Raw genomic sequence first — 57,671 nt, 5'->3', positions numbered from 1 at the left:
TGCGCAGGACAGCCGCCGACTGGCGAACGCCGTCATGTTCGAATTCGTTGGTCACCCATGCCTGCACATTGGCTACGTGGCGCGCCGTTTCGAGCGAAAGCCCGGCAGCGGTGCGTCTTCAGGCTTCAGCAAGCCATGGCGGCCATCGCTCTCCTCATTTTCATGTCGACATATTGCCTACAGCGGCATTAGTGTCGGTTCAAGATCCTGGCTGCAAGGCGAGGGCTTCATCGATCTGGAAGCGCAGGAAAAGCAGGAAAACAACATGTCGTGGCAGCATACGGTACCCCGCATAACTGAGGATGAACGGCAGAACCGCCTCGCCAGGCTTCGCGAAATGATCGAAGCCGAAGGATTGGCTGCCGTGCTTCTTGGGCCGACCGAAAGCCTGCATTACTTCACGGGGCTGGTCTGGCATCCAAGCGAGAGGTTCCTCGGCGCGCTCGTCACGTCCGCGACCATTTCCTACATCGTTCCGGGGTTCGAGCGCAGCCGTGTCGAAACGCTGCCGCATCTGCCGGGGGAAATCCTGGTCTGGGAAGAGGAGGAGAGCAGTGCCGCTCTCATCGCCCGCCTTGTTGCCCAGGGCGGCAGACTTGCCCTCGACGATGGTTTGCCGCTTTTCTTCTATCATGCATTGGCAGCGGAGATGGGCGCGGTGAGGCTTGCCGATGGCGGGCGGCTGATCCGCGACCTGCGTTGCATCAAATCGGCCGCGGAGATTGCCCTCATTCAGTATGCGATGGACCTGACGCTTGACGTCCACAGGCAAGTGCATGGGCTTTTGAAGCCGGGCATCAAATCATCCGAGGTGGTCGATTTCATCGACCGGCAGCATCGCCAGGCCGGCGCTGATGCCGGCTCGACATTCTGCATCGTCTCCTTCGGCGCGGCGACCTCGCTTCCGCATGGCGCCGACGGCGATCAGGTCCTTGGTCGCGATGACGTCATTCTCATCGATACAGGCTGCCGGATCGACGGTTATCATTCCGATATCACCAGGACCTATATGCTGGAGGGCGGCGAAAGCGCATTCGAACGGGCCTGGTGGATCGAGCGCGAGGCGCAACAGGCCGTCTTCGACGCAGCCCGGATCGGCGCCGCCTGCTCGAGCCTCGACGATGCGGCCCGCAAGGTGCTTGCCAAACACTCCCTCGGCCCCAACTATCGCCTGCCAGGTTTGCCGCATCGCACCGGTCATGGCCTCGGGCTCGAGATCCACGAGGAACCCTACATCGTTCGCGGCAACGACGCGCCGCTTGCCGCCGGCATGTGTTTTTCCAACGAACCGATGATCGTCTTCCCCGGGAAATTCGGGATCCGGCTGGAAGACCATTTGTACATGACCGCCGAGGGACCATGCTGGCTGACCAATCCGGCGGCGGGACCGACCGAGCCATTCTCCTGAGCAGGCCCCATCTCCTGCCCGCTCAGGCAGCGCCGGTTTTCAAGTGGCTGTCAGGCGGCTGACGATCGCTCACGCCGCGCAGATCGTCCGACAGAACCAGGAATATATTGCCCGCGATCTCGGCCGGCAGCCGGCGATCAGCGTAGCCTGAAGCGACCGGATTGAAGACGCGGAGGCTGCCCCGGCCCGTACATTAGCGAGGGTAGCCGGAAATTCGATCCGTAAAGTATTACTTCACAAACGTTACTTGCTTTCTGGCGTGGTAAAAGGTTGACTATGGTTAACCCTATAGTCTCGAGGATAGGATGATGGATTTGTTCAGAAGGGAGGGGGATGACCACGCTCAACTGAAGAAAATGACACTGACTGGCAGATATAGAAATATAGCAGCGATGCTTTCGATAGCCGTGGTTGCCCTGTCTATATTCTTGATATCGTTTGGTGCTTTAATTGAATTTTTTCAACCTTCGTTTTTGTCAAACGTCATTCTCGACGACGTCCCCTTGCACTACATCGCCTGGTTCATGATTACCTTCGGGATCACTATCGCCGTCATCAACGTGATTTTGGCAGCAAGACGGGAGATCGAGCAAGAAACGGCCGAAAGCATGCTTCCATCGGATGCAGCCGAGATCAAAAGGCAGGCTTTGCGTGACCTTCGAACACATCGAAACGGCTATGCGCGCTCCTCCAAGGTCAATCAATATCTCTGGAATTTTCTCACATTGGGGATCATCGTTTTGAGCGGTCTCTCATCGTTGTTTTCCGCCTACGGCCCGGTTGTCCCCAATTGGCTGCCAATGACCGCTTCCGCGCTCGTGGCACTTTTCGGCGTTATAATGGTTCAATTTCGCGTCAGGGATGTCTGGCAATTGCGAGAGCAGGGAAGGATTGAGGCGGAGGTGCTCGTCGCCGATGCCCACCTCATCGAGACAACTGACAATCTTGCAACGCTCAAACAGGCTGCCGCCCTCAGAAGGCGCGCCCATGCGCTCGAGATGAAACAACTCAACCAGCTCTTCGTGGAAACCACCGAAGCCAATCCGTAAGCCACTGTCGGCTTATGGCGGGGCGGAGCCGTTCTGAGCCGGCATATGCCCCGCCCGCTCGGGCAATCTATCTCAGCTGCGCGATCGTCCGCCGCCCTTTAATCCTGAATGCCGGAGGAGCTCCCCGCCTTGAGCTTAACTTCGATGACCGGGACCACGATCTGAGGTCGGCGCACCGGCAGGACGAATGTCATTTGATCATCACCGACGGGGAACTGGGTGTTTGCCCACAAGGTATTGGCGGACGGGCGCAGCCAGGTGACCTCGCTGCCATCATGCAGGAATTGCGCATATTCGACTTTCCCCGCCAGCGCATCGAAATGCAGATGGCGATAGGGCCAGTTGAAGAGGTGGATATAGAGACGATCGCCATTCTGGGTCAGGCGGCAATCGGCCGGCGCGGTGAAGTCGGACTGGGTGCAGCCGACGATGCTGCGCTCGTGCAGTGCCATCCACTCCTCATAAGCGGCAAGGGCTGCAATCGCGCGGTGGTCGAGCGTGCCGCGCGCCGTCGGCCCGACATTCATCAGCAGATTACCGCCCATGGCAACGGTGCCGACCAGCATCTGCACCAGTTGCTCCGTGCTTTTCCAGGTGTCCTCGTCGCGGTGATAGCCCCAGGAACCGCTGAGCGTGTGGCACGCTTCCCAGACGACGCGCCTGCCATCGCGGAGCGGCCGGGCGCGCGGCATATATTGCTCCGGCGTGACGATGTCGGGCTGCAGGCCGGCGAGATCGAGCCGATTGTTGACGATGATGTCGGGGGCAAGCTCGCGCACCAGGCGCACGAGTTTCTCGCTTTCCCAATCCTGATGGCCCTTTCCGACCAATTCTCCGAGCTTCCATTGCGGATAGCTGAAATCGAACCACATGATGTCGATCTGCCCGAACTCAGTCAGCAATTCGCGGACCTGCGCGCGCATGAAGGCGGCATAGCGCTGCATGTCGCGGCCTTCGTTGATTTTCAGCGCATCGGGATGATTGCGCTGCGGGTGGCGCGGATCGACCGTGAAGTCGGGATGATGCCAGTCGATCAGCGAATAGTAGAACCCGATCCTCAGGCCCTCCGCACGAAAGGCGTCGACGAATGGACCCAGCAGATCCCGCCCATAAGGCGTGTTGGTCACCTTGAAGTCGGTCGCCTTGGTATCCCAGAGGCAGAAGCCTTCATGGTGCTTGGTTGTCAGCACCACATATTTCATGCCCGCAGCTTTCGCGCGTCTGGCCCATTCGCGGGGGTCGTAGAGATCGGGATCGAAATGATCGAAATATTTCTGGTAGTCGGCATCATCAAGTTCTTCGCGGCTCTTGACCCATTCATGGCGTGCCGGCAGCGCGTAAAGCCCCCAATGCACGAACATGCCGAACCGGTCGTGGACGAACCAGGCCTTCTTCTCCTCGGGCAGGGCCAGTGACTGCAGATTGCTGATATCCATCGGATATTCCTCCTGTTCCAAACTTTAAGAGTTGGAGCATGATGTCTTCCGAAAACCGCTCACACTTTTCGGCATCATGCTCCGGGCGTTCAGGTTGTTTCGCGGATGATGAGCTCGGGCACGATGACGATGCCGTGCTGGCGATTTCTGGTGGCGATGCGGCTGAGCAGCAGACGCACGGCTTCCTCTCCCATTTCGCGTTTTTGCACCCGCAAGGTGGTGAGCGCCGGGGACAGCAGTTCGGCAGTCGGAATATCGTCGAAACCGATCAGGGCGATTTGCCCGGGGATCGAAATACCGGCGGCCCGGCAGACCTTCATGGCGCCAATTGCGTTAAGGTCGTTGTAGCAGACGAGAGCATCGATGCCGGGCGCCTCCGCCAGCAATTGCGCGGCCGCCGTTTGGCCGCCTGCCGCGGTGGGATCGCAATAAACGATGCCTTGCGCCTTGAGCCCGTGGGCTGCCAGCGTCTTGCGAAAGCCGACAAGACGGCTCTTGCCGCCAAACGAACTGCGCGGCCCGGCGATGATCGCGATCCTGCGGCGCCCGCGCTCGACGAGATGGTCGATGGCACGCGAAGCTCCCGTCTCGTAGTCGGTGACGATCGTCCCGGCGACCTCGTTGGGCGCCTCGCGGTTGATGAGCACCACGGCGCGGTGGGGCGCAAGCGCCTTGTGCAGCGCGGCATCGGGCAGCCGCGGGCTGCAGACGATGATCCCGTCGACCCGGTGCCGCAGCAGCGTTTCGATGAGCTCTTCCTCCCGCTTGCTGTTTTCGACGACATTGGACAGAAGCAGATTGTAGCCGGCGGCGCTCGCGGCATCCTCGGCTCCCCTGATGACTTCGGGAAAGAACGGATTGGTGATGTCGGGAACGAGAAGGCCGATGGCCTTCGATCGATCGGACCGCAATCCGCGCGCAAAGGGATTGGGCCGGTAATTGAGTTCGCTCGCCGCTAAAATAATCCGCTGACTGGTTTCCGCGCTGGCTCCGCCCCGATCATTGAGCACGCGCGATACCGTCATCGGCGATACCCCTGCGGCGCGAGCGACATCGGCGATGGTTATTTTGGATTCTGGCTCTTTAGGGCGGCTCAATTGGATTGTCTCGTCAGAAGGGGCAGGAAATTACGATAACGATAACTAGCATGATTTCGAGGAAAGCCAAGGCTTCTCATGCCAAGCATGAGGCCATGAGAATCTTTTTGACAAGATTTGACGGTAACGATAACGTTAGAGAAAGAGGAGAATACGTTAACGATAACCTAGAGCGGAATATTGGGAGGAAAGAATGCAACACGTCAGAATCTTAAGACGGCAGGTTGTCTCGACCGTTGCCGCGGCGATCCTCATGGGTGCCGGCTGGGCCGGTGCCGCATTCGGCTTTGAGGAGTCGCCGGAACTGAAGGCGCTCGTCGATGCCGGCAAGCTGCCGCCGGTCGAAAAGCGGTTGCCAAAGGAGCCGCTGGTGCTCACTCCGCTTGAATCGGTCGGTACCTATGGCGGCACCTGGCGCACGGCCACCTTTGGCGGTGGCGACAGCGAGATCGAGCGTTCGATCGGCTATACAAGACTGGTCCGCTGGAATCCGGAATGGACCGAGGTGATCCCTGATATCGCCAAGAGCGTCGAGGTCAATGCCAATGCCACCGAATATACGTTCACCTTGCGGGAAGGCACGCGCTGGTCGGACGGCGAGCCGTTTACCGCGGACGATCTTGTGTGGTGGAACGAGAACGTGCTTCGCAACTCCAAGATCACTCCTGCCGCACCCAACTGGCTGACCGCCGGCGGAGAGACCGTCAAGGTCGAAAAGCTCGCCGACGACAAGGTCGTCTTCAAGTTCGCCGCGCCGAACGGCCTGTTCCTGATGAATATGGCCACCGTGCGCGGCTCCGATATTCTGGCGGCCGCACCGGCGCACTACCTCAGGCAATTCCACAAGGATTTCAATCCCGACGGCGTCGACGCTCTGGTGAAGGCAGCCGGCGCAACCGACTGGGTCCAGCTCTTCAACAACAAGATCGGCTTTCCCGGCCGCTGGCGCGATCTCGGTCGTCCAACGCTCGATGCCTGGGTGTTGACCGCGCCCTATAATGGCACCACCCAGGTCGTCGCGGAACGCAATCCATATTATGCCAAGGTGGATACCGCAGGAAACCAGCTGCCTTATTTCGATCGGATCACCATTGATGTGATGCAGGATACCCAGGCCATAATCCTGAAGGCGATCAGCGGCGAAATCGACATGCAGAACCGCTTCATCGAGACGACCGACGCCCGTACGGTAATCGTGCAGAACCAGGAGAAAGGCGGCTACGGCCTGTTCATCGCCCGGCCGGCGTGGTCGAACGCCCTGCTGATCACCCTCAACCAGACCCACAAGAATCCGGCTTTGCGCGCTGTCTTTTCCAACAAGGATTTCCGCATCGGCCTCAGCTACGCCATCAACCGCGAAGAGCTCAACCAGCTGATCTATGCCGGACAGGCCAAGCCTTATCAGGCAGCGCCGCGTGAAGGCACTGCGCTCTATGACGAGAAGATGGCGACGCAGTATCTGGAGTATAATGTCGATCTCGCCAATCAGTATCTCGACAAGGCCGGCCTTACCAAACATGACGCCGAGGGCTATCGGCTCGGTCAGGACGGCAAGCGGATTACCTTTGCGATCGACGCCTTGACTGGAAGCCCGATCCAGGTGGACGCCCTTGAGATGATTCAGCGCTACTGGCGGGCTGTCGGCATCGACATGCAGCCCCGCCCGGCTGAACGTTCGCTGATCTTCTCCCGCCTGCAGAATAATGAGAATGACGGCCTTGGATGGGTCGGCGGCGGTGGCTACGACTTCCTCGGCCTGCTCGATCCAAAATGGTATTTCCCGCACGAATACGAATCGAGCTTCGCGACGGCCTGGGGCCTCTACTACCAGAACCCCAAGGATCCGAACGCGCAGGAACCGAGCCCCGCTGCCAAGAAGCAGATGGATTTCTACCGGCAGGTGAAGGAAGCGCCGACGCTCGAAAAGCAGTTGGCCGCGATGAAGGAACTGCTGGCGATCACCCGTGACGAATTCTACGTCATCGGCACCAACCTGGAGCCGGACCGCGTCGGAATCGTCAAGACCAATATGCGCAATGTCCCGAAAGTCATTCCCAGCACATCGTTCTACATGACGCCGGGACCGGCAAAGCCCGAGACCTTTTACTACCAGCAATAACGGAACGCGACCGACAGGGATGGCGCCCGCGGGCGCCACCCCATCGACAGCCCAGTCCCAATCATCCAATCCGATCGGCGATCGCCGATTGAAGGAGCTTGACCATGGCCGGCTTCATCATCAGACGCCTGCTTTATATGTTCCCGATGATGTTTGCGATTTCCGTCGTGACCTTCATCATCATCCAGTTGCCGCCCGGCGACTTCCTGACCGCGCTGACCGCGCGTCTTGCCTCCCAGAACGAAACGATCGATCCCAGCGTCATCGCCGGCCTGCGTGAACGTTATGGGCTCGATCAGCCCTGGGCGGTGCAATACTGGAAATGGATCAGCGGCATCCTGCTGCGCGGTGATTTCGGCCAGTCCCTCGATTGGAACAAGCCGGTCAGCGAGCTGATCTGGGCCCGCATGGGCCTGACGATGGTGGTCTCGGTCACCACGCTGCTCTTCGTATGGGCGGTGGCCTTTCCGATCGGCATCTATTCGGCCGTGCGGCAATATTCGGTGGGAGATTACGTCGCCACCTTCTTTGGCTTTCTCGGCCTTGCCATCCCGAACTTCCTGCTGGCGCTGGTGCTGATGTATGTTTCGGCACAGTATTTCGGCCAAAGTACCGGCGGGCTGTTTTCGCCTGCCTATATCAACGCCGTCTGGAGCTGGGCCAAGCTCGGCGATCTCATTTCGCATATGTGGATCCCGGTCGTCGTTCTCGGCACCGGCGCCACTGCGGCGCTGATTCGCATCATGCGCGCCAACCTGCTCGACGAACTCAACAAGCCCTATGTCGACATGGCCCGCGCCCGGGGCTTGAGCGAAATCCGGCTGCTGTTGAAATATCCCGTGCGGGTGGCGCTTAACCCGTTCATCTCGACCGTCGGCTGGGTGCTGCCGCACCTCGTTTCCGGCTCTGTGGTGGTCTCCATCGTTCTTAGCCTGCCGATCACCGGGCCACTGCTGCTCAACGCCCTCTTTGCCCAGGACATGTATCTGGCCGGCACTTTCATCCTGCTGATGAGCATGCTGACGCTGATCGGCACGCTGATTTCGGACCTGCTGCTCGCCTGGCTCGATCCACGCATTCGCAACGGCTGAAGGACGAGACCAATGACCGATCAAGCCATCGCGCTACAGCCCGAACTGATCCAGAATTCCGACGCGGTTGCCGGGCAGTGGAAGCTCATCTGGCGGCGCTTCCGTCGCCATCGGCTGGCGCTGGCGGCCGGCGTCGTCATCTTTTTGATCTACCTGGTCGCCTTGTTTGCCGAGGTTCTCGCCCCGGTTTCATCGCAGACCTACGATTCCCGCTACACCTATGCGCCGCCGCAGCAGATCAAGTTCGCCGGCTACGACGCGGCCGGACAGTTTCATCCGCTCTACGTCAACGGTTATTCGATGAAGGTTGACCCGATCGCGCTCAGCCGCAATTATGTGCCCGATCCGGCCGTCGTCATCCCCCTCGGCTTCTTCGTCAAGGGCGAACCCTACCGGCTCTGGGGGCTGTTCGATTTCGACCGGCACCTGATCGGCCCGATCGAGATGGGCAAACCATTCTACCTGTTCGGCGCCGATCGCCTCGGTCGCGACGTCTTCAGCCGGACGGTCCACGGCACGCGTGTTTCGATGTCCGTCGGACTGATCGGGGTGGCAATCAGCCTCATCCTCGGCATCATCCTGGGCGGCATCTCAGGCCTCTACGGCGGCTGGGTGGACGATGTCATCCAGCGTTCAATCGAGCTCATCAACTCTATCCCGACCATCCCGCTGTGGATGGGCCTTGCGGCTGCTGTCCCGATCAGCGCCGATCCTATCCTCGTCTATCTCTGGATCACGATCATCCTGTCACTGATCGGCTGGACCGACCTGGCGCGGGTGGTGCGCGGGCGCTTCCTGTCGCTCAAGACGGAAGACTTCGTGATCGCCGCCCGTCTCGACGGTTGTTCGCAGATGCGCATCATCTGGCGGCACATGGTTCCGTCCTTCATGAGCCACATCATCGCCTCGGTGACGCTCGCCATCCCGACGATGATCCTCGCAGAAACCGCGCTCTCCTTCCTCGGCATCGGCCTGCGCCCGCCGGTGGTGAGTTGGGGCGTGCTGCTTCAGGAGGCGCAGAACATTCTCGCCGTATCGAGCGCACCCTGGCTGTTTCTTCCGGGTCTCGCGGTGATCGTCACCGTGCTCGCTCTCAATTTCCTCGGTGATGGATTACGCGATGCTGCAGATCCCTATGAATACTGATCCCAATTTCGCCGCAGCCGGCGGCCGGCACCGGCATCGCGACCCGCTGATCGAGGTCGATGATCTCAGGACCCATTTTTTCGGGGGGGCAGGCACCATCAAGGCTGTCGACGGCGTCTCCTTTTCCATCCCGCGCGGCAAGACGGTCTGCGTCGTCGGCGAATCCGGTTCGGGCAAGAGCATCACCGGCCGCTCAATCCTCAACCAGGTTCCCAGGGGAGGGCGGATCGTCTCGGGGGCAATCCGCTACCGGCCGGATCCCACAGCACCCTCCGTCGACTTGGCGGCGCTTGATCCGCGTGGCCACGCCATGCGGGCGATCCGCGGTGCTCAGATCGGCCTGATCAGCCAGGAGCCGATGGCGGCCCTTTCCCCCGTCCATACGATCGGCAACCAGATGGTCGAGGTGATCCGCCTGCATCTGAAGATGGGAAAGAAGGAGGCGCGCGAACATGCAATAGAGACATTGGCTCTGGTCGGCATCCCGCGGCCGGCCGAGCGTATGGAAAACTATGCCTTCCAGTTTTCCGGCGGCATGCGCCAGCGCGTCTGCATCGCCTTGGCGCTCGCCTGCCGCCCCAGGCTGCTGATCGCCGACGAACCGACTACGGCGCTCGATGTGACCACCCAGGCCAATATCCTCGACCTTATCGCCTCGCTGCAGGCCGAATTCGGGCTCTCGGTGCTATTCGTGACCCATGATCTCGGTGTGGTGGCCGAAATCGCCGACGAGGTCGTCGTCATGTATGTCGGTCGGGTCGTGGAGGCAGGCAATGTCGATACGATCTTCCATGCACCTGTTCATCCCTACACCAAGGCGCTGCTGCAATCGGTGCCGCGTATGCATGGGCAACCCACCGAACGGCTCGCGATCATCGACGGCATGGTGCCCTCGCGTTTCAACCGGCCCCCGGGCTGCAGCTTTCATCCCCGATGCAAAGAGGCGAGGGCAGGCCTGTGCGACCAGAGGGATCCGCAACCCGTCGCCATCGGCGACGGACATGTCGCCAGCTGTCTGCTTTACGAAGGAAGACAATGATGGCCGATCCCATGACACAGCCAAGCCCGCTGCTCGAACTGAACGATCTCAGGATGCATTTCCCCATTCGCAAGGGCGCATTCCGGCGTGTCGTCGGACACGTGAAGGCGGTCGACGGCGTTTCGCTTCGTGTCGAGGATGGCGAAACACTCGGCATCGTCGGGGAATCCGGCTGCGGCAAGTCCACGCTTGCCCGCACGGTCTTGCGCATCTATCAGCCGACGAGCGGCGAAATCCGCTATCGCAACCGCAGCGGCAGCACGGTCGATCTCGCCGCGTTGTCGGGTTCTGCCCTCGACGAAATCCATCGCGACCTGCGCATCGTGTTTCAGGATCCGCAATCCTCGCTCAATCCGCGCCTTCCCGTCATCGACATCATCGGCGAGGTGCTTGGTGTCAACGGCATCGCAAAGGGCCGGGAGCTCGAGCACCGGGTCGCCGAGCTGATGCAGAGCGTCGGCCTGCGGCCCGAATATATGCACCGCTATCCCCATGCTTTCTCCGGCGGCGAGCGCCAGCGCATCGGCATCGCCCGGGCGCTGGCGTCCAATCCGCGCCTGGTGATCGCCGATGAGGCCGTCTCGGCGCTCGATGTCAGCGTGCAGGCACAAACCATCAACCTCCTGCAGGACCTGCAGGAACAGTTCGGTCTGACCTATCTCTTCGTCGCCCACGACCTCTCGGTCGTCCGGCACATCTCGGACAATATCGCCGTCATGTATGTCGGCCGGGTCGTCGAAAAGGCGCCGACGGAGCAGATCTTCTCGCACCCGCTCCACCCCTACACCGAAGCGTTGCTCTCGGCCGTGCCGATCGCCGATCCGAGAATGCGCCGCCACGGCCAGCGCATCCGGCTGGCGGGCGAGGTTGCTGACCCCGCCCATCCGCCCCCCGGCTGCGCATTTCATCCGCGTTGCCGCTACGCCACCGAGCTTTGCAAGCAGGAGGTGCCGGGCTTACGCACCGTCACCGCCGATGGGCACGCAGTGGCCTGTCATTACGCCGAATCCCTGACGCTTAATCCCTTTGCCGACCGTATCGTTCCGGAGTTCAATTGATGCCCGAATTCATTCCACGCTCCGAGCAGCGTCCCGTTGTGGATACCTCCTCCACGACGCTCGATCTCATCTACTTCGATCTCGTCACGCTCGCCTCCAACGAGCAGGACATCCGGCGGCTGCCCGCGCACGAAAGCCTCTACGTCGTGCTGTCGGGTCAGGTGGATATCGAGGTCGATGGCATCATGTTCGAAGCGGTGGGCCGGCGAGCCGATATCTGGGGAGGCGATGCGGACTCGGTTTACGCGCCCGTCGGCGCCAATGTCCGGATATCGGCTCGTGGCGCAGCGGCAGAGGTTGCCATCGCCGGCGGCCTCTGGGACACGCGCTACGCCCCGTTTCGCGTCACGCCTGATGAGGTCGATGCGGTCAATGTCGGTTCGTCGGACACGCATAGCCAGCGGCGGATCGTCCATCTGCTCGGCCAACGGCAGAACGGGCGCTGCGGCAACCTGCTGGTGAGTGAACTCTATGCCGGCGAAGGCTGCTGGTCCGGCTATCCCCCTCACAAGCACGATACCGAAGACGGCGATGTCGAGACCCGGCACGAAGAACTCTATCACTACCGCTTCCAGCCCGAGACCGGTTTCGGCAGCCAGATCACCTATGACGAAGACGGTCCGGTCAAGATCCTCATGACCCGCAACGGCGACACTGTCCTGGTCGACCGGGGTTACCACCCGACGGTCACCTCGCCGGGGCACCGGGGCTACATCTTCACCATTCTCGTCGGCAAGCACCGCCGGGGGCTGATCCAGCGCTTCGATCCCGCCCATCAGCATCTGACCAAAACCATCCCCGGCATCGATGCGATGCGCGACAAGTTCAAATAATCCGGCTCCTGGTCTCGTGCGCCGGCATTGCGGCGCACTGCCAAACGTCCGCCCAAGGAGAGACGACCCATGCGTGAACGTACGCGAATAAACGTTGATGCCGGTGAAGCGGTACGTCCGTTCAACCGGTTCTGGCGCGGCACCGGCTTTTCGCCGGCCGAGCTGCTGCTCGAGCCCGAGATGCGCCAAATGCTCGCCTATATCGGTGGCCTGCCGAACGAGGGCATCCGCTTCCTGCGGGTGCATTATCTCTACAATCTGCTGAGTGCGAAGGGCGAGGCTGGCTACGACTGGTCGCTGCTCGACCGCGCGCTCGACGTGATGATCGAACACCGCCTGAAGCCGTTCTTCGAGCTGATGGGCAACCCATCGGGCCTGTTCACCGATTATGAGGACATGGATCAGGTCAAGCGCTGGCGGGATCTCGTAACAGCGACGGCCGATCGTTATGGCGCGCGTTACGGCATGGACGAATTGCGCACATGGTACTTCGAAACGACGAACGAGGCCGACTCCGGCTGGTGGACCTACGGGATCAAGGGTTACACCAACTACTATGACGCCTGCGTCGCGGGGCTTGATGCCATCGATCCCAGCCTGCCGATGGGCGGGCCTGGCACCGCCCGCACGCTGTCGCCGATCTTTCGCGCCCTCATGGCCCACTGCGACAGCGGCACGAGCTGCCTGACCGGTGACGGCCCGCCGCGCCTCGATTACATCTCGATCCACGAAAAGGGCGTCAACGGCAGCAAGGAAGACCTGACCCCGAAAACCAACGGTATCGTCGACCGCACGCTTCTCGTCGTCGACTATCTCAAGGAGCATCACCCGCGTCTCGCGGGCCTGCCCATCATCAACGACGAATGCGATCCGCAGCTCGGCTGGAGCGATCATCATAGCTGGCACGGCAAGGCCTATTACGCCGGGATCATCGCCCGCATCATCGAACAGCACGACCGGCGCATCATCGCCCCGAAAGCGGCGAATTTCAGCTTTCTCAGCAATGACCACGCCTTTATCGGCGGCTGGAGCCAGCGCACGATCTTTGCCTATTTCGGTTCGCGCAATTTCACCAAGGCGCAGTGGGAGCACAAGACCAATCTGGATATGCTGGTGACGGACGTCGACAGGGCGCCGCCATTCGACATCATCAAGAAGCCCGGCCTGACATCGATGGAACTGCTGGCAACGCTTGGCGATACCGTTTGCAAGGTGACCGCCGAACCACCGCTTGCTCCCGACCAGGATGGCCTGGCGATCCTGCCGACGCGGCTGCCGGGCGGCGGTGTTTCCATCAGCCTCATCCATAGCGTCGATGCCATCAACCGCTCGGGCCGGACCGCCGTCCGTCTCGAGGTGGAAGGTTTGGTTCCCGGCCGCCACGCGCTTTGCCTGCTGCGCATCGACGAGGAATTCACCAATCCGATGGAGGTCTGGGAAGCCCAGCGCGACGAAAGCAACCCGCGTGGGCTTTTCGAGCCGGTCGGCGCACCACCCGCACCGACCGAGGCGCAGTTTGCCGAAATGCGCCGGGCGCAGGAGCCCGCCTTGCTGCATCCGATCAGCGTCGTCGCGTGCGACGATGGCCGGATCAGCGTCGACCTGGATGTGCCACTGCCGTCGCTGACCCAGGTGCTTGTCGTTCCCGATATCGGCGTGGCCCCGGCTACACCTGCCGGCCTTGTCGTCGAACGCTACCTTGGTCTTGGCGGTCGGGAGGAGCGCATGCTGTTTTGGGCTGCCGGCGATGCCGGGCCGACCATCTTCTACGATGTGCTGATCAGCACCGATGGGGGGACTTTTGAAAAGGTCAGTCCGGCGCCGCTGATCTCGACGGCATTCCTGCACATGTCGCCGCCGCAGGGCGTGCGGTATGCGGTGCGCGCCCGCGATGCATTCGGTCGCCGCAGCGAGCTTTGTCTCTCCCGCTGATGAAAAGCGCCTTTCTGTCTGGGATCTGATCCATGGATATCGCCTATTTCACCAAGACCCTGGAGGGCCTGCCGCTCGAGAAGGCGGCCGAGATTACGGCCGGTTTGGGGTTCGATTGCGCCGATCTTCTCATTCGCGATGGCCATGCCGTTTCGCCAGACAGGCCGGAGGAGATCGTCAAAGCCGTAAAGCTTTTTGCCGCGGCCGGCCTGCGCACCCCGATGGCGACCATCGATTCCACCCGGCCCGACGATGCCGCATCCCGGCTTCTTAGTTGTTGCGGCGAGGCTGGCATCGGGCAGGTCCGGCTTGGCTTCTGGCGCTACGACCCGCTGCGGCGCTGGCAGGTCCAGGTCGATGAGGCGCGGCGTGATCTCGACGGCTTCGAGCGCCTGGCCGAACGCTTCGGCATCAAGCTGACCGTCCAGCTTCACGGCGGGACCCTGCACAGCTCGGGCGCGCTGGCCGTGCAATTGCTGGCCGGGCGCGATCCGATCCGGATCGGCGCCTATCCCGATCCGGCCAATCAGATCATTCGCGAGGGAAGCGAGGACTGGCGTTTGACCCTCGACATTCTCGATCCGTGGTTCTGCTGCATGGGCGTCAAGAACAGCGGTTGGTCGCCCGGCGCTTACGGATCTCAAGGCCAGCGCGCCTGGTATTCGGACTGGTATGGGCTCGACGAAGGCATGGTGCCCTGGAACGAAATCGTCCCGCATCTGGTGGCCACCGGCTTTGCCGGCGTGCTCTCGATGCATTCCCAATACCGCGTCTCCCGCGAGCATGCGCTCGACAAGGTGCGCGCCGATCTCGCCCATCTCAGGCGCCTGGTCGCCACAGCGAAAGAGTAGAACCATGAACGAACAGGCTCCCGTCATTGCCGTACTGCTGACCGAAAAGACGCGCCGGATGATGCTTGATGATGTGGCGATTGCCCAGTTGAACGCCCTTGGCGAAGTGCGCTGGCCGACCGGCGCCACGATCGACGCTGCCGATGTCGACCAGCTGCTGCAAGGGGCTACGGCATGCCTCACCGGATGGGGCACGCCGCCCTTCGATGCCGCCGCGTGCCAGCGCCATCCACAACTCGCCCTTGTCGCCCATTCGGCTGGCAGCGTCCGCACACTGGTCCCGGCGCGTCTGTTCGACGATGGCATTCGCGTCACCCATGCCGCCTCGAAAATTGCTGCCTCGGTTGCCGAGTTCGTCGTCGCCGAAGCGCTGCTCGCCATGCGCGGCATTCACCGGCTGCATCATCAATTGCGCAACGGTGGCGAATGGCTCGACGTCCGCGCGGCCGTGCCGCAGAGATTGCTTGGCGCCAGAACGGTCGGCATCGTCGGCGCCGGATATGTCGGTCGGGCGGTCATGCGGCTGCTCGTCCCATTCGGCTGCCGCGTGCTGGTCGTCGATCCGTTTCTGAGTGATAGCGAGGCCACCGCACTCGGCGTTGTAGGTGCCGGGCTGGACGATATGCTGGCTCAAAGCGACGTGATCTCACTGCATGCGCCTGTCTTGCCCGAAACGCGCCGCATGATCGGCGCCCGCGAACTGGCGCTATTGCGCCCCGGCACGCTGTTCATCAACACGGCACGCTCGCAGCTGGTCGACGAGGCGGCGCTGCTCGCCGAGATCCGCTCCGGCCGTATCGAGGCGGCCTTGGACGTCTTTGACGACGAGCCGCTGCCTCCGGATAGTCCCTTCCGCGACCCCACACTGGCCAATGTCACCATTTCGCCGCACGCCGCCGGTCACACCGAAGAGGCGCATCTCGCCCAGGGACAGGCCATGGTGGATGAGATCGGCCGGCTGCTTCGCCGCGAACCGCTCCACCACGAAGTGTCTCGCGCCATGCTTGACCGCATGGCATGACCATGGACAGTAGCACTGGAGGTTCCGTGACGGCGCCGCGCATCAAAATCGTCGAGATCGACGCCTTCCAGCGCGATATCAGGCTGCGGCTGCCGTTCCGCTTCGGTGCGGCAACTCTCGAAAAGGCGCCGCAAGCCTTTCTCAGGGTCCGTATCGAGGATGAAGAGGGGCGCACCGCCATCGGCGCGGCCGCCGAGATGATGGTGCCGAAATGGTTCGACAAGAACCCGGCGCTGACGACGGCGCAGAACGTCGATCAGTTGCGCACCTCGATCCGTACCGCTGCGGCCGCTTCGCTCGAACCGTCGGCGCCGACGACATTGTTTGCTGCCGCCCGCCTGAACGAGATGGAGACGGTGCGACGCCTGCCTGGAAATCCGCTAGCCGCCGGTTTCGGCCCGTCGCTCATCGCCCGCGCTGCGCTCGATGCCTATTGCCGCCTTGCCGACATTTCCTTCTTCGAGGCGGTGCGGGGCAACCTCATCGGCATCGGCGGCCCGATGCTGCCCGACGATATCGACGCGGATGCCGCGTTGGCGATGCTTTCCGATCTTCGTCCTGCCGGCTCGATCTCGGCCCGGCATACGATCGGGCTTGTCGATCCGATCAGCGAGGGCGATATCCTCCATCCCGTCGGTGACGGCCTGCCGGAAAGCCTCGAGGCGGTGATAACACGCTATGGCAACCGCTGGTTCAAGATCAAGCTTTCGGGCACGATCGATGCCGATATCGACCGCCTGACGCGGATCGCCGCCGTGCTGGACCGCCTGCCCGACTATCGGGTGACGGTCGACGGCAACGAACAGTTTGGCGCCCCCGAACAGCTTGCCGCCTTGCTGGCGCAAATCGGGGCGACGCCTCGGCTGGCGAGGTTGCGTGCAGCCATTGCCTTTGTCGAACAGCCGTTCTCGCGCGCGATCACCATGGAAACGCCGCTGGGGGATCTCGCGGCGCAATTACCCTTCCTGATCGATGAGAGCGACGACGGCGATGGCGCCTTCGCCTCCGCCAGGCGGCTCGGTTATACCGGCGTCTCCTCGAAGACCTGCAAGGGCATTTACCGTTCGCTCCTGAAGGCGATCCGCATCAGAACCGGAACCGTGCCGGGACTGTTCCTCTCGGGCGAGGATCTGACCTGCCAGGCGGGGCTTGCCGTGCAGCAGGATCTGGCGCTGGTCTCGCTGATCGGCCTCTCCCATGTCGAGCGCAACGGCCATCACTATGTGGCCGGCATGCAGGGTGCGCCGCAGGCGGAGAAGGCGCGTTTTGCCGCGGCCCATCCCGATCTCTACGAGCAGGGTGGCGACGGACCGCTGCTGTCGATCCGCGACGGCCGGATCGCCATCGCTTCGCTCGGGGCGGTCGGCTACGCGAGCGGCGCTTTGCCTGATTTCGAAGCCATGATGCCATTGTCATGACGCCTGACCCCACCGCGCAACAGGTCGCCAAAGACTATGTGGACCCTTATGTAGCGGTCGGGACAAGGGCTTGTCGCCTCCGAACGAGCGGCGAAGTCGGGATGACGGCGGCCATCGGCCGGCTTCCTGGCTATCGCCCAGTGAGGTCCAGGATGCGCATCGCGAGCTTGAGATGCGGCAAATCCAACATGCGCCCATCAAGCTGAACGACGCCCGCGTCGGGCCTGGCGGCGAAGGCGGCGGCGACTTTCTCGGCCCAGGCGACCTCGGACGGATCCGGCGTGAAGGCGTGATTGATCACCTCGACCTGGCTCGGATGGATGGCCATCATACCGGAAAAGCCATCGCGCCGGGCGCGGCCGACATAGGCCCTGAGACCGCCCAGATCGCGGAAATCTGGATAGACGGTGTCGATCGCCGGAACGGCGGCGGCATGGGCTCCGAATAGCGTGAGCGAACGGGCAAGCTCGTAAGGTGGCGTATAGCGGCCATCCGTCCTCCGCGCGGTCGCAGCCCCCATCGCGGCCGGCAGATCCTCAGCCCCCCAGGTCAGGCCGCAGAGGCTGGTTGAGACATCCCGGTAGCTGCCGATCTCGAAGATCGCAGATGGCGTTTCGGTTGCGATCGGCAAGATGGGAATTGCAGATGCAAGAGAGCCTGCGAGCTTCAGCACCGAGGCGGCACCCTCGGCCTTCGGCAGCACGATCGCGAAAGGATGAAGGCCGCTCAAAGCGGCAAGGTCGTCTTCGAATTCTTGCGAGGCGAGGGGGTTGATGCGGATAAGAAGAGGGGTCTCGCCGGCATGATGCAAGACGAATTCGTGCACGCTCTCTCGCGCTTTCGGCTTGTTTAGGGGCGCAACCGAATCTTCCAGGTCGAGAATGACGGCATCGGCGCCCGAGGCAAGCGCTTTTTCGAAACGCTCCGGCCGGTCACCGGGTGCAAAGAGCAGCGAGCGCAGCCTCATGACGGTTTCACCTTCAGCATTGCCGTGCGCAGGCACTGGCAGACGATCTCGCCGCGCTGGTTCAGGGTGATATGCCGGAAGGTGACGATGCCGGCATCGGGGCGGGAGTTCGAGCGACGCAGCTCCATCACCTCCGTTTCCACCCGCAGCGTATCGCCGATGAAGACCGGCTTCGGCATCGTCACCTTGTCATAGCCGAGATTGGCGACGAGCGTGCCGAGCGTGGTGTCGCCGACCGAAAGGCCGACGGTGAGCGCGAAGGTGAAGGTGCCGTTGACGACGATCCGGCCGAATTCGGTGCCGGCCGCATAGTCGGCATCGAGATGCAGAGGCTGCGGATTGTGGGAAAGCGTCGTGAAGAGCAGATTGTCGGTCTCGGTGACCGTGCGACGGATGTCGTGGGCGATGCGGTCGCCGACCGTCCACTCGTCGAAATAACGGCCGGCCATCAATCCTGCTCCTTCACAATGCTGACGACCAGCTGGTTTTCCGAGACCCTGATCCCCGAGGCAACCTGCAGTTTTTCGACGATGCCGTCGAAGGGCGCACGCAGAGAATGTTCCATTTTCATCGCTTCGACCGTCAGCAGGCGGTCCCCCTTGGCGACCCGATCGCCTTCGGCGACATCCACCGAAATGACGAGGCCGGGCATGGGCGAAAGGATCGCGCCGTCGCCGGCACCCTGACTTGCTTCGACTTCGCTGGCGACCGGCAGGCTGATCGGCCAGGCGTTGCCGGCGTCGAAAAGCACCGTGGTTTCACCGATCGTGACTGTATTTGCCTCAAGCTCCGGACGTGATTGCCCCCAATGGAGGTGATCGCCGATACGGATGCGCACCCTTTTGTCATCCGCGCCGGCGATGCGGAACCCGGTCAGCGCAGACCAGGGATCACCATCCGTATTTTTTGAAAGCACGGTGGCCGCGGTGTCGATTGCGGTTTCGCTCGGCTCCGTCGCCACAAGCCTGTCGCCATGGCGGTCGAGAAAGCCGGTATCGATCCGAGCTGCGCGAAAATCCGGATCGACGGCGATGCGGGTGAGAAGGCCGGCATTGGATCTGACCGGCCAGACCTCGATCTCTGCGCAGGCGGCTGCGAGCTTCGAAAGTGCGGCCTCGCGGTTCGGCCCATGGGCGACAATCTTGGCAATCATCGGGTCATAGAAGGCGGTGATGTCATCCCCTTGCTCGACGCCGCTATCGACGCGGATTGTTTCTGGCAGGCTGAGATGTTCGAGCCGGCCTGTCGAGGGCAGATAGCCGGCGGCAGGATTTTCGGCATAGAGCCGGGCTTCGAAGGCCCAGCCGTTCATGGCAATCTCGTCCTGCATTTTCGGCAGCGGCTCGCCGCTAGCGACCTTCAACTGCCAGAGCACCAGATCCTCGCCAGTAATTGCCTCGGTGACCGGGTGTTCCACCTGCAGGCGGGTGTTCATCTCCATGAACCAGATGCGATCTTCGCGAAGGCCTTCCGAGGCATCGGCGATGAATTCGATGGTGCCGGCGCCGACATAGTTGACCGCTCTTGCGGCCTTCACTGCCGCATCGCAGATCAATGCCCGGGTAGCGGCATCGAGGCCGGGGGCAGGGGCCTCCTCGATGACCTTCTGGTGACGGCGCTGCAGCGAACAATCGCGTTCGAAGAGATGAACGTAGTTGCCGAGCGTATCGGCGAAAACCTGCACCTCGATATGGCGCGGATTGGCGATATAGCGTTCGATCAGAACGCGGTCGTCGCCGAAGGCGGCGGCCGCCTCACGGCGGCAGGAGGCGAGACGTTCGGCGAAATCCTGCGGGCGATCGACGCGGCGCATGCCCTTGCCGCCGCCACCGGCGACCGCCTTGATGAGCACGGGATAACCGATGTTTTCCGCCTCGGCCGTCAGTCTCTCTTCGCTCTGGTCCGCGCCCATATAGCCGGGGGTCACGGGCACGCCGGCTGCCTGCATCAATTCCTTGGCGGCATCCTTAAGGCCCATGGCACGGATGGCCGCCGGCGGCGCGCCGACCCAGAGGATGCCGGCCTTTTCCACCGCTTCGGCAAATTCGGCATTTTCCGAAAGAAAACCGTAGCCGGGATGGATCGCAGCAGCGCCGGTTTTCCGGGCGGCATCGAGGATGCGGGTCTGAGAGAGATAGCTCTCGCGTGCCGGCGCCGGGCCGATGGCAATCGCCTCGTCCGCCTCCCTGACGTAGGGCAGGCCGGCATCGGCTTCGGAATAGACGGCGATGGTGCGGATGCCGAGCATCTTGGCCGAGCGGATGATGCGGCGGGCGATTTCGCCCCTGTTGGCAATGAGAAGACTTTCCATCATCGGCGCCTCACATCCTGAACAGGCCGAAGCGCGGCCCTTTCGGGATCGGCGCATTCAGACAGGCGGAAAAGGCAAGGCCCAGCACATCCCGGGTCTGGCGCGGATCGATGATGCCGTCGTCCCAGAGGCGAGCCGTGGCATAATAGGGATTTCCCTCGGCCTCGTAGCCGGCGCGGATCGGCGCCTTGAAGGCTTCCTCCTCGTCAATAGGCCAATTCTCACCGCGCGCCTCCATGGAGTCTCGGCGGATCGTGGCGAGCACCGAGGCCGCCTGTTCGCCGCCCATCACGCTGATGCGGCTGTTCGGCCAGGTGAAGAGAAAGCGCGGGCGATAGGCGCGGCCGCACATGCCGTAATTGCCGGCGCCGAAGCTGCCGCCGATGATGACCGTGACCTTCGGCACGCTCGCGGTCGCAACCGCCATCACCAGCTTTGCCCCATCCTTGGCGATGCCGCCGGCCTCATAGCGACCGCCGACCATGAAGCCGGAGATGTTTTGCAGAAAGAGCAAAGGCACGCGGCGCTGGCAGGCAAGCTCGATGAAATGCGCGCCTTTCAGCGCGCTTTCGGAGAAGAGAACGCCGTTATTGGCGATGACGGCGACAGGCATGCCCCAGATGCGGGCGAAGCCGCAGACCAGTGTGGCGCCGTAGAGCGGCTTGAACTCATGCAGTTCCGAGCCATCGACGATCCGGCCGATGACCTCGCGCACATCATAGGGCGAGCGAACATCCTCCGGGATGAGGCCGCAGAGATCCTCTGGATCGAGCTTCGGCGGTCGTGGCCGCTGCAGGTAGATGTCGACTGATTTCACGCTGTTGAGGGTGGCTGCGATATCGCGAACGAGCAGCAGCGCATGTTCGTCGTTTTCGGCCACATGATCGACGACGCCGGAGCGGCGGCCATGGGTTTCGGCGCCGCCGAGCTCTTCGGCCGAGATGATCTCGCCGGTTGCGGCCTTCACCAGCGGCGGGCCGGCGAGGAAGATCGTGCCGTGGTTGCGCACAATGACCGTTTCGTCGGACATGGCGGGCACATAGGCGCCGCCGGCGGTACAGCTTCCCATAACGCAGGCGATCTGCGGAATGCCTTCGGCCGACATCTGGGCCTGGTTGTAGAAGATCGCGCCGAAATGGTCGCGGTCGGGAAAGACTTCGGCCTGATGCGGAAGATTGGCGCCGCCGCTATCGACCAGATAGAGACAGGGCAACCGGTTCTGCATGGCGATCTCCTGCGCCCGGAGATGTTTCTTCACCGTCATCGGGAAATAGGCACCGCCCTTCACCGTCGCGTCATTGGCGACGATCATCACCTCGCGGCCGGCAACGCGGCCGATGCCTGATATGATGCCGGCGCCGGGCGCCTCGTCATCATACATGCCGTTGGCTGCCAGCGTGCCGATCTCCAGGAACGGGCTGCCGGCATCGAGCAAAAGCTGGATGCGGTCGCGCGGCAGCAGCTTACCTTTGCCGGTATGGCGCTCGCGCGCTGTCTGCGATCCGCCCTCGCGCGCTTTCGCCGAACGATTGTGGAGTTCGTCGATCAGGGCTTTGTTTTTGCTGGCATTGGCCTTGAAGCTGTCGCTGTCGCGGTCGATCGCAGTCGAAATAACCGTCATGACGCAATGAGCTCCCGGCCGATCAGGTAGCGGCGGATCTCATTGGTGCCGGCGCCGATATCGTAAAGCTTGGCGTCGCGCAAAAAGCGCTCGACCGGCCATTCCTTGGTATAGCCGGCGCCGCCGAGCGCCTGGATCGCCTCCAGCGAGACCTTCACGGCATTTTCGCTGGCAAAGAGGATTGCAGCAGCTGCATCCGTGCGCGTCGCGCGGCCGGCATCGCAGGCGCGGGCGACGGAATAGACATAAGCGCGCGCCGAATTCAGCGCGACATACATGTCGGCGATCTTGCCCTGCATCAGCTGGAAATCGCCGATCGCTTTGCCGAACTGTTTGCGATCGCGCACATAGGGCAGCACGACATCGAGGCAGGCCTGCATGATGCCGAGCGGCCCGGCGGCAAGCACGGCGCGCTCATAGTCGAGGCCGGACATGAGGATCTTCACGCCTTCTCCCTCCCGGCCCATCAGCGCCTCGGCCGGCACCGCGCAATCCTCGAAGACCAGTTCGGCCGTGTCGCTGCCGCGCATGCCGAGTTTGGAGAGTTTCTTGGAGACGCTGAAACCGGGCAGGCCTTTCTCGATAATCAAGGCGGAAATGCCTTTCGGGCCGGCTGCGGGATCGGTCTTGGCATAGACAACAAGCACGTCGGCATGCGGCGCGTTGGTGATCCAGAACTTGGTGCCGTTCAGAATATAGCGATCGCCTTTTTTCTCGGCACGCAACCGCATGGAGACGACATCGGAACCGGCGCCGACCTCCGACATGGCGAGCGAACCGACATGTTCGCCGGAGATCAGCTTCGGCAGGTGGCTGCGCTTTTGCTCCGGCGAGGCCCAGCGGCGGATCTGGTTGACGCAGAGATTGGAATGGGCGCCGTAGCTCAGGCCGACGGAGGCCGAGGCGCGAGAAATTTCCTCCATGGCGACGACATGATCGAGGTAACCGAGACCGGCGCCGCCGAATTCTTCCTCGACGGTGATTCCGTGCAGGCCGAGCGCGCCCATCTCAGGCCAGAGCTGGCGTGGAAACGTGTTGCTTTCGTCGATCTCCGCAGCCAGCGGAGCAATATGATCGGCGGCAAACCGCGCCGTCGTTTCACGGATCGCGTCCGCGGTTTCGCCGAGCGAAAAATCAAACATGGCACTCCTCCCGCTGAAATATGTAGCGCGGGTTGCGGCGGGTTCAAAGTGCTCTTGAATGCGATGGCTCATCCAATTGCGAGAGAGCTTCCTCCCGGCGAAAGGCTTCGGGGCTCTTGCCCATCCATTTGCGGAAGGCTCGGAAGAAGGCGCTCGGCTCGGAATAGCCGAGTTGCACGGCAATCTCGCCGATGGTCTTCGGCGTGTTCAGCAGCAGTTCGACGGCGAGATCCCGGCGGATGTCGTCCTTGATGGCGGCATAGCTTTGTCCCTCGTCGCGCAGGCGGTGACGGAGAGTGGAGGGCGGCATGCGCATATCGGCGGCAAGCTCGGCAAAACTCCGCCACATGGCAGGCGTTGCCTGGTTCAAGCGCCGGCGGATGGCGGCGGCGATGCCGGCATCATAGCGGTAGCGCACAAGAATATTGGCGGGCGCGCCGCGGAGGAACTGTTTGAGCGCCTGTTCGCTGCGCGCCACCGGCAGATCCAGCAAGGCGCTGTCGAATCCGAGACGGCTGACCGGTTGCGAGAAACGCACTGGTGCACCGAAGAACAGCCGGTAGTCGGCGCCTTGTTTGGGCTCGGCGCAGCGGAAATCGACGAGGCGGATCGGAATGCGCCGGCCGACCAGCCAACAGATGATGCCGTGCAGGATGATCCAGTAGGTGCGGTAGGCGAAGGCCGAACGCGGGCCGCCGGCATCGCTGAGCTCGATCTCGGCCAGACCGTCGCGGATGACGAGCCGTCCTCGGGGGTCGTCGAGCACGACATCGAGGAAGCGTAGCGCCCGGCGTAGCGCATGACCCAGCGTCGGCGCATGCAGCACGGAGTGGCAGAGCAGCGTGAAGCTGCCGCTGCGCATCGGTCGGCCCCCCATGCCGAAGAATTCATCGTCGAGTTCGGCGGCGATCGCCAGCCAGAGCGCGCCATAGGTCTCTGCCGAAACCGGCTGATCGACCGGGGATGCCAGGCCGACGTGGGCAAGAATAGGCTCTATCGGCTTATCCAGCCGCCGCAGACTGTCGAGTGCCTCCTCGACAAAGGCCGGTGCAATCATGCGTCGCTCGACTTCGGCCATCGCGCCCTCTCTATGGCAAAACTGTCCGAAATAATGGAGCAGTTCTGTCATCGCTTGCAATAGGCCGACGGAATAGAATCCTCTCATTCGGCTGAGCCTGGAGGAGGCGCGGCCGGTAGGGAGGAACAGATTCATGCTGATCCGAGGTGCGAGTTTCATCGTGACCGGCGGCGGCTCTGGCCTCGGCGCGGCGACGGCGCGCATGCTTGTGGAGGCGGGCGGACGGGTGACAATCGCCGATCTCAACGCGGAAGCCGGTCAAGATATCGTCCGGGTATTCGGAAGCGATGCCCGTTTCGTCAGGGCCGACGTGACCGATGGCGAGGAGGGGGCGGCGGTGGTTGCCGCTGCCGTCGAAGCCTTTGGCGGCTTGCGCGGATTGGTGAATTGCGCAGGTGTGGCGCCGGCCGAAAAGGTGATCGGCCGCGACGGACCGCACCGGCTGGAGAGTTTTGCGCGCACGGTCGGCATCAATCTCATCGGCACGTTCAACATGATCCGGCTGGCCGCCGCAGCGATCCAGACTACCGAGCCGGATGCGGAAGGCGAACGCGGCGTTATCGTCAATACGGCCTCGGTTGCCGCCTTCGACGGCCAGATCGGTCAGGCAGCCTATGCCGCCTCCAAGGGCGGGGTGGTGGCGATGACCTTGCCGATCGCCCGCGAGCTTGCCCGTCACGGCATTCGCGTTGTGTCGATCGCTCCGGGCATTTTCGAGACGCCGATGATGGCTGATATGCCGGCCGAAGTTCAGGCAGCGCTCGGCAAGAGCGTGCCCTTTCCGCCACGGCTCGGCCGGCCAGCGGAATTTGCCGGGCTGGTACGCCATATCTTGGAAAACAACATGCTGAACGGCGAGGTCATCCGCCTCGACGGCGCATTGCGGATGGGCGCGCGCTGAGCGCGTTGCCCAGAGGAGGAAACATGACATTGCAGGATCCCATCGTTATCGTCGGTGCAGCGCGCACCCCGATCGGCAGCTTTCAGGGAGAGCTGAAGGAGGCGACGGCGCCCGAACTCGGAGCAACCGCGATCCGAACGGCGCTTGAGCGCAGCCGCGTCGAGGCCGAGGCGATCGAGGAGGTCGTCTTCGGCTGCGTGTTGTCGGCCGGCCAAGGGCAGGCACCGGCGCGCCAGGCGGCGATCTACGCCGGCCTGCCCTTCGCGACGGCGGCCAGCACCGTCAACAAGATGTGTGGCTCAGGCATGAAGGCCGTGATGATCGCGCATGACCTGATCGCCGCCGGCAGCGCTTCCGTGGCAGTTGCAGGCGGCATGGAAAGCATGACGAATGCGCCCTATCTTCTTGACAAGGCCCGTGGCGGCTACAGGCTCGGCCATGGGCGTGTCGTGGATCACATGTTCCTCGACGGGCTGGAGGATGCTTATGACAAGGGGCGCTTGATGGGCAGCTTCGCGGAGGATTGCGCCGAGGCCTATCAGTTCACGCGCGAGGCGCAGGATAGCTACGCCATCACCTCGCTGACGCGGGCGCAGAAGGCGATTGCCGAAGGCTGTTTCGAAAGCGAGATCGCGCCGGTTACGGTGAAATCGGGCAGAGTCGAGCAGGTGGCGAGCCGCGATGAACAACCCGGCAAGGCGAAGCTAGATAAGATTCCGACGCTTAAGGCCGCCTTCCGCGACGGCGGCACGGTGACCGCCGCCAATTCCAGCTCGATTTCCGATGGCGCTGCCGCCCTGGTGCTGATGCGCCGCTCCGAGGCGGAGCGCCGCGGCCTCAAGCCGCTTGCGACGATCATCGGCCATGCCACGCATTCGCAGGCGCCCAATCTTTTCGCCACGGCGCCGATCGGCGCGCTGCAGAAGCTGTCCGATCGCACCGGCTTGCCGCTGTCGGAGGTCGATCTGTTCGAAATCAACGAGGCTTTCGCCGTCGTCGCCATGGCGGCGATGCGCGATCTCGATCTGCCGCATGAAAAGGTGAATGTGCATGGCGGCGCTTGTGCGCTCGGCCATCCGATCGGCGCCTCGGGGGCGCGGATTCTGGTGACGCTGCTTGCCGCACTGGAGCGATACGACCTGAAGCGCGGCATGGCCGCGCTCTGCATCGGCGGCGGCGAGGCGACGGCTGTCGCCATCGAGCGGCACGAGCGGGGAGGGCAGAACAGATGATCCTTTCCGACCTCCAGCAGCAAATCTCAGATCTCGCCCGCGACTTTGCCCGCGACCGGTTGGCGCCGGGGGCGGCCAAACGCGACCGGGAGCATCTCTTCCCGCGCGAGGAATTGAAGGAAATGGGTGAACTCGGGCTGCTCGGCATGCTGGTGCCGGAAGCCTATGGCGGGTCGGATACCGGTGTGGTCGCCTATGCCGCGGCACTCGAGGAGATTGCCGCCGGCGACGGACCCTGTTCGACGATCATGAGCGTGCATAGCTCCGTCGGTTGTGTGCCGATCCTGAAATTCGGTACCGAGGAGCAGCGGCAGCGCTTCCTGCCGAAACTGGCCAGCGGCGAATGGATTGGCGGCTTTGCGCTGACCGAGCCGCAGGCCGGTTCCGATGCCTCCAACCTGAAGACCCGGGCGCGGCGTGACGGCGATCACTACGTGCTCGACGGCTCCAAGCAATTCATCACCTCGGGAAAGAACGGTCATGTCATCATCGTCTTTGCCGTCACCGATCCCGATGTCGGCAAGAAGGGTATCACCGCCTTCATCGTGCCGACCGATACGCCGGGCTACGAGGTGATCCGCGTCGAGGAAAAACTTGGGCTGCATTCCTCCGATACCTGCCAGATCGCCTTCAACAGCATGCGCATCCCGGCAGAACTCAGGCTCGGTGCGGAAGGTGAAGGTTATCGCATCGCGCTCGCCAATCTCGAGGGTGGGCGGATCGGCATTGCAGCGCAGGCGGTCGGCATGGCGCGGGCGGCCTTCGAGGCGGCGCGCGACTACGCCAAAGAGCGTACGGCCTTCGGCAAGCCGATCGTCGAGCATCAGGCCGTTGCGTTCCGCCTTGCCGATATGGCGGTGCGGATCGAGGCGGCGCGGCAGCTCGTTTTTCATGCTGCCTCCCTCAGGGAAGCCGGACTGCCATGCCTGTCGGAAGCCTCGATGGCGAAGCTCTTTGCCTCCGAAATGGCCGAGCGCGTCTGCTCCGATGCGATCCAGATCCATGGCGGCTATGGCTACATGGCCGATTATCCGGTCGAGCGCATCTATCGCGATGTGCGCATCTGCCAGATCTATGAAGGAACAAGTGACGTGCAGCGCATGGTGATTGCCCGCAATCTATAGAACCACATCCGGCCCTGCTTCCGGAGGAGGGGAGCAAGGCCGGCAAAGGGAGGAAAGAAAAAACATGGTGGATTCCGCTCGTTTGAGCCTGCACGTCCCCGAACCCGCCGTCCGCCCGGGCGGTCAGCCCGATTTTTCCAACGTGAAGATTGCCAAGGCGGGTTCCGTGCCGCGGCCGGAGGTGGATGTCGCGTCCGAAGATATCCGTGACCTCGCCTATTCCATCATCCGCGTTTTGAACCGCGAGGGCGAGGCGGTCGGCCCCTGGGCTGGGTCGCTCTCCGATGAGGCGTTGCTGACCGGGCTTCGCAACATGATGAAGCTGCGCGCCTTCGACGCCCGCATGCTGATGGCGCAGCGGCAGGGCAAGACCTCCTTCTACATGCAGCATCTCGGCGAAGAGGCCGTTAGCTGCGCCTTTCGCAAGGCGCTCGAGAAGGGAGACATGAATTTCCCGACCTATCGCCAGGCCGGCCTGCTGATTGCCGACGACTATCCGATGGTCGAGATGATGAACCAGATCTACTCGAACGAGAGCGATCCGCTGCGCGGCCGGCAACTGCCGATCATGTATTCCTCCAAGGAGCACGGCTTCTTCACCATCTCGGGCAATCTCGCTACCCAATATGTGCAGGCTGTCGGCTGGGCGATGGCTTCGGCGATCAAGAACGACAGCCGCATTGCCGCGGCCTGGATCGGCGACGGATCGACGGCGGAATCGGATTTCCACTCGGCGCTCGTTTTCGCCTCGACCTACAAGGCGCCTGTTATTCTCAACATTGTCAACAATCAGTGGGCGATCTCCACCTTCCAGGGCATTGCCCGCGGCGGCTCCGGCACCTTCGCGGCGCGGGGCCTCGGCTTCGGCATTCCGGCGCTGCGTGTCGACGGAAACGACTATCTCGCCGTCCATGCCGTCGCCTACTGGGCGGCCGAGCGCGCGCGGCGCAATCTCGGCCCGACGCTGATCGAATATGTGACCTATCGCGTCGGTGCGCATTCGACCTCCGACGATCCGAGCGCCTATCGGCCCAAGACGGAATCGGAGGCCTGGCCGCTCGGCGATCCCGTGCTGCGGCTGAAGAAACATCTGATCGTCAAGGGCGCTTGGTCGGAGGAGCGGCATGTGCAGGCCGAAGCCGAAATCATGGACGAGGTGATCGAGGCGCAGCGCCAGGCAGAGGCGCATGGCACGCTGCATGCCGGCGGCAGGCCCTCGGTGCGCGACATTTTCGAGGGCGTATATGCCGAGATGCCGCCGCATATCCGCCGCCAGCGACAGAAGGCGGGGTACTGACATGGCCAGAATGACGATGATCGAGGCCGTGCGCAGCGCCATGGACGTCTCGATGGCACGTGACGACAATGTCGTCGTTTTCGGCGAGGATGTCGGTTATTTCGGCGGCGTCTTTCGCAGCACACAGGGCCTGCAGGCAAAATACGGCAGAACGCGCTGCTTCGATACGCCGATCAGCGAATCCGGCATCGTCGGCACGGCGATCGGCATGGCGGCCTATGGGCTGAAGCCCTGTGTCGAAATCCAGTTCGCCGATTACATGTATCCCGCCTATGACCAGCTGACGCAGGAGGCGGCGCGTATCCGCTACCGTTCCAACGGCGATTTCACCTGCCCGATCGTCGTGCGTATGCCGACCGGCGGCGGTATCTTCGGCGGCCAGACACACAGCCAGAGCCCGGAGGCGCTTTTTACCCATGTCTGCGGGCTGAAAGTGATCGTGCCGTCCAATCCCTATGACGCCAAAGGCTTGCTGATCGCGGCGATCGAGGATCCAGACCCCGTGATGTTCCTGGAGCCCAAGCGCCTCTATAACGGCCCCTTCGACGGCCATCACGAGCGGCCGGTGACGCCCTGGTCGAAACACGACCTCGGAGAGGTGCCCGATGGCCATTACACCATCCCGATCGGCAAGGCCGAAGTGCGGCGTGCCGGATCGGCGGTGACGGTGGTTGCCTACGGCACCATGGTGCATGTGGCGCTTGCTGCGGCCGAGGATGACGGCATCGATGCCGAGGTGATCGATCTCAGAAGCCTGCTGCCGCTCGATCTCGATACGATCGTCAAATCGGTCTCGAAGACGGGACGTTGCGTCGTCGTGCATGAGGCAACTCTGACGTCCGGCTTCGGCGCCGAAGTCGCGGCGCTGGTACAGGAAAATTGCTTCTATCATCTCGAAGCGCCGGTCGTGCGCGTTGCCGGCTGGGATACGCCCTATCCGCATGCGCAGGAGTGGGACTATTTCCCCGGTCCCGGCCGTGTTGGGCGGGCGCTTGCCGAAGTCATGGAGGCCTGAGCCATGGGCGAATTCATCATCAAGATGCCCGATGTCGGGGAAGGGGTCGCCGAGGCCGAGATCGTAGAATGGCATGTGAAGACGGGAGATTCCGTCCGCGAGGACATGGTGATCGCCGCCGTCATGACCGACAAGGCCACTGTGGAAATTCAGTCTCCCGTCAATGGTACCGTCATCTGGCTTGCCGGCGAGGTCGGAGACCGTATCGCGGTCAAGGCCCCGCTGGTGCGGATCGAGACGGCGGGAGATGTCGGAGAGGCGCAGCCCGTAGGGATTTCGCAGACGCCGATTGCCGAAACGCCCAAGGCCGAGATTGCAAAACCTGCTGCGGCAGCGCCTGCGGCGCCAGTGCCGGCGGCAACACCAGCGGAAAAGCCGCTTGCCGCTCCCTCCGTGCGGCTCTTCGCCAGGGAGAGCGGTGTCGATCTCAGGCAGGTGCAGGCGACCGGACCGGCCGGGCGCATCCTGCGCGAGGATATTGAGCAATTCCTGACCCATGGGACCGCGCCTGCAACGGCAAAGAACGGCTTTGCCAGGAGGACGGCGACCGAGGAGATCAAGCTGACCGGCCTGCGCCGCCGCATCGCCGAGAAGATGGTGCTTTCCGCCTCGCGCATCCCCCACATCACCTATGTGGAAGAAGTGGATATGTCCGCGCTCGAGGAGTTGCGCGCCACGATGAACGGCGATCACAGGTCGGGCCATCCGAAGCTGACGGTTCTGCCCTTCCTGATGCGGGCGCTGGTCAAGGCCATTTCCGAGCAGCCCGACGTCAACGCCACTTTCGACGACGATGCCGGCATCATCACGCGCTACAGTGCCGTGCATATCGGCATCGCCACGCAGACGCCGGCCGGCCTGACCGTTCCGGTGGTGCGGCATGCCGAAGCCCGCGGCATCTGGGATTGCGCCGCCGAGATGAACCGGCTGGCGGAAGCGGCGCGATCGGGTACTGCGACACGCGATGAGCTTTCCGGCTCCACCATCACCATCAGTTCGCTCGGTGCGCTTGGCGGCATCGTCTCGACACCCATCATCAATCATCCCGAAGTGGCGATCGTCGGCGTCAACAAGATCGCCACGCGACCGGTCTGGGACGGCGCGCAGTTCGTGCCGCGCAAGATGATGAACCTCTCCTCCAGCTTCGATCATCGCATCATCGACGGCTGGGATGCGGCAAACTTCGTGCAGCGCATCCGAACGCTGCTCGAAACGCCGGCGCTCATTTTTATCGAAGGCTGAGATCCATGAAAGAGATCGTCTGCAAGCTCCTCGTCATCGGCGCCGGTCCGGGCGGTTATGTCTGCGCCATCCGCGCCGGACAACTCGGCATCGATACCGTCATCGTCGAGGCTGGCAAGCCGGGCGGCACCTGCCTGACGGTCGGCTGCATTCCCTCCAAGGCGCTGATCCATGCGGCGGAGGAATTCGACGCGACGCAAAAGATGCTTGCCGGGAAAAACCCGATGGGCATCCGAGTCGAAGGCGCCTCGATCGACCTCATGAGGACGATTGCCTGGAAGGACGGGATCGTCGGCCGCTTGACCAGCGGTGTTTCGGGGCTGCTGCAGAAGGCGCGCGTCAAGATCGTCCACGGCCACGCCCACTTCCGCGACGGCAAGACGGTGGAGGTGGAGACGGAAATTGGCCAGCAGATCATCCGCGCGGAGACGGTGGTGATCGCCACCGGTTCGGATCCGGTGGAGCTTGCGAACCTGCCTTTCGGCGGCCGCGTCATTTCCTCGACAGAGGCGCTGTCGCTGATGGATCTGCCAAAAAAGCTCGTTGTGGTCGGTGGCGGTTATATCGGGCTGGAGCTCGGGACCGCCTTTGCCAAGATGGGGTCTGATGTGACGGTCGTCGAGGCGACGCCGCAGGTGCTGCCGCAATATGATGCCGAACTGGTGCGGCCCGTCATGCGCAAGCTGACCGAAGGCGGTATCCGGGTGTTGACGGGTGCGAAGGCAATCGGCCTTGCCGACAATGGCGAGGCATTGATCGTCGAAACGCCGGATGGCCGGCGTGAGACCCTGCCGGCGGACCGCATCCTCGTCACCGTCGGCCGCCGCCCAAGAACCGCAGGATCCGGTCTCGAAGAGCTCGATCTCGATCGTGCCGGTCCCTATCTCCGGATCGACGACCGTTGCCGCACCTCGATGCGCGGCATCTATGCGATCGGAGACGTAACCGGCGAGCCGATGCTTGCCCATCGGGCCATGGCGCAAGGGGAGATGGTGGCGGAAATCATCGCCGGAAAGAAGCGCGCCTGGGACAAAAGATGCATTCCCGCCATCTGCTTTACCGACCCGGAGATCGTCAGCGCCGGCCTGTCGCCGGCCGACGCGAAGGCGCAAGGCTATGAAATTCGCACCGGCCAGTTTCCGTTCAGCGCCAACGGACGGGCAATGACGATGCTGTCCGAAGAGGGCTTCGTGCGCGTCGTGGCCCGCGCCGACACCAACCTCGTGCTCGGCCTGCAGGCGGTGGGAGCCGGGGTCTCCGAACTCTCGGCGGCTTTTGCGCTCGCCATCGAGATGGGCGCGCGCCTGGAAGACATCGCCGGCACCATCCACGCGCATCCGACCCGCAGCGAAGCGGTCATGGAGGCGGCGCTGAAAGCTTTGGGAAGCGCTCTGCATATCTGAGTTCAAGCGCTTTCGGCGTCCTGGGCCAGTTTTGAGTTCGCTCCAGCGGTTTTTTTAAGATGCTCCCCGATTTTTGGGCCAGCGGGAGCTGGAATTTTCGGGGTTATGGCTCAGCTCGGCGAGGGTGCCAATGAGTCGTTCATTAGCGAGATCGGCACCTTGTTGCCGATCGCGCCATGTGGCCGAACCTCATTGTAGTCTCTACGCCAATCCTCCATCCTTCGTGGGCATCCGCAAGGGTCAGGAACCAGTGCTGGTTCAGGCATTCGGCTCCTGCTGCTCGGCGATCGCCCCTTCGGCCGCGGCTGCAAACAATGGCAGTAGTTCGTCGCGCATTGACGTCGATATCGCAAATTCGTCAATGCGTTCTCAGCCCCTGAATGGATCAGCCTCAAATGCAAGTCCAGGTCAAGCGCTGTGACACTGAACACCTCTGGCGCCTTGCAGCGGTTCAGGGCATCTTATGATGGCTGAAAATTATGTTTATGGCAGTTGGAGGAATGCCGATGCGCTGCTTTACCGTGCTTGGACCCTCGCAGACCGGAAAATCAACCGTCGTGGAAAAGCTCGGCTCCCTGGAGGGAGCGCCGAGAAAATCCAGGTCCCCTTATGGATTGAACCTCACAGAATTCACCTTTGGAAACGAGGCGTGGTGTGCGCTGGATGCGCCAGGACCCAACGAAGCGTTGGTGCATGCACAGCACGCGCTTCTTGCCAGCGACGCCTGCATCCTGTGCGTTTCATCGGCACCCGAGGAGGCTGTGCTCGCCGCGCCCTATCTGCGGATAGTCGAAGCCTCGGGGACGCCGTGCATCCTCTTCGTCAACCGAATGGACGAACCGAGAGGGCGGCTGAGGGACGTGATCGCCGCGCTTCAAGACTACGCCAACCACACGCTTTTGCTTCGCCAGATCCCGATCCGCGAGGGAGACCGGATCATAGGCAGTTGCGATCTGATTTCGGAACGGGCGTGGCGCTACCGGGAAGGCCAGACTTCGGCGCTGATCGCAATCCCCGAAAGCGCCGCCGAGCGCGAGCACGAAGCGCGCAGCGAGCTCCTGGAACACCTGTCCGAATTCGATGACTGGCTTCTCGAGGAACTGGTCGAAGATCGCGAGCCGCCCAGCGACGCCCTCTATGCCATTTCATCGCGGGTTCTCAGGGAAAACAGGATTATTCCGGTCCTGATCGGTGCCGCAAGTCACGGCAACGGCATGATGAGGCTGATGAAGGCGCTGCGCCACGAGGCGCCGCCGGTAGGGGTTCTTCGACAGCGCCTGGCTCGCGATGTCGATGAAAACAAGCTGACCGCCGTGAGCTTCCATGCCTATCATCGTCAGAATATCGGGAAGACGGTGCTGGTGCGTGCGTTTGGTGAGGGACTGCGGCAAGGCGCATTACTGGGCGGCTCCAGCCTCGGCGCCGTGCAGGATCCCGCAAACGGACGGTCCAGCTCGGCGATCGTGCCTGCACCGGGGGATGTCTTCGCAACAGTCAAGTCCGACCACTTGCCCGTCCCGTCGCTGTTGACATCACACGCGCCGGTCGCCTCGCCCGAATGGACCGAGCCACCTACGCCGATGCTCGAAAGGATCCTGGTCCCGGGCAGCGAACGCGATGAAAACAAGCTCTCCGAAACGCTGGCAAAACTTTCCGAGACGGATCGCGGTCTTGTCGTTTTGCAGGAGGAAGGCACGGGCGCCCAGCTCATCCGCGCCCAGGGCCCGGTACATCTGCGCGATCTCTGCCGAACCCTGTCCGACGTCTTCCACATCGACGTAGCCGATCGAATGCCCAGCCCGATCTACCGCGAGACAATCGCGAAGCCGTCCGAGGTTCACTACCGGCATCGCAAACAGACCGGCGGTGCCGGGCAATTCGCGGATGTGAAGCTGAGCATTCGCCCCAACGAGCGCGGCCGGGGCTTCACCTTCAGCGAAACCGTCAAGGGTGGCGTCGTTCCGCGCAACTACATCCCTGCCGTCGAAGCAGGCGCGCGCGAAGCGATGGAGAAAGGACCGCTCGGCTTCCAGGTCATCGATGTCGGCGTAACGCTGTTCGATGGTCAGTACCATGCCGTCGACAGTTCGGAACACGCCTTCAGGACTGCGTCGAAAATGGGAGTGCGACAGGCGCTTTCCGAAGGGTCGGCCGTTTTAATGCAACCGGTCTTCCGCAGCGAAATTCACATTCCGTCGATCTATTCCGGCAGCCTCGTCCAGATCGTCTCCGCTCTCAAGGGTCAGGTTCTCGGCTTCGACCGGGATGAAACCGCTAAGGGATGGGACATCTTCCGCGCACTTATTCCGGGCGGCGCACTTGACGATCTGGCGCGGGCGCTGCGCTCGGCGACGCAGGGCATTGGTTACTTTTCCAAGACCTTCGATCACTTCGAGGAGCTATACGGCAAGGAAGCGGACGCCATCGTGAGGGCACACGAGGAACCAGGCGTCGCACACTGAAACGTTCGCGCCACTTCATGCTCGTTCGCAGAGCCGGGCTCACGGCCGCCCTTACGTGCCTGGAACGTTTGCAGTTGTAGTAGCACAGGCCCGCGGTTGGGGCTTGCTTCGGGGAGGAGCGAGGTCGATAGTGCCGAGATCACAACGGCAGTGGCCGACAGTTCGGACCGTCTATATCCAGTGACCACCGGCGTCTCTCGCGAAGATCGCCCGCAAGTACCCGGATATCCCCCGGTCCATTCCCCCTGAAGCGCTATGGCCTCCCACTGGAATCCTCGGCGACTTTCGAATCCATAGCGGAATGATACCCAGTGCGGAGAACGTCGCCGATCTGCTGGGAGCACGATGCTCGGGAAGTGTCATCAGCGGTCCGTCTGATCAATTATTAGCTTTTTCCCGCTTCCTTGCGTTTGAACGCGCCTCGCCGACGCATAACCCTATAACTCATGCCGACGGAGGAGACGCGATCGCCAATCCGTCGCCACGTGGATCATGCGCGCCGGTCGCCATGCCGTCCTCGTCGATAACGATCACACCTGCCTGCCCTGCGAGCGGGCTCTGCGCCTCGATCGGTGACAGCACGTGGCCTCGTGCGGCCAGTTCGGCAAGTACAGCTTCGCCGGCGTCGCTTTCCAGCTTCAGGGTGTCGCGGCTGTCGGAAAAGGTCTTGCCGAGAAGAAAGCGCGGACCGGCCAGCGCGGCTGCCGGTTCCTCGTCGAAGTCGATCAGCCGGGTCAGCAGCATTGCCAGCGTCTGCGGCTGGCCGTCGGCGCCCTGCGTGCCGTAGAGCAGGGCGGGCTTGCCGTTGCGCAGGCCGAGGCCGGGATTCAGAGTATAGAAAGGCCGTTTGCCGGGTGCGATGGCATTGACATGCTTGGGATCGGACGAAAAGGCGGCCCCGCGGTTCTGCCAGAGAATACCCGTATCGCCGACCACTACGCCGCTGCCCCAGTCGAAATAGGTGCTCTGCAAGACGCTGACGCTGCCGCCCTCTGCGTCGGTTGCGGCAAAGAACACGGTGTCGCCGCTGCGAAAGGGCGCCGGCCATTCGAGCGCTCGTGCTGGATCAATGGAGGCTGCCGCCTGCGCAAGATGCTGCGCGCTCAGCCATTCCTCCACCGGCTGCGGCACGAGATCGGGATCGGCAATGCCGCCGCGGTCGAGGAAGGCGCGTTTGACGGCTTCGACGCAGAGATGGAGATGATCGGCGCTGCCGGCCGTTTGGCTGGCAAGATCGAAATGGGCGAGAATGCCCATGATCGCCAGTGTCGACAGACCCTGTGTCGGCGGCGGTGGCGCAAGCAGCTCGAAGCCGCGATAGGAGAGGCTGATCGGCGCGACCTCGCGCGTTCGGGTCGCCTTGAGATCGTCGGCAGTCAGCGGAGAACCCGCCGTCTGCAGCCCTCCCGCAATGCTCGTTCCGAGCTCGCCGTCGTAGAAGGAGCGCGGTCCGTCACGGGCAATCAGCGAAAGCGACAGCGCCAAATTCTCTTGTCGAAACAGACTGCCTGTTTCCGGCGCCGCGCCATCCGGCATGAAGAGTGCGGTAAAACCCGGCCAGCCGGCCGCCTCCTCTTGCCGGAAGGCAAGCCAGAAGCTCTGCGAGCGCGTAATAGGAAAGCCCTCTTCCGCGTGGCGGATCGCATTGGCAAGCAAGACGGAAAAATCGATCTTTCCGCCCCAGTGTCGCGCGGAATAGTCATACGCGTGCCGCCACGCATCGACGGCGCAGGCCGAGGTCAGCGCCGAAAGCGGCCCGCGCAGCGGAATGTTGCCGCCGAAATCCGGCAATTTCCGCGCCGCCTGGCCGATGCCAAGAAAACATGTTTTCCGCCCGCTGCGATCAGCAACGATCCAGACGGAATCGCCCCCAAGACCGCAGAAATGCGGATAGACGACGGCAATGGTGCTGCCGATGGCGATCGCAGCTTCCAGCGCATTGCCGCCGGCTCGCAGGATCGCCGCGCCTGCCTCGCTCGCCAGCGCATGCGGGCTTGTTATCATGCCGCCGCGCCCGGCTGCCTGTCTCGTGGAATCCCGTTCTGGCGGTGTTGTCACGCTCAAATCTCGCTGGATCTATGGCCTGTAAAGCGCGCGATAGGTCCGATAACCCCGATCATAAACCGCTGCATTGTCGGCGTCGGGGACGATTCTGTCACCTTGGCCGACAAAGGCGGTCACACCGGACCAATCCTTGGTCAAGCCCGCACCGATCGCCGCGGCCCAGGCGACACCGAGGCAGGAGCCGGGATGGCCGGTGAGACCCTGCAGTGGCTGCTGCAGCACGTCGGAAACGATCTGCATCCAGATGCGGCTCTGCGAACCCCCGTCGGAAACGATGAAACGCGTCGTCGGATGGCCGATGTCGTTCAGCACGTCGATATGATGGCGCAGCGCATAGGCGTAGGCTTCCAGCATCGCCCGCCAGAGATGGCCGATATGATGCGACAGAGTCAGCCCGTCAATCAGGCCGCGCGCACCGGCATCATGGATCGGCGTCTTCTCGCCGAGGAAGTAAGGCAGGATCGTCAGCCCGTCCGCGCCGGGCGCGCATGCCGCCGCCAGCCGATCGAGATAGTGGTGCACGGATATTCCCTCCGCCTTTGCCGCGATCTGCTCGCGTCCGGCGAAGGTGCTGATGAACCAGTTGAGCCCCGAGCCGCCGGTCGACATGCAGCCGTTCGGCATGTAAAGCCCCGGAACCAGATGATAATCGAGAAACATGCGACGATCGGGCCGCACGACATCTGTTGCCGTCAGGATATCGACGGCACCCCCGAATTTCAGCAGCACGTCGCCCGCCTTGTTGATCCCTGCACCGAAGGCCGAGGCGATCATGTCGGCCGCCCCGCCGATAACAGGCGTTCCGGGTGCGAGCCCCGTCGCCTTGGCCGCCTCGTTGGTCAGATGGCCAAGCACCTCATGCGAAGCGGCCTTCCTCGGAATGGCGTCCCGGCGCACTCTGGCAAGCCCGATCAGTTCGTCGTCGAGCCTGTCGGTATTGATATCGACGAAGCCAGCTTCCAGCGCCCAGTTCTGCTCGATGGCCTTTTCGCCGGTCAGCTTCCAGTTTATGAAATCATAGGACCCCATGACCGTGGCAATGCGCTCGAAAACAGTAGGCTCATGCCGGGCGATCCAGCGCAGCTTCGCCGTCACCAGCTGCTGGTTGATGCCGTTTCCCGCCTTCGCGAGAAAATCCGCCTCATTCCACTCGGCCCTAAGTTCCTCGACCTCCTCACCACAACGCCCGTCGCTCTGCTGGATGCTCGGCCTCAGCACGTAGCCGGCGTCATCGAGCAACACGACGGTCGGCAGCATGCCGGTTACACCGACGGCCGAGATTTGCCCGGGCTCGATCCCGGTCGTTGCAATCAGTTCCCTGGTGATCTCACAGACATTCGCCCACCATTCCGCCGGGTCTTCCTCGGCCCAGCTATGCTGCGGCGAATGAAGCGTCGATGGTCGTGAAGTGAGGCCGAGCACGCGGTTCGGCAGCTCGATCAAGATGCCGATGGTGGAGGTGGTGCCGATATCGAGGCCGAGCGTGATGGACATGGCAATTCCTCTCGTTCAGCGCAGCGCCTCGACGATCTCCATGAAGCGCTTTACCCGGTCGCCGTCGACCGGGTTCCAGGTATTACCGTCCACCTTGAAATGCGTACCGATGATGACGCCGCTGGCAACGCTCAATATGTCGCGCACATTGTCCTTGTTGACGCCGGTATTGGCAAAGACGGGGACATCACTGACTGTCTCGCAAACGCGCCTGAGGTCCGATTGATCGACCGCCTGTCCGGTCAGCGGTCCCGACACCAGGATGGCATCGGCGAGCGAGGAGAACACGGCGCTTTTCGCCCTGAGTTCGATCGGTCGCTGGTCCAGCGAATGGGCAAATTCAGCGTTGATGTTGAAGAGCATCTTCATCTCGTCGCGGCCGAGGCTGTGTCGCAGCCGCGCCGCCTTGGCGCAATCCGGCTGCCAGATGCCCATGTCGGAGGCGAAGACGCCGGTGAAGATCTCGCGAACGAAGCTCGCGCCCGTCACTGCGCCGATCGCAACGCTTGCCGAGGGATCCCAGAGATAGTTGACGCCGAACGGCACGGTCAGTTGCGGTTTCACCCGCTCGATGATCGCGGTCATCGCCGCCAGCCCTTCCGGCGGCGCCTGGAAGACGTAGGGCCGGTCGTTCTCGTTGCCGAACATGATGGCGTCGACGCCGCCCGCCTGCAGCTTCTCGATGTCGGAAAGCACGTCGTCGACGAGCTTGTTCACGCCGGCGGCGGCGTCATAGGCGGGCGAGCCTGGCAGGGCTCCGATATGCGCCATCGCGATGACCGCCTTCTTCTTGACGCCAAAAAAGTCGAAGACCATGCGGGAACTCCCTGAAGCGAAATCGAGTGGAACAGTCATCCGCCGGGGGACGGATGCGGGAAAGGGCAAATCAAAGCATCGGCTGCTCCTCGGGCGCAATGCGCACATCGACCCCAGCGGCGGCGAGCGCATCGGCAAGATCGGCCGGCGGCATGGCATCGGTGATCAGCATGTCAAATTGCTGCAGCGGCGCGATATGCACCAGCGACATACGCTTGAACTTGGTGGAATCGCAAAGCACCACCTTCTGCGTGGCGCGGCGCAGATAGACCCGCTTCATGTCGGTGTCCTCGAAGGAATAGTCGTAAATTCCCTGCGCCGTAATCCCGGACACGCCGACGAAGGCGATGTCGAACCAGAGTTCCTCGAATTGCGAAACGGCCGATTGGCTGCTAATCGCCATTTCCTCGCCACGCATGCGCCCGCCAGGCAGGTAGATCTCGCCAAAGCCGGTGCCGAGTTGCATGGCGTTGCGTACGCCGTTGGTGAAGATCTTGGTACGCGGCTGGTTGAGCAGCAGGCCGGACAGCAGATAGGTCGTGGTGCCGACGTCGAGTGCCAGGGTGCGTGCTCCGGCGGCAACGCCTGCCGCCGCCATCGCGATGGTCCGCTTGGCGGCGGCATTGCGCGTCAGCCGGGATTCGAAAGTCGGCTCCTCGCGGTCGACAGCCTCGTTGGCGATCGGCTCGAAGGCCTTGCCGCTGCGCACCGCGCCGCCATGGGTGCGCACCAGCCTGCCATCCTTTTCGAGTTCGATCAGGTCGCGGCGGACGGTCATTTCGGAAACGGCAAGCTGGGAGGCGACATCGCTGACGGAGACCGCGCCTTTGCGGGCCAGTGTCTCCAGGATGCGCGCATGCCGCACCTGGGCCAGAACCTTCGGTTTTTCCGCTGCGGCGACCATCTGCTGTTCCGCGTCCATGATACGGTTTTCATCCTCCCGCCGTCGCAACTCGTGGCTACGATTGTCTGATTGTTGCTCCCTATGTATCGAATGACTCGAACAAATTCAAACATAAATTTTTCTTGTTGTGTATGATTTTGTTGTTATATGATCGGTGATGTTTCCAGTCGATGAGGGCGAACATGCAGTCTCCGAGCTTTCCAGAACTATCCGGCAAGCGTGCGATCGTAACCGGAGGGGCGACTGGGATAGGGCGCGCGATCGCGACCGCGCTCTCCCGCCAGTCAATCCAGGTGGCGATCTGCGACATCAACCTGGCGGCGGCCGAACAGACGGCGGCCGAGATCGGCAACGGCGCCACTGCCTATGCGATCGACGTTCGCAAGCGCACCTCCGTCGAGGCGACCTTTTCCGAGGTGGTCGAGAGGACAGGCGGTTACGAGATCCTCTGCGCCAATGCTGGTGTCTCCACGATGCAGCATGCGCTGGAACTGACCGACGAGGAGTGGGACTATAATTTCGATGTCAACATTCGCGGCATCTTCCTGACCAACCAGATTGCTGCTCGCCGTTTCACGAGCACCGGCACCGGCGTCATCGTCAACACCGCCTCGCTTGCCGCAAAGATCGGCGCACCGTTGCTGGCTCATTATTCCGCCAGCAAGTTTGCCGTGCTCGGCTGGACACAGGCGCTCGCCCGCGAGCTCGCAGCTTCAGGCGTTCGCGTCAACGCCGTCTGCCCCGGTTTCGTCAAGACCGGCATGCAGGAGCGCGAGATCGCCTGGGAGGCGAGCCTGCGCGGCGTCACGCCCGAACGCGTCGTTGCGGATTATATCGCCCAGACGCCGCTCGGCCGGCTGGAAACGCCTGAAGACGTGGCCGATGTCGTCGTTTTCCTCTGCTCGAATTCGGCCCGCTTCATGACCGGGCAGGGCGTCAACGTCACCGGCGGCGTCTACACGACCTGACCCGTCCAGGACCTGCAACAGGCCTCCCGTTCAGCAAGGAAAGAGCATGGCTGAAATCGTCTTCGACCAGATCAGCAAGAGCTACGGCGATGGCTATGCGGCGATCCGCAACCTGGACATGACCATCCGCGACGGCGAATTCCTGGTTCTCGTCGGCCCCTCCGGCTGCGGCAAGTCGACGGCGTTGCGTATGATCGCCGGCCTCGAGGAGATCACCGATGGCCGCCTGACGATCAACGGCGCTATCGTCAACGACCTTGCCCCGCGCGATCGCGATATTGCCATGGTCTTCCAGTCCTACGCGCTTTACCCACATCTGACGGTGGCCGAGAATATCGGCTTCGGCCTTCGCGTCCGCGGCCTCGACAAGGCCGACATCGCCCGCAAGGTGCAGGAGACGGCAAAGCTGCTGGAGCTCGAGGACTATCTCGCCCGCAAGCCCGCCCAACTCTCCGGCGGCCAGCGCCAGCGCGTCGCCATGGGCCGGGCGCTCGCCCGCAGCCCTCAGGCCTTCCTGATGGACGAGCCGCTTTCGAACCTCGATGCTCGCCTGCGCGGCCAGATGCGCGCCGAAATCGCCCGCATGCAGAAGATGTCGGGCATTACCACGGTCTATGTCACCCACGATCAGGTCGAAGCCATGACCATGGGCGATCGCGTCGCCGTCATGAAAAGCGGCGTCCTGCAGCAGCTCGGCACGCCGCGCAGCCTCTATGATCAGCCGGCCAATCTGTTCGTCGCGAGCTTCATGGGCTCGCCGGCGATGAATCTGTTGGCGGCCGATCTCTTCGCGACGGAGAACGGCCCCGAGGCCCGCTTCGGCCAGGCCTCCATCCTTTTCTCGGGCGAGGTGCTCGCCGAGCGGCCGCGCATCGCCTCCGCCGTCGGTCGCGCCGTCGTGCTCGGCATCCGACCGGAAGCATTCCAGCCGGTCGACGCAGGCGGTCTCACTGGAACCGTTGCCTTCGTCGAGGATCTCGGCGCCAACCTGCTCGTCCACGTCGATGTCGAAGCTGCCGACCGGTTGAAGTCGCTCTCGGCCGAAGAGGACGATGTGACGCTGTCCGCCCCGCGCCTGCGCGTCATCATTGACGCTACCCGCCGCGTCAAGATCGGCGAGCGCCTGTCGCTTGCCGCCGACCCCGCCCGCGTCCACGTCTTCGATGCCGCGACCGAAGCGGCGATCGGCGCTTGAGCGCATCGTCTCTTTAGTGAATGCCTTTTGTCAGGCCCTGCACGAAATAACGGTTGAGGAAGAGCACGATCAACACGATGGGGATCGTCGAAAAATGCGCCAGTGCGCCGAGCGTGCCCCAGGTGATGTCCTTCGTGCCATAGGCTGAAAGCAGCGCCACTGAGATCGGCTTGGAATCGAGCCGGGTGAGGAACATCGGATAAAGGAAGTCGTTCCAGGAAAACATAAGGCAGAACAGCGTGGAGGCGACGACCCCTGAGCGCACCGCCGGCAGCGCCACGCGCCAGAAGGAGCCGAACAGCGTACAGCCATCCGTTAGCGCCGCCTCCTCCAGTTCCTTCGGCAGGCTGCGGAAATAGGAAAACATCATCCAGGTGACGAAGGCCGAATTCAGCATCGCGTTGATGAGCACGACGGCGACCCAGCTGCCGAGCAGCCCGACATCGCGCATCATCAGATAGAAGGGGATCAGCGCCGCCACCGCCGGCACCATGCGGATCGCCATGAAGAAATAGGCAACGGCAATGGCATAGCGGCTGGTCGAGCGTGCCAGCGCATAGCCTGCCGGCACGCCGAGAAGCAGCGACAGGATCACCGAACCGCCGGCGATCAGCAGGCTTGACGATACGAGGCTCCAGACGTCGAACAGGCGGAAGACCGTCGCGAACTGCTCGAGGGTCGGTGTAAAAGTCAGTTTTGGTGGGATCGAGAAGATGTCGCGCGAGGGCTTGTAGGCGGTCGATGCCAGCCACAGGAAGGGCAGCAGGAAAAAGCCGAGCATGACAAGGATGAAGGCGCGCTCGCCGATGCGGCTCAAGGTGCGTGTGCTCATCGCCCGTTCGCCTTTCTGTCCGCCTTGCGGATCAACAGGATGAAGCCTGCCGCGATTACGGCGATGCAAATCAGTGTCAGGTTGGAGATCGCCGAGGCGCGGCCGATATTGAAGAATTCCAGACCCTGCTTCACCGCATGCAGCATCAGCGTGTTGGTCGCGTTGCCCGGCCCGCCGCCCGTCGTCACATAAACGCTGTCGAAGATGCGGAAAGCATCGATGGTGCGCAGCGTCAGCGCCAGCAGGATCGAAGGCAACATCAGCGGAATGACGATGATTCTCAGCCGCTGCAGCGCCGTTGCCCCATCCACTTCCGATGCCTCGAGAATATCACCCGGCAGCGCTTTCAGGCCGGCAAGCAGGATTAGCGCCACCAGCGGCGTCCATTCCCATATGTCCACGAAAATAAGGGTCGCCAGAGCCGAACTCGGATTGGCAAAAAGCCCACGCGGATCGGAAAGCCCGAACTCGGCGAGGTAATAGCCGATGATCCCGTAATCGGCGAGCAGCAGCGCCCGGAAGATCAGTCCGACCACCAGCGGTGTGATCGTCACCGGTATCAGGATCAGCGCCAGGCAGATCCGGTTAAAGCGGTCATCGCGCCAGAGCGCCAGCGCAATGGCAAAGCCGAGCAGCAGTTCGACAGTCACAGCACCGACCGTGAAGATGACGGTATTGACGAAGGCCCCGCGCGTCACCGGGTCGGAGAGAAGGTCGATATAGTTGCCGAGGCCGACGAAATGCGTCCGTGCAGGCTTCAGCAAATTATATTCGTAAAGGCTGAACCAGATGCCCTGCGCCAGCGGCCAGACGCCGATGACGAGCACGTAGATGACGGCCGGCAGTGTCATCAGGATGAAGAACAGCCGCCTGCGCTCCAGATAGGAAACGCTCAAGGCCGGGGAGGGCTTCAGCGCGGAAGTGAGGGATAGGGTCACGTCATGTCCATCGGGTTCCTGGTTCGATGCGCGTCCCGGGGATCGAGCCGGGGGCACCCGATCATGAAGCCCGAGGCGCATCGGATCAATGGTCTCGAAAGGCAGGGCCGCGACATAGGCCGCGGCCCCGGGGAGAACCGTTCTTAGAAGAGTTTTGCAGCGGCTTCCTGAGCGGCATCGAGCGCCTTCTTAGGATCGGCATTGCCGACCAGCACGTCGTTGACGGCGGTGCCGAGCAGGTCCTGAATCTCTGGATATTGCGGGATGCGCGGACGATATTCGCCGTCACCATGCTCGAAGGTTTCGGCGATGACAGGCAGGAAGGGGAACTTCTTGAGCAGATCGGGATCGGTCATCTCGCTCTTGCGCAGGAAGCTGCCGGCGCCCATCATGTTGAATTCCTTGTGCACCGGCGGACTGACCAGCCACTTGATGAAGGCCCAGGCGGCTTCCTTCTGCGTGTCCTTGATGCCGGCGTTGATCGCCATGCCCCAGCCTCCGATCCCATAGACCTTCGGCAGACCGGCGCCGCGGGGCGCCGTCGTGATCGCCACCTTGTCGACGATCTTGGAAATCGAAGGATCATAATAGCCGGGCGCACCGACCGACCATGTCTGCATGGTCGCGGCAATGCCCTGGCGGAAGCTTTCCTCGCGTCCGCCCCAATCATAATTAACGGCGCCGGGAGGTGCCGCTTTCATGAAGAGGTCCTTATAGACGATCAGGCTCTTGATATTGGCTTCGGAATTCAGCGCCGGCTTGCCGTCGGAGCCGAGGATCGAACCGCCCATCTCGGTATTGTACTGCATCCAATCCTGTGCGACCGCCGGGCCCTTCTGGCCGTTGGCGACGAAGCCGTAGATCTTCTTGCTGGGGTCGGTCAGTTTGTAGGCGGCCTCGACCATTTCCTCCATCGTCGTCGGCGCCTTCAGGCCGGCGGCGTCGAAGAGATCCTTGCGATAGGCAAGAACGTTGGCATAACCGGCAAAGGGAAAGGCGACCTGCTTGTCTCCCCAGTGGCCAAGCGCATTGAGAAGCGTCGGATAGATGTCGTCGAGCTTCAGTTCGGCGGCGTCGCGCTTCATCCACTCGGTGAGATCGACGGTGTATTTGTTTTCGGCATATTGGCCCGCCCAGACGATATCCATCGTCACCAGGTCGTAGCCGCCGGTGCCGCCGACGAAATCGGTCGTGGTCTTGGTCAGCAGCGAGCCGTAATCGAGAATGTCGACCTTGACGTTGGCGCCCGTCTCCTCGGTGAACTTAGGGGCGATGGCAGCCAGAACAGCGGCGAACTGGTCATTCTGCGAGGCAAGCGTGAGCGTGATGCCCTCATATTTCTTGTCGGCGCCGATGGCGGAGCCCACAAATGCGACCGAGACGAGGCCCGCGATCGCCAATTTCCGTGTGAGACTGTTGAGCGATTTCATGTTTGCTCCCCTTTTTGATTGGCTTGAGGCACTATACATCAAACAAAATCGCACTCAAGCGCACTTGACAAAAAAGCACAAACATTAAAAATCACAAATTAGAACATATTCGCGCATAAATGTCCATATTTTGTGCGCGTTGCATAAAAAATAGCAGGAAGTTGATCATTCCCTGCGCGTCTATACTGTCCTGTCCAACGCGGCGAGCTGCACATTCATGAAGACCACACCGGATGAGCGCCTGAGAGAGTTGGAACGCCGCGCCCATGATGAAATGGCGCGCATTGAGGCGCTCTGTGCCGGCTGGCCGACGCTGGGCGATGAAGACCGCGACGACCTGCATTCCGTTGTGATCTGCGGTGCCGGCCTCTCCGGCCTGTCGATCGCCTTCGCCCTGAAGCGGCGCGGCATCAGGTCCGTTCATGTGATCGATCAGAGCGAGGAGGGCCGCGAAGGCCCCTGGATCACCTGCGCCCGCATGCAGACCCTGCGTTCGCCGAAATATCTCTCAGGTCCGGATCTCGGCATCCCGAGCTTGATGCTGCGTTCCTGGTACGAGGCCCTGAATGGCGCCGACGCCTGGGAAGCGCTCGACAAGATCGGCCGCGAGGACTGGATGGCCTATCTCATCTGGTTTCGAAGGACCGTCGGCATCGACGTCGAAAACGACACGACGCTTTCCTCGATCAATCAGGCGGAAGGCGGACTTGCTCTCACGCTGTCAAAGGGTGACGGTACCAGCCGCACAGTCACCTGCCGCCAGCTGGTGATGGCGACCGGCATCGACGGCTGCGGCGGCCCGCGCATACCTACAATGGTCAGGGCGCTGCCGAAATCCACCTGGACGCACAGCAATGAGCCGATACCGATCGATTTTCTCAAGGGCAGGGATGTCGCGATCCTTGGCGGCGGCACGTCGAGCTTCGACTGGGCGGTGGCGGCGCTCGAAACCGGCGCCCGAGAGGTGACGATGTTTGCGCGAAGCACCGATATGCCGCGCACCGAGGTTCTCGCCTGGACAAATTTCCCCGGCTTTCTCGGCCATTTCGCCGACCTGCCGGATCTGGAGCGCTGGCGGTTCGCCTACCTCTACTTCAATTTCAAGGTGCCGCCGACCCAGGAGCAATATGACCGGGCCCGCCGCCACCCCGGTTTCACCATGCAGCTCGGCTGTGGCGTCCGCGAACTCTCGATGGACGGCGGCAGGATCAGGCTGGCGACCGCAAATGGTAGCCACTATGCCGATCATCTCCTGCTCGGCACCGGTTACGAGATCAATTTCGCGCTCAGGCCCGAGCTTGCCGGCCTCGTCGACGCCGCAGCGTTTTGGAAGGACCGTTTCGAGCCGCCGCAGGGGGAGGAGAACGCCATGCTTGCCGACTATCCCTATCTAGGGCCCGGTTTCGAACTCACGCCCAGGTATGCCGAAGCCGGCTGGGTCTCGCGCATCCATATGTTCAATGCCGGCGCGCTAGCGAGCCTTGGCCCGATCAGCAATGGCGTCACCGGTCTCAAATACGGCGTGCCGCGCATCGTCAGCGCCTTGGTGAAAGCGCTGTTCATCGACGACTCCAACCGGTATCTTGAGGCATTGGCCGCCTATGACGAACCGCATTTCGATCCTGGCATAGACGAGGACGTCACGACATCAAGGGAGGTTTTGGCATGAGACAGGCTGCCGCCGTTCAATTTTCGGGATTGGAGGCCGTCCTTTTGCGGGCCCGCGAGGACAGCGTCGAATTTCCCTATCTGTTGGCCAACCACGTTCCGATGGTGCTGATCGCGCTCGATCGCCTCGGCGCCTCGCCCGAGCGGCTGGAACAATGGTACGAGCAGTATCGCGAGAGCCATGCACTTCCGCTGATGCCGCCGCCGATTGCCCTGATTATCAGGGCGCAATGGGCCGAGGCGCTCGGCGATCGTACGCGCGAGGCGGATTACCGCGCCTTCTTCATCGCCGAAACCCGCCGGCTCGGCATCGATGCCGTCATCCGCACCTATTTGCCCGCCATGGTAAACGGCCTTGCCGGCAGCGCCACACATCCGCTGATGCGCCTTGCCTATGGTGTGCTCAAGAGGGACGACCAGGAGGTTGGCACTGCGCTCGGCTATTGGGCGGCCTGCTATCTGCCGCTGCCATCCGCGACCGGTGCCGTGCCCGATACAGATGATCCGGGGAGCGTGCTTGCCGATGTCGGCAATATTGAAGGCATCCGCGATTATGAGCCAGAAACCGATCTGCTCTGGCATAATATCCGCGCCGTCGCCGCACTTCCGGGCTTCCGTCCCGTTATCGACCGCCTTGCCTTCAATGCCGATACACCGCGCCGTATGGCCGCGACCTCGCTTGCCCTCTTTGCCGGAACCATGGATTTCTCCGCACTCCATTCCGTCACCGGTATGCACTGGCTGCGCCTCGTCTCTCCGCACCTCGAAAATGCCGAGCCTTTCTACCGCGCCTTCTGGCAGGTGATCGCCTCGCTGGTGCCGAAGATCGGTTTTCCAGCACTCCCCACCGCCGGGGCGCTGGAAGAAATGCGCAGACGACAGGCGCCTGCCTGGGCGGAAATCAAACGCGCCGCGGTATCCTCGGACGACGAACACGATGTCAGCCTGGTCTTTTCTGCCCTGCAGGAGGAAGAGGTGTGGAAGGATCCGCTCTATCGCGTCGTCGCGGCGCGTCGGGTCGGGCTGATTGCATAGCGGATGACGGAAGAGTTAATGACGCCGAGCCTCGTAGTCGAAAACGCCAGGACAGAAGCCGGCGAGATCGTCTCGCTTATTCTGAACAATGACCGGATCGCCGCGATCGGCCCGAATGCGGCCGCCGGCATCGACCCCGCAGTGCCGCGTTTCGATGCTGCCGGCGGCCTGCTCTGCCTTCCCTTCGTCGATGGCCATATTCATCTCGACAAGACGTTGATCGGCCTGCCCTTCATCCCGCATATCCCGGGCGATACGGTCGCCAAGCGCATCGAGGCGGAAAAATCCCTGCGGCGCACCGTGGCGCTGCCGGTCGAAGCCCGCGGCGGCGCCCTGCTGGAGAAGCTCGCAGCCTACGGCACACTTTCCGTTCGCAGCCACGTCGACATCGATACCGAAGTCGGCCTGAAAGGCCTCGAGGCCGTGCTCTCGCTGAAGCAGAGCCATGGTCATCTCGTCGATATCCAGACCGTTGCCTTCCCGCAATCCGGCGTGCTGCGCAATCCCGGCACGGCCGGGCTGCTCGATGCTGCCATCGCCGCCGGCGCCGATCTCGTCGGCGGCCTCGATCCCGCCGGCATCGACAACAATGTGACCGGCCATCTCGATGCGATCTTTTCCGTCGCCGGCAAATACGGCGTCGGGCTCGATATCCATCTGCATGATGGCGGTGCACTCGGCGCCTTCGAACTTCGCCAGATCGCCGATCGCACGGCAGCACTCGGCCTCGAAGGCAAGGTGGTCGTCAGTCACGCTTTCTGCCTCGGCGAGTTGGACGATGCCGAATTCGGCCGCACTGCCGCCGCACTCGCCAGATCGGGCGTGGCGATCATGACCAGCGCGCCAGGAGCCGTGCCGATGCCACCGGTCAAGCGGCTTGCCGCCGCCGGCGTCCGGCTCTTCTGCGCCAACGACAATATCCGCGACGCCTGGTCGCCGTTCGGCAATGGCGACATGCTGGAGCGTGTCGGCATCCTCTGCGATCGCCAGGATTTCCGTTCGGATGAGGATCTGGCAGCAGCCTTCCGCCTGGCGACGCTGGCGCCGGCCGAAATCCTCGGCCATCCCGTCGAGGCGCTTCAGGCCGGTTCGCGTGCCGATTTTGTCATCCTGCCTGCCGCGTCGCTGGCAGAGGCCGTCGCTACCCGTCCTCTCGATCGTACCGTCTTTCGCGGCGGCGCCATCATCGCCCGCGGGGGCCGGCTCGTCGTCTGATTTTTACATCAATGTATGGCGCATGGGAGCACCGCAGATGAAGGGCCGACTTTGGATCCAATCGCCGCTCGCCATCATGGCTGAGGGCGCCGAGGGCGGCATCGTCATCGAGAATGGTCGCATCGTCGAGCTGGTTGCGGCCGGACGGCAGCCTGCGACCCCCGTCGATGCACACTTCGACGCCGGCCGGCATGTCGTCATCCCCGGTCTCATCAACACCCATCACCATATGTTCCAGACGCTGACGCGTGCCCATCCGGCTGCGATCAACAAATCGCTCTGGCCATGGATCCGCGCGCTCTATCCGATCTGGGCAAAGCATATGACGCCCGAAGCCTTCCGTCTTGCCGTCCGTCTCGCGCTGACCGAGCTCCTCCTCTCCGGCTGCGCCACCACCTCCGACCACCACTATCTCTATGCCGCCGGCCTCGAAGACGCGATGGATGTCGAGGCCGAGGAGGCGGCTCGCCTCGGCATGCGCATCACGCTGACGCGAGGCAGTCTCAATATCAAGGACCAGCAAGGCGTGATTTCTCCCACCAATGTCGTGCAGGATGACGACGTGATCCTCGCCGACAGCGAGCGGGTGCTCCGGCGCTATCACGACCGATCCGAAGGGGCGATGACGCAGGTTGCGCTTGCGCCCTGCGCGCCATTCGACGTTACGCTGGAACTGATGCGCGAAACGGCGGCGCTGGCGGAACGCTACGATTGCCGTCTTCACACCCATCTGGTCGAGACCAGGGCGGAAGCAGAATTCTGCCGCAGCAAATTCGCCTGCACGCCGGTAGAATATCTCGACCGCTGCAACTGGCTGAGTGCCCGCACTTGGCTCGCCCACGGCATTCATTTCGACGATGCCGAGATCGTCGAACTCGGCCGGCACGGCGTCGGCATCTGCCATTGCCCGACCTCCAACATGGTGCTTGCATCAGGCATGTGCCGCACCTGCGAGCTGGAAGCCGCAGGAGTGCCAGTCGGCCTCGGCGTCGACGGCTCGGCTTCCAACGACAATTCCAACCTGATGGAAAGCGTGCGCCATGCCCTGATGCTGAACCGCCTGACCTATGGCGCCGAAGCCGTTACCCATCTCGACGCGCTGCGTTGGGGAACCGCTGGCTCGGCAAGGCTGCTCGGCCGCAACGACGTCGGGATCATCGCGCCGGGCCGTGAGGCGGATCTGGCCTTCTACAAGCTCGACGAATTGCGTTTCTCCGGTGCCGGCGATCCGCTGGCAGCCCTCGTGCTCTGCGGCGCCACTACGGCTGATCGCGTCATGATCGCAGGCAAATGGCGCGTCACCGACGGCATGCCGGAGGGTGTCGACATCGAGGCGCTGATTGCCGATCACAACCGCGTCGCCCGCAATTTTCTTCTGTCGGTCTGAGGAGGCCCCATGGCGATCGATTTCGTCATCCGCAATGCCCGTATGGCCGGCTTGACCGAGCCGACCGACATCGCATTCGAGGCAGGCCGCGTCGCGGCAATCGCACCTCGCTTCGTCTGCGACGCGCCGCACCATGATGCCGGAGGGAAATTCGCCTGCGCCGGCCTGATCGAGACCCATATCCACCTCGACAAGGCCGGCATCATCAGCCGCTGCAATCTCTGCACCGGGACACTCGCGGAGGCCGTCAGCGAGACCTCGAGGGCCAAGGCGGCCTTCACCGAGGAAGATGTCTATGCCCGCGCTGCCGCGGTCATCGAAAAGGCGATCGTCAACGGCACGACCCGCCTGCGCACCTTCGTCGAGATCGACCCGCGCGCCGGCTTCCGCTCCTTTGAGGCGATCCGAAAATTGAAGGCCGACCATACCAGCCTCATCGACATCGAAATCTGCGCATTCGCGCAGGAAGGTCTGACGAATGAGCCCGGCACTGAGGAGATGCTCGAACAGGCGATGAAAATGGGTGCCGATCTGGTGGGCGGCTGCCCCTACACCGATCCGAAGCCCGTCGAACACATCCGCCGCATCTTCGACCTCGCCATGCGCCACGACGTCGCTGTGGATTTCCACCTCGATTTCGACCTCGACCCCGCAGGCTCCAATCTCCCTGTCGTCATCGCCGAGACCGTCGCGCGCCGGTACCAAGGGCGCGTCTCGGTCGGCCATGTCACCAAGCTCTCTGCTCTGCCGCCGGAAGAGCTTGAGCCGATCGGCCGCCGTCTTGCCGAGGCCGGCATCGCATTGACGGTCCTGCCGGCTACCGATCTCTTCCTGACCGGCCGTGATTGGACCCATCTCGTCCCGCGCGGCGTGACACCCGCTCACCGGTTGGCAGGGCTCGGCGTCGTCACGACCATCTCCACCAACAATGTCCTGAATCCGTTCACGCCCTTCGGCGACGTCAACCTGATGCGCATGGCCAATCTCTACGCCAACGTCGCCCAGATCGGCACCGCCGATGGCTTCGACGGCGTCTTCGCCATGATCACGACGCAGGCTGCCACCCTCCTGGGAAAAAAGGATTACGGCATTGCGATCGGCAGCGCGGCAGATATCGTCCTCTTCGACGCCCGCTCGGCTGCCGATGCCGTCGCGACAATCGCGCCGGCGAGCGCCGGGTGGAAAAATGGTCGCCGGAGCTTCCTTCGCCCGCGGCCACGGCTTTTCCTGGACCCAGGCTAGGCACCAACCTTAGAAGCTTCGAAACCCACTAATGAACAGCACCCACAGCAATTTCTCTTCCCCTATCCTCCCAACCATCAGAAGACTTTCTCATGACCAATCCTATCAGCGTCTATTCGATGCGCGGAACGTGTTTTTTTGATCTGGCTCCTGCTGCGGGCGGCGAGCCCTATCGCATATTCCTTTCCATTCCGGCGGAGAAACCGCCGGCGGGTGGATGGCCGCTTCTCGTCATGACCGACGGTAACGCCACTTTCCCCTTCGCGGTCGCCAGCTTGGTCACGCAGGCACCTTACCCCACCGGAACGAATGTCGCTTGGGGGGTGATCGCCGCGATCGGCTACCCCTCCGACGAGCCCTATGATCCGCTCCGCCGGTCTTGGGACCTGGGGCCTCCGCCGGTCAAATCCTATCCGCCGTTCGTTGAGGGCGGTCCGCCGGTTGTCATCGGAGGGACCGGCAAACTGCTGGATTTCATCGAGAACGAGCTTATCCCGCGGATTGCGGAGATGGTGATCTTGGATCCGATGCGCCGATCGCTTTTCGGACATTCCTTCGGCGGCCTCTTTACTCTCTATGCCCTGTTCGAGCGCCCCGGTCTGTTTGCCAATTGGATTGCGGCCAGCCCAACCATCTATTGGGAGAACAGCGAAATCCTCAAGAACGAGGCGCAACGGCAAGACGCGCCGGGGAATGCACCTTTCCTGCATTTGTCCGCCGGAGAATACGAAGGCGATGAGCTGGCACCCTTCCAGTACCGGAACGAGGATGCCACTGCACGTCTGGAGAAGAGGAAGATGGAGCGGACCGTCCTCCTGGCGCGGGAAATGGCGGAGCGATTAAACGGCACTGCCGACGGATTGCACTCCGAATTCGAGCTTTATGCCGGTGAGACCCACATGTCCGTTCTTGCGGCGGCCGTGAATCGCGCGGTTAGCATCGCGTTCGCCGTCCAGGGTTTGGCCGACGGGTGACACTTTCCGCAAGCCCACATCGGGCGTTCAGGATTGCATCGTCTTTCGTATTGCCGGCGTCATGGGCGAACCCTCAGCTGACACCGCGCTTGCGCATCATCAGCATCAAGAACGGCGCTCCGATGAGTGCGGAGACAAGGCCGGCCGGGATCTGGTAGGGCGATACGATCGTGCGGCCGACGAAATCAGCCGCGACCATAAGTCCCCCTCCGATCAGCGCGGCACCAACCATTTGCGGCAGCGCGCGTGCCAATCCCGCCTCCCGCGCAAGGTGAGGTCCCATGAGGCCGATGAATGACAATGGGCCAACCGTGAGCGTCGCGGCAGCCGTCAACAATCCTGCGAGGCCAAAAAGCGCAAATCGCGATTTCGCCAATGGTATGCCGACCGCCGCCGAAGGAGAAGGCCCAAGCGGAAGTATGTCGAGCCAGCGGCGGACGGCGAGCGAGACGGCGATTAGCACGACAGCGAGCGCCACCTCCGTTGCGGCGGTCGATCCCTCGATAAGATAGGTGGACCCGCTCATCCACCGCATCAGCAAAACTGCTCTCGGATCTCCCGTCGAGTTCAACACCCCGACGACGGCATCGACCATCGCGCTTAAGGCAATGCCCGCCAGCAGGACTCGTTCAGGCGCGAACGTCGATCGACGGGAGCTGACGAAGATGACAAAAAGAACGCTGATCGCACCGGCCACGGCAAATGCAAATTGCCCGGAAAATCCTGGAGCGACGGCAAACAGGGCAATTGCAACACCGAAGGTTGCACCGGCACTGATTCCCAGAACTTCGGGACTTGCCATTTCGTTTCCGGTCAGCCGCTGAAGGATCGAGCCCGCGACCGCAAGCATGGCGCCCGATGTCAGGGCGGCGAGGATCTTAGGTATCCTGATCGCAAGAACATCGACCGAAAATTCGCCTGATGTAAAAGCCCAGCCGCCATTGACGTCGCGTCCGAGAAAGGCGCTGACCATCAACAGGACGAGCAGGCCGGCGGCCGCGATGATGACCGGTGCGCTTCCATCCCATCGACGTGGCCGTCTGAACGCCGGCGATTGCTGTAGTCTATGACGGATCTTCAGCCGCGGCAGGAGCGCGAGAAGCAACGGCGAACCGAAGATGGCTGTCACCGCCCCCGTCGGCAAGAAATCGCCAAGTCCGCCGGCGACGAGTTGCAGGATGGAGTCGGCGAAGAGCAGCAGCCCGGCGCCGATCAGCGGAGACCAGAGGATGAGCTGCGCGGGACGCCGTGCTCCGGACAATCGCGCAATCGTCGGCGCGACCAGCCCAATGAAACCAATCACCCCAACGGCGCTCGTGACAAATGCAGCAAGCGCGACGGCAAGGGCGACGACAACGAAACGCAGCCGGACCAATCTGACGCCGAGTGCCGTGGAGCTGCTCTCGCCAAGATCGAGCAGCGAAAGCGGTCTCATCACGAAAGCGCAGCCGATGGCAACGACAGCCAACTTCCAAAGAAGCGACAGGGGAATGACCCAGCTTTGCTGCGCTAGCGAGCCGGCGCCCCAGATGAACAGGCTCGAGAGGTAGCGCTGGTTCAAATAGGTCAGGATGGCAGCGAGGCCGCCGCACCAAAGACTGAGAACCAGCCCCGACAGAACAAGCGAATAAGGCGAAAAACCGCGGCGCGCGCCTAGGCTGACGACGATCACAGCAGCGGTCGCACTGCCGATCAGAGCGACAAGATCGCGGCCGGCGCCAAGCAAGTCGGGGAGAAACAGCGATGTTACCACCAGCGCCAGGTTTGCTCCGGCCGACACGCCAAGGGTGGTAGGATCGGCGAGCGGATTTCGCAAAACTTGCTGAAACAGCGCCCCGGACAAGGCAAGAGCGGCTCCGGCAATCAGCGCCGTCGCAAGACGGGGAAGCGTCGAATAGGTGAACACCATTCGCGTGACATCGTAATCCGGTCGAGCCATCTCCGACAGCGCAGGAGCGGCAAGAAACCACGATGCCAGGCCTCCACCGCACATCAGGAGGAGGAAGACAATTGCTGGCCCGATATTGTCGCGGCGGGAAACCATCAAGCTTCCTTCTCCAGAAGATCTGTCAAAAGGCCTGCGAAACGCATGGCCTCGTTCACCATCCCGAACATCAGGGCTGGCGGCAGAATCGACAGATGGCCTGGGCGCGCAAACGAAAGCCTGTTCCACAGCGGGCTCTGAGCGAGTTTCGGAAGAACGTCCGGAGGAATCGGGTCAAAGGCGATCAGACGCGCATCCGGATCGGTGACCTTGGAGAGATCTTCAATCCCGATCGTTTCAAAGCCCCAGTAATTCGACTCTCTGGTCCAGGCGTTCCGGACACCGATGCGCTCGAGCACATTGTGGAACAGTCCCGGACTCGAGTAGATGCGGGCATGGCGGGCATCCATGAAATTCACCAGGGCGACTGGCGGAAGGTTCTTGCCCACCAGGCGACTGCGGCATTGCGCAAAGAAGACGTCGGCTCGCGCCAGGAACTGCTCTGCTTCATTCTCACGGCCAAGCTCAACGGCCAATTTACGCGTCGCCGCGATGGCCGCGGTAAGAATAGGTCCGATGCCCGGCGTAAAGATTTCCAGCCGAACGACTTTCGCCACCGACTGAAGCTTGGGCAACAGCTCATCCAGGTAGGGTGTGGTTAAGATAATGTCGGGCTTCAGCGTGACGAGAATCTCAAAATTGACCTCGAACGAACTGCCGATATCGACGACGGATTTTGGCATCGGCGGCTCGACAACCCATCTGTCCCAATCGGCGAGGTCCGAAATCCCGACCGGAGGCAATCCGAGGGATAAAAGAGTGGACGCAAGGCCGTAGTCGAGGCTGACGATCCTTGGGCCCATCGACTGTGCAAACAGCGGAGCTGGAATGAGCGAGGCCGCCGCGAACTGCAAAAAGGTGCGCCGCGAAACCCCCATTGATCGGCCGGCCTCAGCAAACATAGGCGAGCGGATAGGGCAGGTTGGGCGCGGAGATCACATCCATGTCGATCCCATAGATCTCTTGCAGCGTGTTCGGCGCGAGGATCGCGCTCGGCGTTCCGCTGGCAACCACGCGACCGCGTTTCAATGCATGGATCCGATCGCAGAAGCGAGCGGCCATGTTGATGTCGTGGAGAACGATAACGACACTCCTTCCACCTTCATGCGCCAAGCGTCGCACAAGTGAGAGCACCTCGACCTGATGAGCAACGTCGAGTGCCGCAGTCGGTTCGTCGAGCAACAGGCAGCGAGCATCCTGAGCGATCAGCATCGCAATCCAGGCACGTTGCCGCTCACCGCCCGATAGTGTTCCCATGATACGGTCGGCGAATGTCTCTATATGCGTGGCTCGAAGGGCTTCCTCGACGTTCTCTTCGTCGTTCTTGGTGAACCGGCCGAGCGCTCCGTGCCACGGATAACGACCGCATCCCACAAGCTCGCGGACCGTCATTTCCGATCCGGTGGTGACCTCCTGGGGCAGATATGCGACCGAACGCGCAAAGGCGCGTTCGCTATACATCCTCAGATCCTGGTTTCCGTAAGAGATCGATCCAGTGCTCGGCACAAGCTGGCGAGCCAGCATTTTGAGAAGGCTGGATTTGCCGGACCCGTTGTGGCCGACCAGCGCGACAACTTCTCCTGCCGGAAATTTGAGACTGACGCCGCAGAGAATTTCGTTCCGCTCTATCAAAAGACCTATATTTTCGGCGACAAAAGTTTCAGCCGTTCGAGGCGGATCTTGCATCGGGAGTATAGCCACGTGACATCCTTTAACCGGGTGATAGGTCGGTACTAAAGATGAGAGCGGCAATCAACTATTTTCGTTAACCCTCCGCCTAGCTCCTCGTCATCCTCGTGCAGGCGGCCGGTCTTTCGGCCAGTAACGCCGGCTTCTGTGCCTCCTGCGTTATAGCGGCTGAGGGAACCAAGAAAGTCTTGAATCCTCTCATGCGTGTATCTTTCTGAAGAAATGTTTGAGATCGTTATTTAGCAGTAGTTCGCGGATTTCTTGCGACGAGACGGTCGAAGGTTAAGCAATCAAAGATTGTGTATGTGGCGGCAGGGTTGGAATGTCCGTTTGTGTGCAAAGTAGAAGTGTCATTTTGGGTGTGTCTTCAGCCATTTAGAAATGCGACACTCGGCATGTCCACTTGCGCTGAGGCAAGCCCCCGACCGGACCGGCTGGGCCGGGTTGCAAGGGAAGGGAGGGGGCGGATGAGACGCACCCATT

46 protein-coding genes and 2 pseudogenes (1 of these 48 running past the window's edge) are annotated in these 57,671 nt (G+C 62.4%); 28 read left to right on the top strand and 20 right to left on the bottom strand.

Annotation, left to right across the window (positions count from 1 at the left end):
• Positions 1–106: pseudogene (locus RWK44_RS17150) on the bottom strand (alpha/beta fold hydrolase) (its annotated part extends 35 nt beyond the left edge of the window); the annotation flags it as partial.
• 159 nt (positions 107–265) lie between these two features.
• Between RWK44_RS17150 and RWK44_RS17145 the strand changes: the two are divergent.
• Complete coding sequence (locus RWK44_RS17145) at positions 266–1,408, top strand: M24 family metallopeptidase (protein ID WP_168282484.1); 1,143 nt, start codon at positions 266–268, stop codon at positions 1,406–1,408.
• A gap of 308 nt (positions 1,409–1,716) precedes the next feature.
• Positions 1,717–2,457 (top strand): DUF4231 domain-containing protein, encoded by a 741-nt coding sequence (locus RWK44_RS17140; RefSeq protein WP_165503859.1) that lies wholly within the window; start codon positions 1,717–1,719, stop codon positions 2,455–2,457.
• A gap of 98 nt (positions 2,458–2,555) precedes the next feature.
• Here the strand turns inward: RWK44_RS17140 and RWK44_RS17135 are convergent, their stop codons facing one another.
• Positions 2,556–3,893 (bottom strand): alpha-L-fucosidase, encoded by a 1,338-nt coding sequence (locus RWK44_RS17135; RefSeq protein WP_222011491.1) that lies wholly within the window; start codon positions 3,891–3,893, stop codon positions 2,556–2,558.
• Between the two features lie 89 nt (positions 3,894–3,982).
• A complete protein-coding gene (locus RWK44_RS17130; RefSeq protein WP_077980944.1) occupies positions 3,983–4,990 on the bottom strand; it encodes a LacI family DNA-binding transcriptional regulator in 1,008 nt (335 codons plus the stop codon).
• A 193-nt stretch (positions 4,991–5,183) separates the two neighbouring features.
• On the opposite strand from RWK44_RS17130, the gene RWK44_RS17125 reads away from it, so the two are divergent.
• The 10 genes from RWK44_RS17125 (at position 5,184) to RWK44_RS17080 (ending at position 17,498) form a co-directional block, all read left to right on the top strand.
• On the top strand, positions 5,184–7,109 hold the full coding sequence (locus RWK44_RS17125) for an ABC transporter substrate-binding protein (RefSeq protein ID WP_222011492.1): 1,926 nt from the start codon (positions 5,184–5,186) through the stop codon (positions 7,107–7,109).
• Positions 7,110–7,213: 104 nt separating this feature from the next.
• Entirely contained in the window at positions 7,214–8,200 is a 987-nt protein-coding gene (locus RWK44_RS17120) for an ABC transporter permease (RefSeq protein ID WP_221946636.1), read from the top strand.
• A 12-nt stretch (positions 8,201–8,212) separates the two neighbouring features.
• A complete protein-coding gene (locus RWK44_RS17115) occupies positions 8,213–9,346 on the top strand; it encodes an ABC transporter permease (protein WP_018449184.1) in 1,134 nt (377 codons plus the stop codon).
• Positions 9,336–10,385: an ABC transporter ATP-binding protein gene (locus RWK44_RS17110; protein ID WP_316029144.1), complete on the top strand. Its 1,050-nt coding sequence runs from the start codon at positions 9,336–9,338 to the stop codon at positions 10,383–10,385. The genes RWK44_RS17115 and RWK44_RS17110 overlap by 11 nt, the downstream gene beginning before the upstream one ends.
• Complete coding sequence (locus RWK44_RS17105; protein WP_222011496.1) at positions 10,385–11,443, top strand: ABC transporter ATP-binding protein; 1,059 nt, start codon at positions 10,385–10,387, stop codon at positions 11,441–11,443. Before RWK44_RS17110 ends, RWK44_RS17105 begins: the two co-directional genes overlap by 1 nt.
• On the top strand, positions 11,443–12,276 hold the full coding sequence (locus RWK44_RS17100) for a 5-deoxy-glucuronate isomerase (RefSeq protein ID WP_222062079.1): 834 nt from the start codon (positions 11,443–11,445) through the stop codon (positions 12,274–12,276). The genes RWK44_RS17105 and RWK44_RS17100 overlap by 1 nt, the downstream gene beginning before the upstream one ends.
• A gap of 69 nt (positions 12,277–12,345) precedes the next feature.
• Positions 12,346–14,208 (top strand): GH39 family glycosyl hydrolase, encoded by a 1,863-nt coding sequence (locus tag RWK44_RS17095; protein WP_131665714.1) that lies wholly within the window; start codon positions 12,346–12,348, stop codon positions 14,206–14,208.
• 32 nt (positions 14,209–14,240) lie between these two features.
• The gene (locus tag RWK44_RS17090) at positions 14,241–15,059 is read left to right on the top strand and encodes a sugar phosphate isomerase/epimerase family protein (protein ID WP_131665715.1); all 819 of its coding nucleotides are present in this window, start codon (positions 14,241–14,243) and stop codon (positions 15,057–15,059) included.
• A 4-nt stretch (positions 15,060–15,063) separates the two neighbouring features.
• The gene (locus tag RWK44_RS17085) at positions 15,064–16,080 is read left to right on the top strand and encodes a hydroxyacid dehydrogenase (RefSeq protein WP_131665716.1); all 1,017 of its coding nucleotides are present in this window, start codon (positions 15,064–15,066) and stop codon (positions 16,078–16,080) included.
• Positions 16,077–17,498 carry a mandelate racemase gene (locus RWK44_RS17080; RefSeq protein WP_316029143.1) on the top strand — a complete coding sequence of 474 codons (1,422 nt, stop codon included), beginning with the start codon at positions 16,077–16,079 and terminating at the stop codon, positions 17,496–17,498. The genes RWK44_RS17085 and RWK44_RS17080 overlap by 4 nt, the downstream gene beginning before the upstream one ends.
• 130 nt (positions 17,499–17,628) lie before the next feature.
• Here the strand turns inward: RWK44_RS17080 and RWK44_RS17075 are convergent, their stop codons facing one another.
• The 6 genes from RWK44_RS17075 to RWK44_RS17050 are packed head-to-tail and all read right to left on the bottom strand — an operon-like array spanning position 17,629 to position 24,668.
• Positions 17,629–18,465, bottom strand: a complete 837-nt coding sequence (locus tag RWK44_RS17075; RefSeq protein ID WP_316029142.1) for an HpcH/HpaI aldolase/citrate lyase family protein — start codon at positions 18,463–18,465, stop codon at positions 17,629–17,631.
• Complete coding sequence (locus RWK44_RS17070) at positions 18,462–18,914, bottom strand: MaoC family dehydratase (RefSeq protein ID WP_011654322.1); 453 nt, start codon at positions 18,912–18,914, stop codon at positions 18,462–18,464. The genes RWK44_RS17075 and RWK44_RS17070 overlap by 4 nt, the downstream gene beginning before the upstream one ends.
• A complete protein-coding gene (locus RWK44_RS17065) occupies positions 18,914–20,779 on the bottom strand; it encodes an acetyl/propionyl/methylcrotonyl-CoA carboxylase subunit alpha (RefSeq protein ID WP_222062065.1) in 1,866 nt (621 codons plus the stop codon). The genes RWK44_RS17070 and RWK44_RS17065 overlap by 1 nt, the downstream gene beginning before the upstream one ends.
• A 7-nt stretch (positions 20,780–20,786) precedes the next feature.
• A complete protein-coding gene (locus RWK44_RS17060) occupies positions 20,787–22,397 on the bottom strand; it encodes a carboxyl transferase domain-containing protein (protein WP_316029141.1) in 1,611 nt (536 codons plus the stop codon).
• The gene (locus RWK44_RS17055; RefSeq protein WP_222011504.1) at positions 22,394–23,539 is read right to left on the bottom strand and encodes an isovaleryl-CoA dehydrogenase; all 1,146 of its coding nucleotides are present in this window, start codon (positions 23,537–23,539) and stop codon (positions 22,394–22,396) included. The genes RWK44_RS17060 and RWK44_RS17055 overlap by 4 nt, the downstream gene beginning before the upstream one ends.
• 43 nt (positions 23,540–23,582) lie before the next feature.
• Positions 23,583–24,668 (bottom strand): AraC family transcriptional regulator, encoded by a 1,086-nt coding sequence (locus RWK44_RS17050; RefSeq protein WP_222011505.1) that lies wholly within the window; start codon positions 24,666–24,668, stop codon positions 23,583–23,585.
• 82 nt (positions 24,669–24,750) lie between these two features.
• Here RWK44_RS17050 and RWK44_RS17045 point away from each other — a divergent pair, with 82 nt between their 5' ends.
• The 7 genes from RWK44_RS17045 to lpdA all read left to right on the top strand — a co-directional run bounded on the left by RWK44_RS17045 (position 24,751) and on the right by lpdA (position 32,831).
• Entirely contained in the window at positions 24,751–25,518 is a 768-nt protein-coding gene (locus RWK44_RS17045; RefSeq protein ID WP_316029140.1) for a 3-hydroxyacyl-CoA dehydrogenase, read from the top strand.
• 23 nt (positions 25,519–25,541) lie between these two features.
• The gene (locus RWK44_RS17040; protein WP_316029139.1) at positions 25,542–26,750 is read left to right on the top strand and encodes an acetyl-CoA C-acyltransferase; all 1,209 of its coding nucleotides are present in this window, start codon (positions 25,542–25,544) and stop codon (positions 26,748–26,750) included.
• A complete protein-coding gene (locus RWK44_RS17035) occupies positions 26,747–27,874 on the top strand; it encodes an acyl-CoA dehydrogenase family protein (RefSeq protein ID WP_168282519.1) in 1,128 nt (375 codons plus the stop codon). The genes RWK44_RS17040 and RWK44_RS17035 overlap by 4 nt, the downstream gene beginning before the upstream one ends.
• Positions 27,875–27,938: 64 nt before the next feature.
• Positions 27,939–29,171 (top strand): thiamine pyrophosphate-dependent enzyme, encoded by a 1,233-nt coding sequence (locus tag RWK44_RS17030; protein WP_128449449.1) that lies wholly within the window; start codon positions 27,939–27,941, stop codon positions 29,169–29,171.
• A gap of 1 nt (position 29,172) precedes the next feature.
• Positions 29,173–30,186: an alpha-ketoacid dehydrogenase subunit beta gene (locus tag RWK44_RS17025; RefSeq protein WP_316029138.1), complete on the top strand. Its 1,014-nt coding sequence runs from the start codon at positions 29,173–29,175 to the stop codon at positions 30,184–30,186.
• Positions 30,187–30,189: 3 nt separating this feature from the next.
• Entirely contained in the window at positions 30,190–31,428 is a 1,239-nt protein-coding gene (locus tag RWK44_RS17020; protein ID WP_222414326.1) for a dihydrolipoamide acetyltransferase family protein, read from the top strand.
• A gap of 5 nt (positions 31,429–31,433) precedes the next feature.
• Positions 31,434–32,831, top strand: coding sequence for a dihydrolipoyl dehydrogenase (gene lpdA / locus RWK44_RS17015; protein WP_316029137.1), 1,398 nt, complete (start codon positions 31,434–31,436; stop codon positions 32,829–32,831).
• 110 nt (positions 32,832–32,941) lie between these two features.
• Here lpdA and RWK44_RS17010 read toward each other — a convergent pair.
• Positions 32,942–33,102, bottom strand: a pseudogene (locus tag RWK44_RS17010) (integrase core domain-containing protein); the annotation flags it as partial.
• Positions 33,103–33,337: 235 nt separating this feature from the next.
• Here RWK44_RS17010 and RWK44_RS17005 point away from each other — a divergent pair.
• A complete protein-coding gene (locus RWK44_RS17005) occupies positions 33,338–35,293 on the top strand; it encodes an elongation factor G (protein WP_222062050.1) in 1,956 nt (651 codons plus the stop codon).
• 444 nt (positions 35,294–35,737) lie between these two features.
• On the opposite strand, the gene RWK44_RS17000 is transcribed toward RWK44_RS17005, so the two are convergent.
• The 4 genes from RWK44_RS17000 to RWK44_RS16985 form a co-directional block, all read right to left on the bottom strand.
• Positions 35,738–37,297 (bottom strand): gamma-glutamyltransferase family protein, encoded by a 1,560-nt coding sequence (locus RWK44_RS17000; protein WP_316029136.1) that lies wholly within the window; start codon positions 37,295–37,297, stop codon positions 35,738–35,740.
• Positions 37,298–37,369: 72 nt separating this feature from the next.
• A complete protein-coding gene (locus tag RWK44_RS16995; protein WP_168328705.1) occupies positions 37,370–38,851 on the bottom strand; it encodes an FGGY-family carbohydrate kinase in 1,482 nt (493 codons plus the stop codon).
• Positions 38,852–38,866: 15 nt separating this feature from the next.
• Positions 38,867–39,667, bottom strand: a complete 801-nt coding sequence (locus RWK44_RS16990; protein WP_131665747.1) for a BtpA/SgcQ family protein — start codon at positions 39,665–39,667, stop codon at positions 38,867–38,869.
• 70 nt (positions 39,668–39,737) lie between these two features.
• The gene (locus RWK44_RS16985; RefSeq protein ID WP_131665748.1) at positions 39,738–40,589 is read right to left on the bottom strand and encodes a DeoR/GlpR family DNA-binding transcription regulator; all 852 of its coding nucleotides are present in this window, start codon (positions 40,587–40,589) and stop codon (positions 39,738–39,740) included.
• Between the two features lie 164 nt (positions 40,590–40,753).
• On the opposite strand from RWK44_RS16985, the gene RWK44_RS16980 reads away from it, so the two are divergent.
• Positions 40,754–41,539 (top strand): SDR family NAD(P)-dependent oxidoreductase, encoded by a 786-nt coding sequence (locus RWK44_RS16980; RefSeq protein ID WP_026264733.1) that lies wholly within the window; start codon positions 40,754–40,756, stop codon positions 41,537–41,539.
• Positions 41,540–41,585: 46 nt separating this feature from the next.
• A complete protein-coding gene (locus RWK44_RS16975) occupies positions 41,586–42,734 on the top strand; it encodes an ABC transporter ATP-binding protein (RefSeq protein ID WP_316029135.1) in 1,149 nt (382 codons plus the stop codon).
• A 13-nt stretch (positions 42,735–42,747) separates the two neighbouring features.
• Here the strand turns inward: RWK44_RS16975 and RWK44_RS16970 are convergent, their stop codons facing one another.
• From RWK44_RS16970 to RWK44_RS16960, 3 genes are all read right to left on the bottom strand, one after another.
• Positions 42,748–43,566, bottom strand: a complete 819-nt coding sequence (locus RWK44_RS16970; protein WP_027667202.1) for a carbohydrate ABC transporter permease — start codon at positions 43,564–43,566, stop codon at positions 42,748–42,750.
• Positions 43,563–44,504 carry a carbohydrate ABC transporter permease gene (locus RWK44_RS16965; RefSeq protein ID WP_316029134.1) on the bottom strand — a complete coding sequence of 314 codons (942 nt, stop codon included), beginning with the start codon at positions 44,502–44,504 and terminating at the stop codon, positions 43,563–43,565. The genes RWK44_RS16970 and RWK44_RS16965 overlap by 4 nt, the downstream gene beginning before the upstream one ends.
• Positions 44,505–44,647: 143 nt before the next feature.
• Positions 44,648–45,934, bottom strand: coding sequence for an ABC transporter substrate-binding protein (locus RWK44_RS16960; protein ID WP_018483864.1), 1,287 nt, complete (start codon positions 45,932–45,934; stop codon positions 44,648–44,650).
• 217 nt (positions 45,935–46,151) lie between these two features.
• Between RWK44_RS16960 and RWK44_RS16955 the strand changes: the two genes are divergently transcribed.
• The 6 genes from RWK44_RS16955 to RWK44_RS16930 all read left to right on the top strand — a co-directional run bounded on the left by RWK44_RS16955 (position 46,152) and on the right by RWK44_RS16930 (position 53,455).
• Positions 46,152–47,603: an NAD(P)/FAD-dependent oxidoreductase gene (locus RWK44_RS16955; RefSeq protein ID WP_316029133.1), complete on the top strand. Its 1,452-nt coding sequence runs from the start codon at positions 46,152–46,154 to the stop codon at positions 47,601–47,603.
• Positions 47,600–48,637 (top strand): questin oxidase family protein, encoded by a 1,038-nt coding sequence (locus RWK44_RS16950; RefSeq protein WP_316029132.1) that lies wholly within the window; start codon positions 47,600–47,602, stop codon positions 48,635–48,637. The genes RWK44_RS16955 and RWK44_RS16950 overlap by 4 nt, the downstream gene beginning before the upstream one ends.
• A gap of 18 nt (positions 48,638–48,655) precedes the next feature.
• The gene (locus RWK44_RS16945) at positions 48,656–49,852 is read left to right on the top strand and encodes an amidohydrolase (protein ID WP_131665756.1); all 1,197 of its coding nucleotides are present in this window, start codon (positions 48,656–48,658) and stop codon (positions 49,850–49,852) included.
• Between the two features lie 37 nt (positions 49,853–49,889).
• On the top strand, positions 49,890–51,239 hold the full coding sequence (locus RWK44_RS16940) for an 8-oxoguanine deaminase (protein ID WP_316029131.1): 1,350 nt from the start codon (positions 49,890–49,892) through the stop codon (positions 51,237–51,239).
• Between the two features lie 9 nt (positions 51,240–51,248).
• Entirely contained in the window at positions 51,249–52,481 is a 1,233-nt protein-coding gene (locus RWK44_RS16935) for an amidohydrolase family protein (protein ID WP_316029130.1), read from the top strand.
• Positions 52,482–52,573: 92 nt separating this feature from the next.
• Positions 52,574–53,455, top strand: coding sequence for an alpha/beta hydrolase (locus tag RWK44_RS16930; RefSeq protein WP_131665759.1), 882 nt, complete (start codon positions 52,574–52,576; stop codon positions 53,453–53,455).
• A 73-nt stretch (positions 53,456–53,528) separates the two neighbouring features.
• Here RWK44_RS16930 and fhuB read toward each other — a convergent pair whose 3' ends face one another.
• The 3 genes from fhuB to RWK44_RS16915 are packed head-to-tail and all read right to left on the bottom strand — an operon-like array spanning position 53,529 to position 57,185.
• A complete protein-coding gene (gene fhuB / locus RWK44_RS16925) occupies positions 53,529–55,499 on the bottom strand; it encodes a Fe(3+)-hydroxamate ABC transporter permease FhuB (protein ID WP_316029205.1) in 1,971 nt (656 codons plus the stop codon).
• A complete protein-coding gene (locus RWK44_RS16920) occupies positions 55,499–56,377 on the bottom strand; it encodes an iron-siderophore ABC transporter substrate-binding protein (RefSeq protein ID WP_222011515.1) in 879 nt (292 codons plus the stop codon). The genes fhuB and RWK44_RS16920 overlap by 1 nt, the downstream gene beginning before the upstream one ends.
• A gap of 13 nt (positions 56,378–56,390) precedes the next feature.
• Complete coding sequence (locus tag RWK44_RS16915) at positions 56,391–57,185, bottom strand: ABC transporter ATP-binding protein (protein ID WP_168282581.1); 795 nt, start codon at positions 57,183–57,185, stop codon at positions 56,391–56,393.
• Positions 57,186–57,671: the final 486 nt, after the last annotated feature.

This window comes from Rhizobium sp. 25PS6 (assembly GCF_032464655.1).
Lineage (GTDB): Bacteria > Pseudomonadota > Alphaproteobacteria > Rhizobiales > Rhizobiaceae > Rhizobium > Rhizobium laguerreae.
This window is presented reverse-complemented; position numbering and strand designations above follow the sequence as displayed.

Excerpts from the sequence above, each read along its gene's own strand:
- RWK44_RS16930 (WP_131665759.1), top strand. The coding sequence starts at position 52,574 with ATGACCAATCCTATCAGCGTCTATTCGATGCGCGGAACGTGTTTTTTT.
- RWK44_RS17085 (WP_131665716.1), top strand. The coding sequence starts at position 15,064 with ATGAACGAACAGGCTCCCGTCATTGCCGTACTGCTGACCGAAAAGACG.
- RWK44_RS17055 (WP_222011504.1), bottom strand. The coding sequence starts at position 23,539 with ATGTTTGATTTTTCGCTCGGCGAAACCGCGGACGCGATCCGTGAAACG.
- RWK44_RS17080 (WP_316029143.1), top strand. The coding sequence starts at position 16,077 with ATGACCATGGACAGTAGCACTGGAGGTTCCGTGACGGCGCCGCGCATC.
- RWK44_RS17135 (WP_222011491.1), bottom strand. The coding sequence starts at position 3,893 with ATGGATATCAGCAATCTGCAGTCACTGGCCCTGCCCGAGGAGAAGAAG.
- RWK44_RS16940 (WP_316029131.1), top strand. The coding sequence starts at position 49,890 with ATGAAGGGCCGACTTTGGATCCAATCGCCGCTCGCCATCATGGCTGAG.
- RWK44_RS17040 (WP_316029139.1), top strand. The coding sequence starts at position 25,542 with ATGACATTGCAGGATCCCATCGTTATCGTCGGTGCAGCGCGCACCCCG.
- RWK44_RS17045 (WP_316029140.1), top strand. The coding sequence starts at position 24,751 with ATGCTGATCCGAGGTGCGAGTTTCATCGTGACCGGCGGCGGCTCTGGC.
- RWK44_RS17100 (WP_222062079.1), top strand. The coding sequence starts at position 11,443 with ATGCCCGAATTCATTCCACGCTCCGAGCAGCGTCCCGTTGTGGATACC.
- fhuB (WP_316029205.1), bottom strand. The coding sequence starts at position 55,499 with ATGGTTTCCCGCCGCGACAATATCGGGCCAGCAATTGTCTTCCTCCTC.
- RWK44_RS16960 (WP_018483864.1), bottom strand. The coding sequence starts at position 45,934 with ATGAAATCGCTCAACAGTCTCACACGGAAATTGGCGATCGCGGGCCTC.
- lpdA (WP_316029137.1), top strand. The coding sequence starts at position 31,434 with ATGAAAGAGATCGTCTGCAAGCTCCTCGTCATCGGCGCCGGTCCGGGC.
- RWK44_RS17115 (WP_018449184.1), top strand. The coding sequence starts at position 8,213 with ATGACCGATCAAGCCATCGCGCTACAGCCCGAACTGATCCAGAATTCC.
- RWK44_RS16995 (WP_168328705.1), bottom strand. The coding sequence starts at position 38,851 with ATGTCCATCACGCTCGGCCTCGATATCGGCACCACCTCCACCATCGGC.
- RWK44_RS17060 (WP_316029141.1), bottom strand. The coding sequence starts at position 22,397 with ATGACGGTTATTTCGACTGCGATCGACCGCGACAGCGACAGCTTCAAG.
- RWK44_RS16935 (WP_316029130.1), top strand. The coding sequence starts at position 51,249 with ATGGCGATCGATTTCGTCATCCGCAATGCCCGTATGGCCGGCTTGACC.
- RWK44_RS17030 (WP_128449449.1), top strand. The coding sequence starts at position 27,939 with ATGGTGGATTCCGCTCGTTTGAGCCTGCACGTCCCCGAACCCGCCGTC.
- RWK44_RS17145 (WP_168282484.1), top strand. The coding sequence starts at position 266 with ATGTCGTGGCAGCATACGGTACCCCGCATAACTGAGGATGAACGGCAG.
- RWK44_RS17050 (WP_222011505.1), bottom strand. The coding sequence starts at position 24,668 with ATGACAGAACTGCTCCATTATTTCGGACAGTTTTGCCATAGAGAGGGC.
- RWK44_RS16920 (WP_222011515.1), bottom strand. The coding sequence starts at position 56,377 with ATGGGGGTTTCGCGGCGCACCTTTTTGCAGTTCGCGGCGGCCTCGCTC.
- RWK44_RS17005 (WP_222062050.1), top strand. The coding sequence starts at position 33,338 with ATGCGCTGCTTTACCGTGCTTGGACCCTCGCAGACCGGAAAATCAACC.
- RWK44_RS17000 (WP_316029136.1), bottom strand. The coding sequence starts at position 37,297 with ATGATAACAAGCCCGCATGCGCTGGCGAGCGAGGCAGGCGCGGCGATC.
- RWK44_RS16955 (WP_316029133.1), top strand. The coding sequence starts at position 46,152 with ATGAAGACCACACCGGATGAGCGCCTGAGAGAGTTGGAACGCCGCGCC.
- RWK44_RS17020 (WP_222414326.1), top strand. The coding sequence starts at position 30,190 with ATGGGCGAATTCATCATCAAGATGCCCGATGTCGGGGAAGGGGTCGCC.
- RWK44_RS17035 (WP_168282519.1), top strand. The coding sequence starts at position 26,747 with ATGATCCTTTCCGACCTCCAGCAGCAAATCTCAGATCTCGCCCGCGAC.
- RWK44_RS17025 (WP_316029138.1), top strand. The coding sequence starts at position 29,173 with ATGGCCAGAATGACGATGATCGAGGCCGTGCGCAGCGCCATGGACGTC.
- RWK44_RS17075 (WP_316029142.1), bottom strand. The coding sequence starts at position 18,465 with ATGAGGCTGCGCTCGCTGCTCTTTGCACCCGGTGACCGGCCGGAGCGT.
- RWK44_RS17120 (WP_221946636.1), top strand. The coding sequence starts at position 7,214 with ATGGCCGGCTTCATCATCAGACGCCTGCTTTATATGTTCCCGATGATG.
- RWK44_RS17110 (WP_316029144.1), top strand. The coding sequence starts at position 9,336 with ATGAATACTGATCCCAATTTCGCCGCAGCCGGCGGCCGGCACCGGCAT.
- RWK44_RS17105 (WP_222011496.1), top strand. The coding sequence starts at position 10,385 with ATGGCCGATCCCATGACACAGCCAAGCCCGCTGCTCGAACTGAACGAT.
- RWK44_RS16950 (WP_316029132.1), top strand. The coding sequence starts at position 47,600 with ATGAGACAGGCTGCCGCCGTTCAATTTTCGGGATTGGAGGCCGTCCTT.
- RWK44_RS17065 (WP_222062065.1), bottom strand. The coding sequence starts at position 20,779 with ATGATGGAAAGTCTTCTCATTGCCAACAGGGGCGAAATCGCCCGCCGC.
- RWK44_RS16975 (WP_316029135.1), top strand. The coding sequence starts at position 41,586 with ATGGCTGAAATCGTCTTCGACCAGATCAGCAAGAGCTACGGCGATGGC.
- RWK44_RS17070 (WP_011654322.1), bottom strand. The coding sequence starts at position 18,914 with ATGGCCGGCCGTTATTTCGACGAGTGGACGGTCGGCGACCGCATCGCC.
- RWK44_RS16945 (WP_131665756.1), top strand. The coding sequence starts at position 48,656 with ATGACGCCGAGCCTCGTAGTCGAAAACGCCAGGACAGAAGCCGGCGAG.
- RWK44_RS17140 (WP_165503859.1), top strand. The coding sequence starts at position 1,717 with ATGGATTTGTTCAGAAGGGAGGGGGATGACCACGCTCAACTGAAGAAA.
- RWK44_RS16985 (WP_131665748.1), bottom strand. The coding sequence starts at position 40,589 with ATGGACGCGGAACAGCAGATGGTCGCCGCAGCGGAAAAACCGAAGGTT.
- RWK44_RS16990 (WP_131665747.1), bottom strand. The coding sequence starts at position 39,667 with ATGGTCTTCGACTTTTTTGGCGTCAAGAAGAAGGCGGTCATCGCGATG.
- RWK44_RS16915 (WP_168282581.1), bottom strand. The coding sequence starts at position 57,185 with ATGCAAGATCCGCCTCGAACGGCTGAAACTTTTGTCGCCGAAAATATA.
- RWK44_RS16970 (WP_027667202.1), bottom strand. The coding sequence starts at position 43,566 with ATGAGCACACGCACCTTGAGCCGCATCGGCGAGCGCGCCTTCATCCTT.
- RWK44_RS17125 (WP_222011492.1), top strand. The coding sequence starts at position 5,184 with ATGCAACACGTCAGAATCTTAAGACGGCAGGTTGTCTCGACCGTTGCC.
- RWK44_RS16980 (WP_026264733.1), top strand. The coding sequence starts at position 40,754 with ATGCAGTCTCCGAGCTTTCCAGAACTATCCGGCAAGCGTGCGATCGTA.
- RWK44_RS17090 (WP_131665715.1), top strand. The coding sequence starts at position 14,241 with ATGGATATCGCCTATTTCACCAAGACCCTGGAGGGCCTGCCGCTCGAG.
- RWK44_RS17095 (WP_131665714.1), top strand. The coding sequence starts at position 12,346 with ATGCGTGAACGTACGCGAATAAACGTTGATGCCGGTGAAGCGGTACGT.